Annotated in this window: 53 protein-coding genes and 6 pseudogenes; 20 read left to right on the forward strand and 39 right to left on the reverse strand. The window is 59.0% G+C overall.

What is annotated here, in order from left to right:
• Positions 1–16 precede the first annotated feature (16 nt).
• The 26 genes and pseudogenes from fdxB (EOA78_RS11280) to queC form a co-directional block, all read right to left on the reverse strand.
• Positions 17–334, reverse strand: a complete 318-nt coding sequence (gene fdxB, locus EOA78_RS11280; protein WP_174800308.1) for a ferredoxin III, nif-specific — start codon at positions 332–334, stop codon at positions 17–19.
• Positions 331–534, reverse strand: a complete 204-nt coding sequence (locus EOA78_RS11285) for a CCE_0567 family metalloprotein (RefSeq protein ID WP_127315235.1) — start codon at positions 532–534, stop codon at positions 331–333. Before EOA78_RS11285 ends, fdxB (EOA78_RS11280) begins: the two co-directional genes overlap by 4 nt.
• Before the next feature lie 45 nt (positions 535–579).
• A pseudogene (locus EOA78_RS11290) lies at positions 580–1,016 on the reverse strand (DUF269 domain-containing protein).
• Between the two features lie 324 nt (positions 1,017–1,340).
• Entirely contained in the window at positions 1,341–2,498 is a 1,158-nt protein-coding gene (locus EOA78_RS11295) for a TlpA disulfide reductase family protein (protein WP_063170386.1), read from the reverse strand.
• Between the two features lie 599 nt (positions 2,499–3,097).
• On the reverse strand, positions 3,098–4,111 hold the full coding sequence (locus tag EOA78_RS11300; RefSeq protein ID WP_024505903.1) for a 1-aminocyclopropane-1-carboxylate deaminase: 1,014 nt from the start codon (positions 4,109–4,111) through the stop codon (positions 3,098–3,100).
• A 236-nt stretch (positions 4,112–4,347) separates the two neighbouring features.
• On the reverse strand, positions 4,348–4,647 hold the full coding sequence (locus EOA78_RS37925; protein ID WP_082826585.1) for an exopolysaccharide production repressor protein: 300 nt from the start codon (positions 4,645–4,647) through the stop codon (positions 4,348–4,350).
• Positions 4,619–4,934 (reverse strand): annotated as a pseudogene (fdxB, locus tag EOA78_RS11310) (ferredoxin III, nif-specific). The gene EOA78_RS37925 and the pseudogene fdxB (EOA78_RS11310) overlap by 29 nt, the downstream one beginning before the upstream one ends.
• A complete protein-coding gene (locus EOA78_RS37010) occupies positions 4,931–5,089 on the reverse strand; it encodes a CCE_0567 family metalloprotein (RefSeq protein WP_224571204.1) in 159 nt (52 codons plus the stop codon). The pseudogene fdxB (EOA78_RS11310) and the gene EOA78_RS37010 overlap by 4 nt, the downstream one beginning before the upstream one ends.
• A 91-nt stretch (positions 5,090–5,180) precedes the next feature.
• Complete coding sequence (locus EOA78_RS11320; RefSeq protein ID WP_224571203.1) at positions 5,181–5,624, reverse strand: DUF269 domain-containing protein; 444 nt, start codon at positions 5,622–5,624, stop codon at positions 5,181–5,183.
• A gap of 320 nt (positions 5,625–5,944) precedes the next feature.
• Entirely contained in the window at positions 5,945–7,090 is a 1,146-nt protein-coding gene (locus tag EOA78_RS11325; RefSeq protein ID WP_063170388.1) for a TlpA disulfide reductase family protein, read from the reverse strand.
• 272 nt (positions 7,091–7,362) lie between these two features.
• Positions 7,363–7,740, reverse strand: coding sequence for a hypothetical protein (locus EOA78_RS11330; protein WP_024505270.1), 378 nt, complete (start codon positions 7,738–7,740; stop codon positions 7,363–7,365).
• Between the two features lie 13 nt (positions 7,741–7,753).
• Entirely contained in the window at positions 7,754–9,052 is a 1,299-nt protein-coding gene (locus EOA78_RS11335) for a SidA/IucD/PvdA family monooxygenase (RefSeq protein WP_063169368.1), read from the reverse strand.
• 842 nt (positions 9,053–9,894) lie between these two features.
• On the reverse strand, positions 9,895–10,767 hold the full coding sequence (locus EOA78_RS11340; RefSeq protein WP_063169369.1) for a universal stress protein: 873 nt from the start codon (positions 10,765–10,767) through the stop codon (positions 9,895–9,897).
• A gap of 95 nt (positions 10,768–10,862) precedes the next feature.
• Positions 10,863–11,678, reverse strand: a complete 816-nt coding sequence (locus tag EOA78_RS11345) for a response regulator transcription factor (RefSeq protein ID WP_063169370.1) — start codon at positions 11,676–11,678, stop codon at positions 10,863–10,865.
• Positions 11,675–12,154 carry a NifX-associated nitrogen fixation protein gene (locus EOA78_RS11350; protein ID WP_024505267.1) on the reverse strand — a complete coding sequence of 160 codons (480 nt, stop codon included), beginning with the start codon at positions 12,152–12,154 and terminating at the stop codon, positions 11,675–11,677. Before EOA78_RS11350 ends, EOA78_RS11345 begins: the two co-directional genes overlap by 4 nt.
• Positions 12,155–12,170: 16 nt before the next feature.
• Positions 12,171–12,668, reverse strand: coding sequence for a nitrogen fixation protein NifX (gene nifX, locus EOA78_RS11355; protein ID WP_063169371.1), 498 nt, complete (start codon positions 12,666–12,668; stop codon positions 12,171–12,173).
• Positions 12,665–14,017 carry a nitrogenase iron-molybdenum cofactor biosynthesis protein NifN gene (gene nifN, locus EOA78_RS11360; protein WP_024505265.1) on the reverse strand — a complete coding sequence of 451 codons (1,353 nt, stop codon included), beginning with the start codon at positions 14,015–14,017 and terminating at the stop codon, positions 12,665–12,667. Before nifN ends, nifX begins: the two co-directional genes overlap by 4 nt.
• Positions 14,018–14,025: 8 nt before the next feature.
• A complete protein-coding gene (gene nifE, locus EOA78_RS11365) occupies positions 14,026–15,510 on the reverse strand; it encodes a nitrogenase iron-molybdenum cofactor biosynthesis protein NifE (protein WP_024505264.1) in 1,485 nt (494 codons plus the stop codon).
• Positions 15,511–15,571: 61 nt separating this feature from the next.
• Entirely contained in the window at positions 15,572–17,113 is a 1,542-nt protein-coding gene (nifK, locus tag EOA78_RS11370; RefSeq protein WP_024505263.1) for a nitrogenase molybdenum-iron protein subunit beta, read from the reverse strand.
• Positions 17,114–17,242: 129 nt separating this feature from the next.
• Positions 17,243–18,745, reverse strand: coding sequence for a nitrogenase molybdenum-iron protein alpha chain (gene nifD, locus EOA78_RS11375; protein WP_024505262.1), 1,503 nt, complete (start codon positions 18,743–18,745; stop codon positions 17,243–17,245).
• Positions 18,746–18,832: 87 nt separating this feature from the next.
• Positions 18,833–19,726 carry a nitrogenase iron protein gene (gene nifH / locus EOA78_RS11380; protein ID WP_024505261.1) on the reverse strand — a complete coding sequence of 298 codons (894 nt, stop codon included), beginning with the start codon at positions 19,724–19,726 and terminating at the stop codon, positions 18,833–18,835.
• Positions 19,727–20,823: 1,097 nt separating this feature from the next.
• Positions 20,824–21,020: pseudogene (locus EOA78_RS37015) on the reverse strand (7-carboxy-7-deazaguanine synthase QueE); the annotation flags it as partial.
• A gap of 160 nt (positions 21,021–21,180) precedes the next feature.
• Positions 21,181–21,933 (reverse strand): carbonic anhydrase, encoded by a 753-nt coding sequence (locus tag EOA78_RS11395; RefSeq protein WP_063169372.1) that lies wholly within the window; start codon positions 21,931–21,933, stop codon positions 21,181–21,183.
• A 770-nt stretch (positions 21,934–22,703) separates the two neighbouring features.
• On the reverse strand, positions 22,704–23,429 hold the full coding sequence (gene queE / locus EOA78_RS11400) for a 7-carboxy-7-deazaguanine synthase QueE (protein ID WP_164548811.1): 726 nt from the start codon (positions 23,427–23,429) through the stop codon (positions 22,704–22,706).
• Between the two features lie 5 nt (positions 23,430–23,434).
• On the reverse strand, positions 23,435–23,791 hold the full coding sequence (gene queD / locus EOA78_RS11405; RefSeq protein WP_063169374.1) for a 6-carboxytetrahydropterin synthase QueD: 357 nt from the start codon (positions 23,789–23,791) through the stop codon (positions 23,435–23,437).
• Entirely contained in the window at positions 23,791–24,489 is a 699-nt protein-coding gene (gene queC, locus EOA78_RS11410) for a 7-cyano-7-deazaguanine synthase QueC (protein ID WP_063170389.1), read from the reverse strand. Before queC ends, queD begins: the two co-directional genes overlap by 1 nt.
• Before the next feature lie 369 nt (positions 24,490–24,858).
• Between queC and EOA78_RS11415 the strand changes: the two are divergent.
• Positions 24,859–25,000, forward strand: a pseudogene (locus EOA78_RS11415) (transposase); the annotation flags it as partial.
• Here EOA78_RS11415 and EOA78_RS11420 read toward each other — a convergent pair.
• The 3 genes and pseudogenes from EOA78_RS11420 to hisC form a co-directional block, all read right to left on the reverse strand.
• Positions 24,995–26,197: pseudogene (locus EOA78_RS11420) on the reverse strand (IS3 family transposase). The pseudogenes EOA78_RS11415 and EOA78_RS11420 sit on opposite strands and share 6 nt — an antisense overlap.
• A gap of 254 nt (positions 26,198–26,451) precedes the next feature.
• The gene (locus EOA78_RS11425; protein ID WP_063169375.1) at positions 26,452–27,486 is read right to left on the reverse strand and encodes an LLM class flavin-dependent oxidoreductase; all 1,035 of its coding nucleotides are present in this window, start codon (positions 27,484–27,486) and stop codon (positions 26,452–26,454) included.
• A 71-nt stretch (positions 27,487–27,557) separates the two neighbouring features.
• Complete coding sequence (hisC, locus tag EOA78_RS11430) at positions 27,558–28,688, reverse strand: histidinol-phosphate transaminase (RefSeq protein WP_063169376.1); 1,131 nt, start codon at positions 28,686–28,688, stop codon at positions 27,558–27,560.
• 796 nt (positions 28,689–29,484) lie between these two features.
• Between hisC and EOA78_RS11435 the strand changes: the two genes are divergently transcribed.
• A complete protein-coding gene (locus EOA78_RS11435) occupies positions 29,485–30,438 on the forward strand; it encodes an IS481 family transposase (RefSeq protein ID WP_063169377.1) in 954 nt (317 codons plus the stop codon).
• Between the two features lie 161 nt (positions 30,439–30,599).
• Here EOA78_RS11435 and EOA78_RS11440 read toward each other — a convergent pair whose 3' ends face one another.
• Positions 30,600–30,872: a hypothetical protein gene (locus EOA78_RS11440; protein ID WP_199489650.1), complete on the reverse strand. Its 273-nt coding sequence runs from the start codon at positions 30,870–30,872 to the stop codon at positions 30,600–30,602.
• Positions 30,873–32,045: 1,173 nt separating this feature from the next.
• Here EOA78_RS11440 and EOA78_RS11445 point away from each other — a divergent pair.
• Positions 32,046–32,579 (forward strand): peroxiredoxin, encoded by a 534-nt coding sequence (locus EOA78_RS11445; RefSeq protein WP_063169380.1) that lies wholly within the window; start codon positions 32,046–32,048, stop codon positions 32,577–32,579.
• Between the two features lie 68 nt (positions 32,580–32,647).
• A complete protein-coding gene (gene rpoN / locus EOA78_RS11450) occupies positions 32,648–34,081 on the forward strand; it encodes an RNA polymerase factor sigma-54 (protein ID WP_063169381.1) in 1,434 nt (477 codons plus the stop codon).
• Here the strand turns inward: rpoN and EOA78_RS11455 are convergent.
• The 7 genes and pseudogenes from EOA78_RS11455 to EOA78_RS11480 form a co-directional block, all read right to left on the reverse strand.
• The gene (locus EOA78_RS11455) at positions 34,078–34,677 is read right to left on the reverse strand and encodes a nitrogen fixation protein NifQ (protein ID WP_127315236.1); all 600 of its coding nucleotides are present in this window, start codon (positions 34,675–34,677) and stop codon (positions 34,078–34,080) included. The two genes, rpoN and EOA78_RS11455, sit on opposite strands and share 4 nt — an antisense overlap.
• 14 nt (positions 34,678–34,691) lie before the next feature.
• On the reverse strand, positions 34,692–35,744 hold the full coding sequence (locus EOA78_RS11460) for an LLM class flavin-dependent oxidoreductase (RefSeq protein WP_091599492.1): 1,053 nt from the start codon (positions 35,742–35,744) through the stop codon (positions 34,692–34,694).
• 138 nt (positions 35,745–35,882) lie between these two features.
• Positions 35,883–37,484 (reverse strand): SDR family oxidoreductase, encoded by a 1,602-nt coding sequence (locus tag EOA78_RS11465; protein ID WP_091599495.1) that lies wholly within the window; start codon positions 37,482–37,484, stop codon positions 35,883–35,885.
• A gap of 148 nt (positions 37,485–37,632) precedes the next feature.
• Positions 37,633–38,220, reverse strand: coding sequence for a nuclear transport factor 2 family protein (locus EOA78_RS11470; protein WP_236378846.1), 588 nt, complete (start codon positions 38,218–38,220; stop codon positions 37,633–37,635).
• Positions 38,221–38,358: 138 nt separating this feature from the next.
• Positions 38,359–38,481: pseudogene (locus EOA78_RS37020) on the reverse strand (ferredoxin); the annotation flags it as partial.
• A gap of 29 nt (positions 38,482–38,510) precedes the next feature.
• The gene (locus tag EOA78_RS11475; RefSeq protein ID WP_164746650.1) at positions 38,511–39,689 is read right to left on the reverse strand and encodes a cytochrome P450; all 1,179 of its coding nucleotides are present in this window, start codon (positions 39,687–39,689) and stop codon (positions 38,511–38,513) included.
• Positions 39,690–40,206: 517 nt separating this feature from the next.
• Positions 40,207–40,521: a hypothetical protein gene (locus EOA78_RS11480; RefSeq protein ID WP_091599500.1), complete on the reverse strand. Its 315-nt coding sequence runs from the start codon at positions 40,519–40,521 to the stop codon at positions 40,207–40,209.
• 657 nt (positions 40,522–41,178) lie between these two features.
• On the opposite strand from EOA78_RS11480, the gene EOA78_RS11485 reads away from it, so the two are divergent.
• The gene (locus EOA78_RS11485; RefSeq protein ID WP_091599502.1) at positions 41,179–42,411 is read left to right on the forward strand and encodes an MFS transporter; all 1,233 of its coding nucleotides are present in this window, start codon (positions 41,179–41,181) and stop codon (positions 42,409–42,411) included.
• Positions 42,412–42,660: 249 nt separating this feature from the next.
• On the opposite strand, the gene EOA78_RS11490 is transcribed toward EOA78_RS11485, so the two are convergent.
• Positions 42,661–43,719 (reverse strand): ChuX/HutX family heme-like substrate-binding protein, encoded by a 1,059-nt coding sequence (locus EOA78_RS11490; protein WP_091599505.1) that lies wholly within the window; start codon positions 43,717–43,719, stop codon positions 42,661–42,663.
• A gap of 592 nt (positions 43,720–44,311) precedes the next feature.
• Here EOA78_RS11490 and EOA78_RS11495 point away from each other — a divergent pair.
• From EOA78_RS11495 to EOA78_RS11565, 15 genes are all read left to right on the forward strand, one after another.
• A complete protein-coding gene (locus EOA78_RS11495; RefSeq protein WP_091599508.1) occupies positions 44,312–44,632 on the forward strand; it encodes an iron-sulfur cluster assembly accessory protein in 321 nt (106 codons plus the stop codon).
• 17 nt (positions 44,633–44,649) lie between these two features.
• On the forward strand, positions 44,650–44,967 hold the full coding sequence (locus EOA78_RS11500; protein ID WP_127284186.1) for a hypothetical protein: 318 nt from the start codon (positions 44,650–44,652) through the stop codon (positions 44,965–44,967).
• 12 nt (positions 44,968–44,979) lie between these two features.
• Positions 44,980–46,194 carry a cysteine desulfurase NifS gene (nifS, locus tag EOA78_RS11505; RefSeq protein WP_091599511.1) on the forward strand — a complete coding sequence of 405 codons (1,215 nt, stop codon included), beginning with the start codon at positions 44,980–44,982 and terminating at the stop codon, positions 46,192–46,194.
• Between the two features lie 187 nt (positions 46,195–46,381).
• The gene (gene nifW / locus EOA78_RS11510) at positions 46,382–46,759 is read left to right on the forward strand and encodes a nitrogenase stabilizing/protective protein NifW (RefSeq protein ID WP_091599514.1); all 378 of its coding nucleotides are present in this window, start codon (positions 46,382–46,384) and stop codon (positions 46,757–46,759) included.
• 188 nt (positions 46,760–46,947) lie between these two features.
• Positions 46,948–47,799 carry an electron transfer flavoprotein subunit beta/FixA family protein gene (locus EOA78_RS11515; RefSeq protein WP_091599518.1) on the forward strand — a complete coding sequence of 284 codons (852 nt, stop codon included), beginning with the start codon at positions 46,948–46,950 and terminating at the stop codon, positions 47,797–47,799.
• A gap of 16 nt (positions 47,800–47,815) precedes the next feature.
• Positions 47,816–48,925, forward strand: a complete 1,110-nt coding sequence (locus EOA78_RS11520) for an electron transfer flavoprotein subunit alpha/FixB family protein (RefSeq protein ID WP_091599520.1) — start codon at positions 47,816–47,818, stop codon at positions 48,923–48,925.
• Positions 48,926–48,935: 10 nt separating this feature from the next.
• Complete coding sequence (locus tag EOA78_RS11525; protein ID WP_091599523.1) at positions 48,936–50,240, forward strand: FAD-binding protein; 1,305 nt, start codon at positions 48,936–48,938, stop codon at positions 50,238–50,240.
• Positions 50,241–50,252: 12 nt separating this feature from the next.
• A complete protein-coding gene (locus EOA78_RS11530) occupies positions 50,253–50,552 on the forward strand; it encodes a ferredoxin family protein (protein ID WP_091599526.1) in 300 nt (99 codons plus the stop codon).
• A gap of 265 nt (positions 50,553–50,817) precedes the next feature.
• Entirely contained in the window at positions 50,818–51,342 is a 525-nt protein-coding gene (locus tag EOA78_RS11535) for an alpha/beta fold hydrolase (RefSeq protein WP_245460551.1), read from the forward strand.
• An 889-nt stretch (positions 51,343–52,231) separates the two neighbouring features.
• Positions 52,232–52,345 carry a helix-turn-helix domain-containing protein gene (locus EOA78_RS37930; RefSeq protein ID WP_329608782.1) on the forward strand — a complete coding sequence of 38 codons (114 nt, stop codon included), beginning with the start codon at positions 52,232–52,234 and terminating at the stop codon, positions 52,343–52,345.
• A gap of 273 nt (positions 52,346–52,618) precedes the next feature.
• Entirely contained in the window at positions 52,619–54,100 is a 1,482-nt protein-coding gene (nifB, locus tag EOA78_RS11545; RefSeq protein WP_091599529.1) for a nitrogenase cofactor biosynthesis protein NifB, read from the forward strand.
• A 29-nt stretch (positions 54,101–54,129) separates the two neighbouring features.
• Positions 54,130–54,324: a 4Fe-4S dicluster domain-containing protein gene (locus EOA78_RS11550; RefSeq protein ID WP_091599532.1), complete on the forward strand. Its 195-nt coding sequence runs from the start codon at positions 54,130–54,132 to the stop codon at positions 54,322–54,324.
• Positions 54,325–54,409: 85 nt separating this feature from the next.
• Positions 54,410–54,730, forward strand: a complete 321-nt coding sequence (locus EOA78_RS11555) for a nitrogen fixation protein NifZ (protein WP_029356589.1) — start codon at positions 54,410–54,412, stop codon at positions 54,728–54,730.
• Positions 54,727–54,939 (forward strand): putative nitrogen fixation protein NifT, encoded by a 213-nt coding sequence (nifT, locus tag EOA78_RS11560; RefSeq protein ID WP_024505230.1) that lies wholly within the window; start codon positions 54,727–54,729, stop codon positions 54,937–54,939. Before EOA78_RS11555 ends, nifT begins: the two co-directional genes overlap by 4 nt.
• Before the next feature lie 34 nt (positions 54,940–54,973).
• Positions 54,974–55,867, forward strand: a complete 894-nt coding sequence (locus EOA78_RS11565) for an SIR2 family protein (protein WP_091599535.1) — start codon at positions 54,974–54,976, stop codon at positions 55,865–55,867.
• A 307-nt stretch (positions 55,868–56,174) separates the two neighbouring features.
• Here EOA78_RS11565 and EOA78_RS11570 read toward each other — a convergent pair whose 3' ends face one another.
• The gene (locus tag EOA78_RS11570) at positions 56,175–56,741 is read right to left on the reverse strand and encodes a sugar O-acetyltransferase (protein ID WP_091599538.1); all 567 of its coding nucleotides are present in this window, start codon (positions 56,739–56,741) and stop codon (positions 56,175–56,177) included.
• Between the last annotated feature and the right edge of the window lie 128 nt (positions 56,742–56,869).

Here is a 56,869-nt window from a genome sequence, read left to right on the forward strand (position 1 = left end):
CCTGGTTTTCGCCAGATCATGTTGCGAGCTCGTCGGCCGCAACATGCGTCTGGCAGTTCTTGGGGCAGACGCGGCCGCAGGCTCCGCAGCCTATGCAGCGGCCGGCATCATCGACAACCATGATCATGCGATTGAGCTTGCCGTCGAAATCGTCGTCCTCGTCATCGCAGGGGCCGAGGATTTCACCCGCATCATCAACGCCGTGAAGATGCATGACATCGCGCGAGCAGACCTTGAAACAACGGCAGCAGCCGATGCAGGTCTTGCTATCGATGGAGGTCAGGTACGACGGCATCCAAATGGAGCCGTCACGGGTGGTGAATGTGCGCATCATCCTAAATTCTTCATTGAAGCGAGTTCTCTCTTGGCAACATCCAACTCGGCATAAACGGCTTGGGTTTTCTCGGCGACTTCCTGTATGTCGGCCCACTTGCCCGGCAGACCCTCGACAAGGTCCTGCAATGCCATCTTGGCAATAGCTGCACGCAACTGGAGCTTTCGGACTTTCTTCATCATCTTATCTAGGTCTGACATAGATCCTTCCTGGAACCATGGTTTCTTGATGCGCTCCATCTCGGGCTAGGCTTCAATGGCTGCAGTCGCATCGTCGACCAGTTTCGTACCGGCCTCAGCAAGTTTGTGGAAAGTCTCGAAGCCGAACCGGTGGACGTCTCGACAGAACGCCCAACCGCTGGAAGCCCGCAGGGGCTTCATTCCAATTATTGGCGACGTCGACACGCCGGAGCGCTCCTCGATCGCAAGCGCTACGGCGGTGTAAACATGTCGAGCCTCCACAGCGCGTCAGGATCGGGATCGCCGCCAAAGGGTACCGCACGTTGCTGTTGCTTGGTGATGATGAACTCGGCCAGCAGCTCGGCATCCGAATGGCCTTCCCATAAGCCGAAGGAATCCTGAGTACGAATGAGCCGCAGGAGGCATTTGACGAACGGGGAAGCAAGGGCCTCGTCGTCATTGTTGACAGCAGGGCCAACCGGAGGAATTTCGTTGTTCGTCATTTCAGTCTTCGTCTTCGAGGTACGATTTCCTTTTCCTGCGATGCCCACTCCGGGTCCGCTTGCGTGGCCGACGAATGGCTTGGGCGGGCCAACCCCAAGAGTGCCCCGTGGCCGACCTCGACATGTCCACGAGTGCGAGACCTGCGGCGCGAATTCGCGGCGCACATCGTCTGCGCCGCGATCCGACCGGTGGTCAACGCAATTGAAATCCAACCTTCCGCAAGCCGCCGCCCTGCTGCATCGACATACTTGCTGCGAAGAGAGCTTCGATGGGCGGATTGGCCAGTGTTCAATTCCAATTGTCAGTCCCTTCGCGATTCTTGCTCAGGAAGTGACTTCGTTTTGAGTTTCGGGTGCCTTCTTTTGCGGAGCCACACAAAGATCCGCGTGACAGGCAGGCTCACCCGTGTAGTTGGCCAGTGCTTCGAGCAATGGGGTAAGATAGTACTGTTTGGTGTGGTCCGGAATTGGCCCCAGCCGGTCCACCGATTTCAGTGCCACCTCGATCAACTCGATTGCGCGATCTTTGTTGCCGCTCTCGTAATAATACTGAGCTACCGGGAGGTACCGGAGGTATTTAAACGGGCCATCGCCGTTCGGGGGATTGAGTGCCAGTATCTGTTCCGAGAGCTCGTTGCCCATCGCAAAGCGCTCCGCGCGCGGAAGATGGGAATTGTCCATCGTGGGATCGAAGAGTTGGTTGAGGGCCAAGGCCATCCACGACACCGCGTCGGACGTTTTGTCGATCGCGTCCTCGACCAATTCTCGCATGACCGGCATGCCGGTCTTGATGTCGCGCAGCTTGTGAAGCAGAAGATCCGCATGAATCTGCCGGAACTCACAAGAGTCTGGCATCAAGGCGAGGCCTTCTTCGATGGCCAAGAGCGCCGCCGTCCAATCCTCGGCCTGCATCGCCGGCTCAAGTTTGGCGTATATCGGCCCGGTAAGCGACATTTCGCGCGCTGCAAGTTGGTTATGCGCGATGCGCTTTGCATCGGCGGCTTTCGCTTCATAGCTGCTGCGCCAGCTGCCGTTAAGGACTTTCGGCAAAACGTCATCGAGTTCCGCCGGGTGGCCGATAAAAGCGATGTGGCCGTCGCGGTCGACCACGAACGAGGTGGGAATCCCAATCGAAGAGCTGGGATCCATCCAGAGCTTGTTCATTTCGCCAATGTAATCGAACCCGATACGATAATTCAGATTCGGGAACTCCTCGGTCAGCCAGGCATCCACGTTGGTCCGCGCCTCGTCTGCGGTAGGACCCTGTTCGCAGGCGGCAACTCCGACCGCCTCAAATCCGCTGCCTTCATATTTCTCCTGCAGTTCGATCAAATGGGGCATGGCGTCGACACATGGTCCGCACCAAGTCGCCCAAAACTCAACGAGGTAGACCTTGCCGGGCCGAAAGTTCGTGAGGGGCTCGCCACGCAGCCAGTTCTCCACTTTGATCGCAGGAGCCGGGGACCCCATACGCAGTTCCATCTTGGTGTCCAAAGTCATTCCACACCTTTCGTCTCTTTTGTCGCGGAATATTTTCCAGTCAAAATCGGACACGGTCTCGAGGGCATCGCTCCCTCTGGCTTGCTTCAGCGAAGCTCTCACCGTGTTGCCGCACATCAAGCTGCAACGGAGGTGCCAATTCCCTCAGCTCCGGTAAGCGGCGGGAAATGCTTTGAAATTCTCCACGAGGCCAAATGCGGCCGATTGTCGTGAACCCGACATGTCTTCTGCCGCTGTCGGGTTTCGCCCTATCACTCTTGAGAGCTTGGACGGCTCGCCTGTGATTAGACTGGCCTCGGCCCTCGAGCAGTGGCAGTTTGGCGCCAGTTCGAAAGCGCGAACTCGCCGGCTTGGTCCTCGTGCCGCCACCGCCGCGTGTGGATTCTTGCCCCGGAGTCAAAATTCGCCTCGCGGTTGCCAACGGCGGCATGCGCTCAATGCGCGTGGCGTTGAGCACCGACAGCACGTAATGGTACCAATTAGTGGATGCCCGTCGCTGCCTCCACTTCTCCAGCCAAGCGCTCGAACGACGCTACCTACCCACGTTCGAGCGCGACCGCGGAATCGCAGACTGCCGAACGTCAGCCGTTGCGAAAGGTGTAGCCGTACCCGTTGATCGCCGGTGCGCCGCCTAGATGTGCGTAGAGGACCCTCGATCCCTGTGGAAAGAAGCCCCTCTGGACGAGGTCGATCATCCCTTGCATCGATTTGCCCTCGTAAACGGGGTCCGTAATCATGCCCTCGAGCCGCGCGCACAAACGGATTGCCTCTTTGGTTTCCTCCGATGGAACGCCATAACCCGGGTACGCGTAGTCCATGAACAACACCACGTCTGCCTCGACAATTTCCGCTCCGAGGTGGACGAGCTTCGCTGTATTTTGGGCGATGCCAAGCACCTGCGCCTTGGTCTTGGCGGGCATGGCGGAGGCATCGATACCGATCACGTTGCGCTGTCGACCATCCTTGGCGAACCCGACGAGCATGCCGCCGTGGGTTGAACCAGTCACCGTACAGACGACGATATAGTCGAAGGCAAACCCAAGCTGCTCTTCCTGGGCACGCACCTCCTCAGCGAACCCCACATAGCCCAGGCCGCCGTATTTGTGGACAGAGGCGCCGGCAGGTATCGCATATGGCCTGCCGCCCCTTGCCTTGACTTCATAAAGTGCCTTTTCCCAGCTGCGGCGGATGCCGATGTCAAAGCCCTCGTCAACCAGGCGCACCTCTGCCCCCATGATGCGGCTCAAGAGGATATTGCCGACCCGGTCGTAGACAGCATCATCATGTGGGACCCAGCTCTCCTGGACCAGGAGGCATTTCATGCCGATCTTGGCGGCGACCGCAGCGACCATGCGCGTATGGTTGGACTGCACGCCACCGATTGTGACGAGCGTATCGGCATCTGACGCGATCGCGTCGGGCACAATGTATTCGAGCTTGCGCAGCTTGTTTCCGCCGAACGCGAGACCGGAGTTGCAGTCCTCGCGTTTGACGTAGATTTCCACCTTGTCGCCCAGATGCTTGCCGAGGCGGTCGAGCCTCTCGATCGGCGTGGGTCCAAAGGTGAGCGGATAACGTTCGAATTTTTCCAGCATGCTATCTCCAGCAAAAAAGTACCTGAACCTGCTACGCACCGGTCAGCCCAGGGGTATGGTCGCGTGTTAGCCGAACACAGATTCCCTATACGATCAGCTCAGTCATCAGAGGGTGACCAAAATTGGTGTGGGTCTGAGCACTGATCCTGTCATCCGCGCATCAAAGCAGCAGCACATGCTGGGCATTCGACCAAGCCGGGACACAGCTGAAAATTGCATTCCGCAGTTGATCAGAGTCAGACGACTGGTACCCGAGCTTTCCTGTAACCATCGGCATGCTGGCCCCTGTGGCGAGTTCCACGAGCGCGGCTAGAGGACTGCCAGATCAGAAAGAGCACGCGGCCGAAGTAGCCGGCCTGAAGCAGCAGCGAACAGGCCAGCGTCGTGACGACTGCCACACGGAGCGAATCCAAAGCGAAGTAAACCATCGACGCATTGCTGCACAGGACCAGCCCCACGAGCCGACAAAAAGATGAAGTGCACGCCGCTCCCCTGGTTTTCGCCAGATCATGTTGCGAGCTCGTCGGCCGGAACATGCGTCTGGCAGTTCTTGGGGCAGACGCGGCCGCAGGCTCCGCAGCCTATGCAGCGGCCGGCATCATCGACAACCATGATCATGCGATTGAGCTTGCCGTCGAAATCGTCGTCCTCGTCATCGCAGGGGCGAGGATTTCACCCGCATCATCAACGCCGTGAAGATGCATGACATCGCGCGAGCAGACCTTGAAACAACGGCAGCAGCCGATGCAGATTTGCTATCGATGGAGGTCAGGTACGGCGGCATCCAAATGGAGCCGTCACGGGTGGTGAATGTGCGCATCATCCTAAATTCTTCATTGAAGCGAGTTCTCTCTTGGCAACATCCAACTCGGCATAAACGGCTTGGGTTTTCTCGGCGACTTCCTGTATGTCGGCCCACTTGCCCGGCAGACCCTCGACGAGGTCCTGCAATGCCATCTTGGCAATAGCTGCACGCAACTGGAGCTTTCAGACTTTTTTCCTCATCCTATCTAGGTTCTGACATAGATCCTTCCTGGAACAATGGTTTCTTGATGCGCTCCATCTCGGGCTAGGCTTCAATGGCTGCAGTCGCATCGTCGACCAGTTTCGTACCGGCCTCAGCAAGTTTGCGGAAAGTCTCGAAGCCGAACCGGTGGACGTCTCGACAGAACGCCCAACCGCCGGAAGCCCCCACGGGTTTCATTTCTATTGTCGGCGACGTCGACACGCCGGAGCGCTCCTCGATCGCAAGCGCTACGGCGGTGTAAAACATGTCGAGCCTCCACAGCGCGTCAGGATCGGGATCGCCGCCAAAGGGTACCGCACGTTGCTGTTGCTTGGTGATGATGAACTCGGCCAGCAGCTCGGCATCCGAATGGCCTTCCCATAAGCCGAAGGAATCCTGAGTACGAATGAGCCGCAGGAGGCATTTGACGAACGGGGAAGCAAGGGCCTCGTCGTCCCCGTGGACAGCAGGGCCAACCGGTTCATGAGGAATTTCGCTTTTCCCCAATTTCAGTACTCCTCTTGAAGGACGATCTCTTTTTCTGCGATGTGTGGTTCGGGCGCTTGCGTGGGCGGGGAATGGCTTGGGCGAGCCGATCCCACGCAACAGTGTCCCGTGGCCGACCTCGAGCACGTCCACCAATGCGAGACCTTTCACCGCGGCGCGAACGCCTGCGCCGCGGTTCGACCCGAGGTAAACGCAATGGAAATTCCACCTGCCGCAAGCCGCGCACTTTTGCGGCATCGACGTTATTGCTGCGAAGTGCGCCTGGGCGGGCGGATTTGCCGGTGTTCAATTCCAATTGTCATGCCCTTCGCGATCCTTGCTCAGGAAGTGACAGCGTTTTGAGTTTCGGAAGTCTTGTTTTGCGGAGCCACACAGAGACCCGCGTGACAGGCAGGCTCACCCGTGTAGTTGGCCAGGGCTTGGAGCAACGAGGTGAGGTAGCGCTGTTTGGTTTGGTCCGGCACTGGCTCCGAATGGTCCAGCGATTTGATTGCCACCTCGATCAACTCGATCGCCCGGTCCTTGTTGCCGCTCTCGTAATAATACTGAGCGACCGGAAAGTAACACCCGAATTTAAAGTCTCCATCGCCTTGCGGAGGATTAAGTTCCAGGATCTGTTCGGAGAGCTCCTTGCCCATCGCAAAGCGATCATCATGCGGAAGATGGGAGTTGTCGATCGTGGGATGGAAGAGTTGGTTCAGCGCCATCACCACCCAAGACATCGCTTCGAACTTTTTGTTGATCGCGTCCTCGACCAATTCGCGCATAAGCGGCAAGCCGGTTTTGATGTCGCGCAGCTTGTGAAGCAGAATATCCGCATGAACCCGCCGAAAATCAAAAGAGTCTGGCATCACGGCGAGGCCTTCTTCGATGGCCAATAGTGCCGCTGCCCAATCCTCGTCCTGCATCGCCGGCCCAAGTTTGGCGTATATCGGCTGACTCAGCGACGATTCGCGCACACGCGAGATTCGCTTTGCATCGACGGCTTTCGCTTCATAGCTGCTGCGCCAGCTGCCGTTAAGGACTTTCGGCAAAACGTCATCGAGAGGTGCCGGGTGGCCGATATAAGCGATGTGGCCGTCGCGGTCGACCACGAACGAGGTGGGAATCCCGAACGAAGAGCTGGGTTCCAGCCAGAGCTTTTTCATTTCGCCAGTGCAATCGAACGCTGTCCGATAATTCAGATTCGGGAACTTCTCGGTCAGCCAGGCATCCACGTTGGTCCGCGCTTCGTCCGCGGTTGCAGCCTTTTCGCAAGCTGCGACTCCGATAATCTCAAATCCGCTGTCTTTATATTTCTCCTGCAGTTCGATCAAATGGGGCATGGCGTGGACACATGGTCGGCACCAAGTCGCCCAAAATTCAACGAGGTAGACCTTGCCGGGCCGAAGGCTCGTGAGGGGCTCGCCACGCAGCCAGTTCTCCACTTTCAGCGCAGGAGCCGGGGACCCCATACGCAGTTCCATCTTGGTGTCCAAAGTCATTCCACACCTTTCGTCTCTTTTGTCGCGGAATATTTTCCAGTCAAAATCGGACACGGTCTCGAGGGCATTGCTCCCTCTCGCTTGCTTCAGCGGAGCTCTCACCGTGTTGCCGCACATCAAGCACGGCAAAGGGCATGCCAACCCTTCTTAGCTTCGGCAAGCGCCGGTACCGCCTTGAATAAGCGAGCCCTAACACGGCCAGCTGACGTTAACCTGAATGTCGGCTTTCGACGGCTCACCTTAGCGGCTGCCGTTTAGGAAGGTGAGAGTTTGGCTGGCCCGCTGGCGATAAGACCGGCTTCGGCGTCCTGGAGTAGTCGCACTTCGGCGATGGGGTCGAAAGTGCGGGAGAGGCTCGGTACCCTTGCAGCCACCGCCGCATGTGGCCCGGCGTCATAATTCGCGTCGCGGTTGCCAACGGCGGCGTTGGGCTCGATCCACGTGGCGTTGAGCCCGACAGCACGTAAAGCTGCATCGTGATTGAATGCCCTTTGCTGTTTCACGCCAAGCAGGAGTCGCGCGACGCTACCTTGCTCAAGCGCGAGCAGAGCGATCTGACGCCGTAGGAATATTGCTCGTCCCGCTTTTGCCGCCAGAGGCGGAAATCTTTCCTGAATGCCACCGCCGATCATCAATATCGACGAATCATATCCCGCTGCCCATTTGTTCGACTCCGAGGTCGGGCCAGCACTCCGTCAAGGGACGGTTGATGAACCCTAGATGCTCGGGATTGGCGCATGGCGCGCGCCGCAGAAGGCTGTCAAGGATGCGGCGCGCTCGCCAGGCCAGCAGCCCAAAGTTCGGATCAGCCAGCCCGCGCTGTCCAAGGCAGGCGTTCTGAACGAAAAGGCGTCGGTCTCGCGGTCCGTCCCAGTACACCGAAAAATCCTCGCCGATGGCGAGCTCATTGCCGATCTGTTCGAGGCGATCTGCGATCGGTTCTAGGAAACCCGGCAGCGGTTTCTCGTACCCGGTGGCCAGGATGACGATATCGGCGGTTACTTCTCCGATGTTGTCCAAGCCGCGTTGCAGCGTGAGCCTGTGCCCTGCTCCGGCATTGATGCAGCGCGACACGTTGCAACTTGGCCGCAATGTGATCTCGCATTGGTGTGGCTCGAGAAAGGCGTGGTGGTAGAGCGCCTGATAGACCGCGCGCAACTTGCTTTCTGAAATGCCCTCGGAGGCAAGCGCGAAACGCCGCAGGAACAGCTGTCGATGCACCTCGCTCATCGCAGCAAAACGATCCGAGAAGCATGGCGTGAACAGCCCGTTTGTGAACGCGTGGTCGTCGAAAGGCATCTCGCGCGTCAAGACCCATGTGATCGCCGCGGGCCGCCGTTCTTTCGGCCGGCCGACAAGGTGCAGTAGCAGCTCGGCTCCCGACTGTCCGCCGCCAACAACGCAGACATGCTTTTTTTGCACCTCAGGATTGATGTGGGCCAACTCAGATGAGTGGAACAGGTTGGGTCCAGTCCAGCCATGAAACTGAGGCGGAATTTGCGCCTGCTTGCCTATGTCGATGACGAGGTTTCTTGCATCAAGGACCGCGTTGTCCGTCCGCACGCGAAACTCGCCGTCAAAGCGGATTTCGCGAACGGCCTCGCCGCCACGGACAAGCGGATTCTTCTGGAACGCCCAGTTGAGATATTGGGCGAACTCGGCTCTAAGCACCCCGTGAAATTGCGCATTGAGGAAATTGTAAAGACGCCCGTTCTCGTGGAGGTAGTTTACGAATGTGTAGGCTGATCGCGGATTGACCAGAGTAACCAGATCCTGGAAGTGGCCGACCTGGAGCTCCGCGCAATCGAAAGCGCTGCCTGGATGTCCTCGGAAATCGACCTCCCGGTCCAGGAACAGTGCCCCTTGCGCAATCTCTTCCTGTATCTGACACGCAAGGCTCAAATTAGATGGTCCAGCACCCACACCAATACAAAAGAGGTCCACTTATCCTTACTCCTCTAGGAGTGTTTTCCAACTCAGCGGCATGTTGACGTCGATTGCCGGGCATTGAGCAATGCGAACCTCACAGGCATGCTTGAGCCGCGGTCCCGACTGAGAGGACAGCAAAAGCGTGTGCCGCCTTCCAGGTCTTGGGCTCAATGTCGGCGGCATCGACAGCGGCGCGGCGTGATCCGAACCCAAGAGCAGAAGGAAAGTGTGTGATGCTGTCGCGCGGCTCTTCCGGATCTTACGGCGGCTTCTAGCGCCGGCCTCCACCCCAGGAGTGGCTGTTTCCCTGCCACGACGGAAGCGGCTCTTTCTTTCGAGGGGCGTAACCATGGATAACGGCTCTTAATGCTTTCGGAGACTCCCATGCATGCGGCGTGCCGGATAAAGACCTGTCAAACCAACGAGTTCGCGCAGTTCCAGCTCGTCTGGAATCCGACATTGTCGCACGCCCGACGATCGGGCAGGGGAAGCTCCGCGGCAGCGGCCCTTGCACACCGCAGGCTGACAGGGACAGCCGCCGATTTGACGCGCGTCCGGGTACTGATAAGGGGCCTTCCAACAGGGTTCGCGCACGAGGCGGGGTCTCCTGGTACACCCGCCCTGTGGCTTGGCTGCGGTCTGCTGCAGCCGTTCGTCTTTACTGCCCGTTGCGGACGATCTCGCACGAGTTGGTTCACGAGAGCGTCGTGAAGCAGTCGAGGCGTCCGGTTTGGCTCTGACAAGCGTCGCAAGATGTTCGCGGATCCAGCCATGTCTCCGCAATCCGACCGGTAACCGACGACGACTTCGGACTGGTTGGCGGTCCTACGACCTGATCGGTGTTCCTACGGAGCTGATCAGCGAGCCAAAAACAGCGGCAATGTGGTCTTCCCAAAGCTCCAGCTCGGCGGACCGCCGAAAATCCGCTCACGCAGCCCACGGCTGCCATAAGCACCCATAACCATCATGTCAGCACAGATGTCGTTCGCGTGCTGGGTCAGCACTGTGCCCGCCGATTTGCCGGCGCTCTTAAGCAGGTCAACGGAGACCCGAGCACCGTGCCGAGTAAGATAGGCAGCGATGTCAGCTCCAGACTGCGCGCCTTTCCCGTTGTTTTGCGCCTTTGGATCGACCATAGCGACACAGACTTCCTTGGCAGCGGATAGGATACTAAGAGCTTCCCGAACCGCACGCGAGGCCTCTACACGCGAATCCCAGCCGACCAGCACGCGTCGAGGCGACAGCGTCGCCTTAACGCCCTTCGGCACGATGAGCACCGGCTTTCCGCTATCGAACAAGCAGCCGTTGACAACAGGAGGTCCGAGAGTCTCATCGTTGAGGAGGTCTCCTCCAACGATCGTCAGGTCAGCGCAGAGCGCCCGCTGTCGTGCCACTTCACCGAGGCTAGCCGGATCGCAATAGTCGGTGTCAACGTCACAGGAAAGCGACATAGCTTTCAGCCTTTTGAGGATATCCGCGGACCGTCTTTCCATTCTGGTCACGTCCTGTGAAAATTTCTCGATTTGCTGAAATCGATAGTTCGGTACTGCAATTGCCTGTGCACGTCCTGTATTCCATTCGGGGGGCGGAGACGACATCAAGAGCAATGGAGGCGGTATAATGAGTACCGATAGGTGCGCGCCGACCTCGGCACACAGTCCGGCAGCTGTTGTGAGGTCCTCATCAGAATGATCAGCACCCGTCACACTGAATATGCTTTTAAATTCCATTTGCCTGCTTCTCCTGGTCTTCGTTAGGAGCGCCTCAAAGCGGCAACACCGCTCTCAGGAGGAAGAGAGAGCGGCACCACGTTCGATCACCGATTTCAGTCGTCCGGCTTCTCGAGCGAGTAGCCGGCCGACCTGACGGTGCGAATGACGCTGCCGGGCAAGGCCGTTTTCAGCGCCCTCCTGATTCGGCTGATATGGACATCGACGGTGCGTGCACCGACATGAATGTTGGGCAGCCAGGCCGCCCCGATAAGCTCGTCCCGGCTGAAGACCTTGCCGGGGGCCTCAATCATAAGCCGCAGCACGTTGAAATCGATCCGTCCGAGATGGATGTCGTGGCCATTACCGCGAACCCGATGGGCATCGAGCTTCATCTCCAGGCCTCCACAACAAATCCAACTGTCGTTTTCAACCCCGTTCGGACCACGCTTGGTCAGCCCGAGCCTCGCCCGCAGGCAGTCGAGCAGCTTGGCCGGAGCCACCGGCCGCACAAAGCTCTCAACGCCTGCCTTCAAGAGATCGAGGTGCTGGTGCTCGGCGCCAGGCGCGATCAGGGCGATGATAGGCAGGTCGGTGGTGCGCGGTTCCCGCTTGAGGTGGGCGCAAATTGCGGACCCGTTTATGCTGGCTGGGTCGCAATCCAGCACTACGGCCTGAAGCTCCCGTTGTTCGGCCAAGGCCAGCGCAGCCTTCGCGCCGTCTGCCGTCTCACTGCTGAAACCGTCAACCTCCAGTATGTGGCTGTAGAGCAGATAGAACTCGGCATCTTGCGAGCAGATCAGGACCAGCGGCTTCTTCATCGGCGATACCCCAACAACCTGGTCGGCCTCGAGTCCCTGGATCGAGGGGACTGGCCAACATAGTTTCTCGGGTCCGTCATGATGGCCTTTCTCGAAAATCGCGCCCATCATGCCAGCGCCACGTGGGGAAAGGTTTCGATGACTGAAATCGCATCGTCGACCAGCTTCGTACCGGCCGTGGCGAGCTTCAGGAGCGTCTCGAAGCCAAACCGGTGGACATCGCGCAGCGTTTTGGACAAAACGACCAGCCGTCCGGTCGTGAAAAGCACCCGACCAAAACCCTCATGGCTCACCTGGATCATCGGCGATGCCATAAGGCCGCAGCGCTCCTCGATCGCAAGCCCGATGGCGGCGTAGTACTTGTCGAGCCTCCACAGCACGTCGGGATCGGGATCTCCGATGATTGGGATCCCTCGGCGCTGTTCCTTGGTAATGATGAAGTCGCCCAGCAGCTCAGCGTCCGCTTTGCGTTCCCACGAGCCATAGGAATCCTGAGAACGGATCAGCCGCACGAGGCATTTGACGAACGGGGTGCAAAGAGCCGCCTCGTCTTCGGCGACAGCTGGGGGGATTGCGGGGTCAGGCATTGGCGTCCTCCTCTTTTCAGTCCTCGTCCTCGAAGGACGGTTTCTTTTCGGCAATGCCCGCTCGCGCCAGCACCTTGCGCAGCCAAGGCGGAGGACACGTCCTGAGCATCATCTGCGTGCGCAAGAGCACCTGTGGGATCGATTGGGGCTCCGCCACTTTGATCGGGTGGATTTTTGCCGCGACAAGCTTGGCTGCCGAAGGGCCGCCAATTGCCAGACAAAACAGGATCTGACAGCCCTTGAGCGCATCCACCTTTGGCGTGATGCGATCATCGCGCTCGGCCCGATGCTCCCCGCTTTCATCGGACACGTCATCGAAGGCCACGGCTTCTACGAGATTCCATTCCTCGCGCGTCACGTCGTAGACAGCAAAGCGCCTGGCCGACCCGAAATGGGCGTTGAGGTCCTGCATGTCCTGAGTGGCGATCGCAACGCGCAATGCGCCCTTACGTCGTTCAGGCATCGGGGCGAAAACCTCACTACTGACCAGCGAGAGGCGGCGAACAGCGTTCATCGTGATATTTCTCGATTACGGAGTGGATCAAGCGCCTCAGGAGTGGGCGCGTGTTGGTTGGCCTGGAAGATGCTGGCGACCTCGAAGATCATGTCGCGGGTGCCCTGATAGAGAATTGCGAGCTTGTGCTGGCTGCCTAGTCGATCGAAGACCGGGAACCCGATGCGCATGAGCGGAATTCGGAGCCGCTCCGATGCTTGGCGCCCGTGCGAATGCGTGACAAGCAGGTCAGCACCGACGGCAAGACTTTCCAGATCGCCGAGATCGCCGATCTGAACCGAAACCGCCGGGACTTTCTCGAGAATTTTAGACCTGTCGGTCGTTGTGACGGCCGCGGCTATCTCGGAGCCGAGGCCAGCAAAGAAGGTCGCAAGTTGGAACAGCTGGTCTGGTTCGGCAGCGATGGCAATTTTCTTGCCGCCGAAATGGAAATGTCCGTCGAGCATCGCGTCCTGCAATTGCGCCCGGCGCCGGCGCACGCGGGCCGGTACCGCCGCGCCCGAAATCGCAGACAGCAGCGACACGAAGCGGTCCGTGTCCTGCAGCCCAGTCAGTGACTGGAACAACACGTAAGGCACGCCGGTCAACCCGTGCAGCGCTTTCGCCGGGCGGCGCATGTGCTCACCGATGGCGATGCATTGCATGGCCGTGCCCAACTCGCGAATGTCTTCGACGCTGGTGCCGCCGTATGTGGTCGCTACCCAGCGGTCAGGAACCGTACCGTCGAGCGAGCCTGAAATGTCGGGCAGAATAACCGGCTTGAGCCCAAAGCTTTCAACCATGTCACGCATATGCTCGATGTCGGCGACAGTGAGGTTGCATCCGGGCAGGATCGCGATCTTCTTCGGCTGCCGCGCACGTTCGCCCGAGCCTGTAATCCCTTTGATCATTGCGGTGACTGCCTTGGCCCAGCCCTCTTCGATCGCGCCGTCAAAATCCGGCGTGTTGGCCAGCACGACCTCCGTACCCGCAAGCTCTTGCGTGTGCTTCAGCTTGATGTTCGCAATATCACTCGCGCAATCTTCGCCACGCGTCTCCACCAGCGCGGTCGTGCACACCCCGATCAGCTTTGGCTTCGTGCGGTTCTTGAGGTTGAGGATGGCTTCTTCAAGATGGTCGGCAGCGCCGAGGATGGTCGCCACCTCATCCATCGCTGTTGTCTGCAATGGAATCGTTTCTTTGAAGTGCCGTACGAAGAGCACGAGCGCGAAGCTTGTGCATCCCTGGCTGCCGTGGAACAGCGGCATCGCGCCGTCGACCCCAAGAAAGGCAAAGGCGGCACCCAGCGGCTGCGACGACTTCAGCGGGTTCACCGCCGCGGATTTGGTCTGGGGAAGGATGCGGGCCATCGGTCGCCTCAACACTCGCTGAACTCGTGTGCCGTCGCGCCGGCGAATTCATCGAACAGGTGCCCGGACTCCTTCTTCGTGCATGGCAGTTCGTCTTTTAGATCAGGCTGGCAATCCCACGGGGCCGGCTGGCGCACCTGAGACCAGACCGGATTGTGAATGGCGAGGTCGATCTGGCGTACGAGTTCCACCATGCCGGCATAGCCGGCATAAGGGTGCTGGCGCTCCTGGTTGATATCGAGCCAGGGCGTCTTGGCCTTGAGCGCAATGAATTGCGTGCGACCGCCCGACAGCATGATATCGGCCCTGTGTTCAGAGAGCATGGCGTACAGCTCGCGCGCAGCCATGTATTCGAACATATGCTTGTCGTGCTTGAGAACTTGTTTGATGCGCTCCTTGTCCTGCACCGTAGATTTCTTGACCGAGGTGCCGACGATCTCGATTCCGATCTCCATCAGCGCACGGACAACCGACCAGGACTTCACACCGCCTGTGTTGAGCAGCACGCGCTTGCCTTGGAGCCTTTGCCGGTAGGATTCGAGTTTCTTCCACGCGATCGCCTCCTGCTGCGCGATCAGCGTCTCCGTGCGCTCGAGGATCTCCGGATCGGCGCCCTTCCTCACCAGCAGCCTGACAAGGTTGCGAAGAGCTTGCGATGTGTCGGAGATGCCATAGAAGGAGCCCTCGAAGAACGGGATGTCCCAGCGCTCCTCCATCTTGCGGGCAAGACTGATCAGCGCGGTCGAGCACACGATCATTGCCGCCCGGGCGCGGTGCGCGGAAGCAATGTCGCGGTAACGCGCATCGCCGGGAATGCAGGCGCGCACCCGGATGCCGAGCCGATCGAGGAGCGGCTTTACAAGCCAGAATTCGCCCGAGAGGTTGAATTCGCCAAGGATGTTGATGTCGTAGGGCCCGGGGTCGTCGGGTTCGACCGTGCCGATGACATGATCGAGCAACGCCTCGGCGGCGAGCTTGTTGCCGAGGTTCTTGGAGCCTGCCAGGCCAGGCGCATTGATCGGCACCACGGCCAAACCGAACTTTTCCGTGGCGCGTTTGCACACGGCCTCGATGTCGTCACCGATCAGCGCCGTTACGCAAGTTGAGTAGACGAAGATCGCCGGCGGCGCGTATGTGTGCTTGATCTCGCGGATCGCCTTGAAGAGTTTCCGCTCGCCCTGCCCCATCACCAGGTCGAGTTCGGTGAGGTCGGTCGTGAAGCTTGTCCGCCACAAGGTCGGCCCTGACGAAACCGCACCACGGTTGTCCCAAGAATTGCCCTCGCAGGCGAGCGGCGCATGGACCAGATGCGCAACGTCGGTGATCGGCTGCAGGACGATCTTGGCTCCGTCAAAGGCGCAGCCGCCGGCTGCCGCCCCTGGTGTCAGCGACTTCGAGCAGCCCTCCTTGCGCGCCTTGGCATCTTTGCCACGGTTCTTATCGCAGGCGGGCTCATCGAAGGCGTCCTTGATTTTGGCGCTGAGGGAGGACATCGCTCAGCCTCCCCAGTCCATTGGGCAAGGAATGGCCTCGGCGAAAAGCCGGCCACGGCTCTTAGCGCGTGAGGTCATAGGAATAATCCGTCACACCCGTCTCGCTCGTCTCGCGATCGAGTTTGTCGAAGATCTTGTCGAGGATCGTCGTCAGCACGCGCAACGCGCCCTGGTAGCCAAAGAGCGCAAAGCGGTGATGATGGTGCCGATCGAAGATCGGAAACATCAGCCGGATCAGCGGCGTTCCGGTGTCGCGCTCCAGGTACTTGCCGTAGGAATTGCCGATCAAAAGGTCCACCGGCTCGGTAAAGAGCAGCGAGCGCAGCGCCCACAGGTCCTTGCCCGCCCAAACCTGGGCAGCCTTGCCGAAAGGCGAGGATGCTAGCAGCTTCTTCAAATCGGCTTCCCATGCCGAGGTGCCATTGGTGGCGAGGCAATGGGTTGGCTCGCCGCCGGTCTCCATGACAAAGCGGGCCATTGCGTGAACGAAGTCGGGATCACCGTAGATGGCGTATTTCTTACCATGCAGCCAGGATTGGCTGTCCGCCATGGCGTCTACCAGTCGGCCGCGCTCGAGGCGAATTGCCTCGGGAATCTCCTTGCCGGAAATCGCCGCGACCTCCATCAGGAATTCGTCCGTCGCCTGAACGCCGAGCGGATAGTGGAACGAGGCCGTCGCCTGCCCGACCTCCTCGCAATAGCCCAGTGTCTTTCGGGTGTTGTGATGCTGCAGCGAAAGCGTTGCCTCGGCGTTGAGGGCCTTCTTCACCTCGTTGATCTTCGTGCCCCCGTCATACATGCGGTATTCACCGTCCGAAGGCGTATCGAACTGGTCAGAGGCATCCTGGATCAATGTATAGGACACGCCCATTACATCGAGCAGGCGCTTGAGCTCCCGGTTGTTGCCGACGCAGAAGCCGTCGAAGCCCGGAATGATGTTGATGGTTCCTTCGATTTGCGTACGCTCCTGACCTTTCCAGAAGTGCTCCAAAATGCCTTTGACCATGTTGTCATAGCCGTCGACATGACTGCCAACGAAGGCCGGGGTGTGGGCAAAGGGCACGTCGAAGTCGCGCGGGACTGAATCTTCGTCCTTGGCGTTCTGGATGAAGCTGTGCAGGTCGTCGCCAATGACCTCTGCCATACAGGTCGTCGACACGGCAATCATCTTGGGGTCGTAGAGCTGGTAGGTGTTGGCGAGCCCGTCGACCATGTTCTTCAGGCCGCCAAACACCGCCGCATCCTCGGTCATTGAGGAGGAGACCGCCGCGGCAGGCTCCTTGAAATGGCGCGACAGGTGCGAGCGGTAATAGGCGACGCAACCTTGGCTGCCGTGGACGAAGGACATGGTTCGCTCGAAGCCGGCGGCAGCGAATACCGCACCCAGCGGCTGGCAGGCCTTGGCCGGGTTCACGACAAGCGCTTTGCGGGCGAGGTTCTTTTCGCGGTATTCCCACGTCTGGGTGAAATCGCGCTGATCGGAAACGATTTCATCGGGGTGCGGACATTCGAAGTTTAGCTTCTTCTCAGCGAGCATCTTTCTGTATTCCGGCTCGCGGAACAGGGGAGCGTGATCGAGAATTTTTTCAGCCGACTGCGGCATGATGATTACCTCTTTTGCATCTGGCTGCGCGGGACGGCAGCTCAGGACGTCAAGACGTTCCAGGCTCCGGCGGATCAGAGGCCGCGGGAGTTCACCGTCTCAGTGGGAGACTGGGGCTGAAGCAAATGTTTATTCGGCAGCCATCGCCCGCTCATCGCCCCGGCTTCTTTTCCAAGGCGCGTGGAATAGGTCCCAGACCGGGTTGTTAATGGCGAGATCCACATCACGTGCGAAAATGGCAAAGCCGTCGTAGCCGTGATACGGGCCTGAATAATCCCAGGAATGCATCTGGCGGAACGGTATGCCCATCTTCTGCACCGGGTATTTTTCTTTGATTCCCGAGCCGACCAGATTTGGGCGAATCCCTTCGATGAATTTCTCCAACTCATAGCCGGTCACGTCATCGTAGATCAGCGTGCCGTTCTTCACGTAGTGGCCGGTGCGCTGATAGTCGTCGCTGTGGGCGAATTCATAGCCGGTGCCCACGATGACCATGCCGAGGTCCTCGTAGGCCGTGACGACGTGGCGGGGGCGCAGGCCGCCGACATAGAGCATCACGGTATTTCCTTCCAGGCGCGACAGGTACTTGGCGATGACCGCATCAACAAGCGGCCTGTACTTGGCAATGACCTTTTCGGTCTTCTCCTCGATTTCCGGCCCAAAATGCTTGGCTATGTTGCGCAGAGAGGCTTCGATCTGGGAGGGACCGAAGAAATTGTACTCCATCCAGGCGACGCCATACTTTTCCTCCATATGCCGACAGATGTAATTCATCGACCGGTAGCAGTGGATAAGATTGAGCTTAGCCTTCGGGGCGCGCTCGATCTCTGCGAGTGTGGCGTCACCCGACCAGTTGCCAACCACGCGCAGCCCTATCTCCTCAAGCAGTATGCGCGAGGCCCAGGCATCGCCGCCGATATTGTAGTCGCCGATGACGTTGACGTCGTAGGGGCCGGCCTCGAACTTGACATCCTTTTTGTCGAAGACCCAATCCCGGATTGCATCATTGGCGATGTGGTGGCCAAGCGACTGCGAGACGCCGCGGAAGCCCTCGCAGCGTACCGGCACGATCGTCTTGTCATACTCCTTGGTCTTTTTGCGAGAAACGGCCTCGGTGTCATCGCCAATCAGGCCGATAGGGCATTCGGACTGCACGGTGATGCCGTTGTTGAGCGGAAACAAGACTTCAATCTCGTCAATGATCTGTTCCAGCTTCTTGTCGCCGCCGAAGACGATGTCCTTCTCCTGGAAATCGGAGGTGAACTGCATTGTCCCGAACGTGTCGACGCCCGTTGTACCGACGTAGTAGTTGCGGCGCTGCGACCAAGAATATTGGCCGCAGCCGACCGGGCCGTGCGAGATATGGACCATATCCTTGACTGGCCCCCACACCACGCCTTTCGAACCAGCATATGCACAGCCGCGAATCGTCATCACCCCGGGAATGGACTTGATGTTCGATTTGACGTCGCATTCGGAAAGGACCTCGCTTTCCCCGCCAGCCTCGTTGCCGCTCTTTGCGACGTTGAGGTGCTTCTTGCGGCGCTTCGCCGCCTTGTCGGGATAATGCGACAGCACCTCTTCGATAAGCTTCGCATGAAGAGCACCGTCATTCTCGTATTCCCGGCTCATGAGTCCCCCTTTCAAGGTTGGGTGACGCCTCAAAGAATAGGCGCCGTTCTCTGCAAGGCGCGCCGATTCATGGCAGCGCTAATGTCACTACTGGGCCGCCGCCTTCGCCGCTTCCTTGGAGTGAAGCTCGGCAAGCATCTGCTCGTCGGTCTTCATGATGCCGAAGTCGAGCAGCATCTCCTCCAGCTCCTCCATGGTGATCGGCGTCGGGATCGTACCCTGGCCCGAATTGGCGTGGATCTTCTCGGCCAGAGCGCGGTATTCCCCTGCCTGCTTTGAGTCCGGCGCGTACTGGATCACCGACATCTTCCTGAGTTCGGCATGTTGGACGATGTTGTCGCGGGGCACGAAGTGGATGAGCTTGGAATTCAATCGGCCAGCCAGTGCTTCGGCCAGATCGAGTTCGCGGTCGGTTTGACGTTCATTGCAGATCAGCCCGCCCAGCCGCACACCGCCCGAATGGGCATATTTGAGGATGCCCTTGGCGATGTTGTTGGCGGCATAGAGCGCCATCATCTCGCCGGACATGACGATATAGATCTCCTGGGCCTTGCCTTCGCGGATCGGCATGGCGAAGCCGCCGCATACCACGTCGCCGAGGACGTCATAGGAGACATAATCGACATCGTCATAAGCGCCATTCTCCTCGAGGAAATTGATCGAGGTGATGACGCCGCGGCCGGCGCAACCGACACCCGGCTCGGGGCCGCCGGACTCCACGCACTTGATGCCTCTGTAGCCCACCTTGAGCACGTCCTGGAGTTCGAGGTCTTCCACCGAGCCTTCCTGTGCGGCGAGATCCAGGACGGTATCCTGAGCTTTCGAATTCAGGATCAAGCGTGTGGAATCGGCTTTGGGGTCGCATCCTACGATGAGGATTCTCTGCCCGAGGTCGACAAGGGCAGCGAGCGTATTTTGGGACGTGGTGGACTTGCCGATGCCGCCTTTTCCGTAAAAGGCGATCTGACGCAGACCTGACATAATAGCTTTCCTTCCTTCGTTCTAATTATCGCGACTGCCCGCGACACAAGTGCCGATAGGCAGCTCGTGCCGCCTCACACCAAGCATCGCAAAAAGCGTACCAGCGTGATCGGCCGATCCCAGAAGAAACTTTGTCATTAAATTCCAGCCGCTTAGACGGCGGCAAAACGCGCGAACGGGCCTTTCAGGCGTCTGTCACGGACACGACAAAGCCGACACAGATTGTCGTGCGCCATCCAAACCGCCGTGTGTCGAGCTCGAAGCGGGAGAATGGGGAAGTTAGCCCAAAGCTGATGGCGAGACCATCGGAAGACATCGGCTCTTGTCTTTCCAGCCTGCCATTGATCGGGCGGTCGCTGGATGAGCAGGAGCCTGGGGCTTGACCGCGGCGCGGGTAGTTCAGGCAGGCTTACAGAGCGGGAACGCCGGCGGCCGATAGACATCCGCGCTTAACCTTTCATAGCCCGTCTACAAGTTGGTTCCGCCGACGCGCTATATGGAAGCCAAATAATTCAGTAGCTTAGCCGAGAGCATTGATTTTTTCAGAAAGATACGTGTTATACGCGTATGAACCGCCGAACCCATGGTCGGCGCCCTCATGCGCGTGAGACCCCGTTGTGGGCGAGGCTCGCGACTGGCTGCACGATCCTAGCCGGCCTGCTTGCCATTGAGTTTGGTCCCGCCGCGGTAGGCTGCGGCATCAAGGGCAACATCAGCTACAACACTGGCAAGAAGATTATCACGTTCTTGGACAGGAATCTTACTGGGAGACACGCATCAACCTATTGAAGGGCGAGCGGTGGTTTTGTTCAGAGGAAGCTGCACGAAAGGCGGGCGGGCGGGCTTCGAGAGGTTAGTGTCGCGGCAGCTTGCAGATCTGCCCACGGGGCCGCCACGATCGCAAAGTGTGTACAAAAGCGCCCTCTCTGCCGAACTGAACAGTGCTCACGGCCATAGCCTCGGATGAGCCCGACTGGCTTGACCTCTGCATGATGAGAGCAGCTTTTACACCAGGTGCGCAGCACATGTCTTTAACGAACGCATCGTCTTCAAGAATATAGAGAGCAATTCGGAAAACCGAGTAGTTGGCGGCGAAGCTAGGAGAAGGTATACACTACCCTCTTGTTACCCCAGAGTAGAACGTGCAGCTGCGGCAAGACGCGGGCTTCGAACCACCTGTCGCTGGTCACCTTTTCTACCAGCGGTTCCATGCGCATCATATTCCGTCGGACTCGACAGAGACGTCTTCATTACCACGGCGGGGCGGCGTGTGATTGCCGGGTTGCAGACAAACCTCGCCGCGACGTATTTGGGACGAGTGGTGTCGGCACCGAATCCCTATCATTTAGACTAGCCAGCTTGGGGAGCGCCGTCAGACCGCCAGACCGGAAGAGGAGGCTTCGCGCCAACTTGTGCCAAGAATGTTGGACCGTGCGGAACCGCTGGGGCGGCGCTCAACTCTGGCGCAGGATGAAGCGTCGATTGGGTGAATGAATAGGGCGCGCGTTCGACGGGTAGAGTGAGGCAAATCGCTGGATGTCTGCCGGATCAACGTCAACCGGTTCCATCGCCACCATCCACTCGACGTTTTCGGTGCACGGCGGCGTCGTCAGTGAGCCCTCATAAGTCCAATAGCCAAGCGAGGCTGGCAGAAGCCAGTTGGGATTCACCTCGTCGATCGTCACCTCCCCATTCGGCAGTTCGGGAAAGGCCGCAGCAAGGGCAGCAAAGCTGGCATTTGTCGCGCCGGGCGTTAAAAAGACGCCCAGCACGCCCAGAGTACCACTTTGCGTGTCCTTGTGAACGAAATGCACCTCCATCGGGAAGCTCTTGCCCGCCACGTGATGTTCGCTTGGCGCATGGAAATGGAACTGTACCAGTTCGTAGACACGATCGCCGCGGGTCAGCGTGCTGCCTTGTGGCATATTGATTTGAATGGTGTGGCCGTTGTTCACCATATTGCCGCCGCCCTTGTGCCAGCCGATGGCGATATGCGGGATATCCGCCTTGACCGCGCTGTTGATATTGATCGGCGATTGCTGCGTGCCGGCAGAGCATACGAAATTTTCCTTATCCAGATCAGCCCAGTGCTCCGGTCCGACCGGACCGGTGTACCCCCAATGGGCACTGGTCGCTTGGGCGGCTTGAACGCAAATCCGGCATGCGCCGAGCGCAACCAACCCTTTGATCAGGTGACGACGATACATATTACTTTTGCTCCTCTTGCGAACTGATGTTGGTGGCTGCCCTAATGGACGCGTGATGGCCAATCGGCGCGGCCAGTATTGTCCTTTGCAACTGATAGATGCCCGCACGCCTTGGCGTGCTTTCATAAGTGCGGCTGCCGTTTCTCGGCTGGCCGGCTTCTGCAGCCCGCAACGGGGGCAGTTTCAACCAGCTAAACGATAAAAAATTTTAGCAGACCAGCGCTTGACCCCCGCCGCAAAGGCACAGGCGAAGGTGATCACTGCGCGGCTGCCGTTCGCGCCGGAGGCCGCATCGCTATACTTTACACTCGCTGCCCAAGGAGACGCAGGCGACCCCAATACGTTTTCATCGCTACTCCCGACGCAGCCGACCCACGCCACGAAAACGTTGCTATATTTCACGTTGGGCCAATGAGGAAATCGATCTTCTTTATGGAAGGCATTTGCGCAATGGATGCATTCCCATGCTGACAGTCGTGCGTCAGGCCGGACAATGAGATACATCGATAAGAGCTGGACAAGGATGAGGGGATGACGTGCTTGCGACGGAGCAGGTGGGGCGAGAAGGCCAGTTCTTGCGGATTTCAACTTTGCGTGACGACAGCTCATCGGAGTCAAGGTGACACACGCCGGCAGCGGGGTGTCCGGGCGGTTTCCAGCCGCACAATCGCGAGACCGCTGACGCGAACAAAGCTCGGCTGTACTCGGCACGCGAAGAGAGCCTGCCAAGCCGTTGGAGCCCGGCCTTCCGGTGCGACGCAAGCCACAGACTAGACCGCCCTCTTGTTACCCCAAAGCAGAACGTGCAGCTGCGGCAACACGCGGGCTTCGAACCACCTGTCGCTAGTCACCCTTTCGACAAGCCATTCCATTCGCATCATTATTCCGTCCAAGTCGACAGAGGCGTCTTCACTGCCAGGGAGCGGCGGCGTGTGATTGCCGGGTTGCAGATAGATCGGAAGGTGCGGATATCTCGCCGCGACTTCTTTGGCGTAGGCATAGTCACTCTCGTCGAAAACGACGAGCTTGAGCACGATTTGCGGCTTCTCTTGCGCCGCTTCGAGGCATGCATCAAACGCAGCCCAACGGGTCGTCATCTCGCTGGACGGCGGCTTTGGGCTAAGGGTCAGCACGTCAAGATCCGCAAACCACTCCCTCACCACGGAACCCTGCGTTTCCAGTGCAAAACGATAGCCCTCGCGATGGCCTCGTTCTATGAGGGGACCGAACGGCTGAATGGCCGGGTTGCCGCCTGACAAGGAGACCATAACCGGCCTGCCGCCGGAAAGCGCATGGACGGTTTGCCACACGGCATCGATCGGCATCGGTAGCCATTCATGGCGATACTGATTGTCCACCGCGTGAAGGCTGTCGCACCATGAACAGCGATAATCACATCCGCCGGTTCTGATGAACACCGTCGGCAAGCCGATGAGCACGCCCTCGCCCTGGATAGTCGGCCCGAATATCTCGCTCACACGGATTGCGGGATGCATGTCGGTCACGGACGGTATTCCGCCCAAGTTTTCGGTGTTTCGCTAACGCGCACGGCCGCGGTCTGCGGCAGACGTGCCTTGCACCATTCATAGAAATGTCTGGCCAGGCATTCCGCCGTGACCTTCTCATGTCCCAGCACGTCGTTGAGGTGCCGATGGTCGAAGCTCTCGTCAATGTAGCGTTTGAGCGGCGCCAGATCGTGATAGTCGCGCACGAAGCCGTGGGCGTCCAGTTCCTTGGCCGACAGCTCCACTACGACGACATAGTTATGCCCGTGCAGGCGCGCGCATTGATGGTTGGGAGGCAAGGAGGTGAGCTGATGCGAGGCCGAGAAGTGGAATTCCTTGCTGATGTGGAACATTACGCGCGCCTCCTGCGCAGCGCCTCAAGCCAGAAATCGGCGTCCTCGTAGTCGGTGGGATCAGCGTGCCCGGCGAGATGGAACGCTTCGCGCCGCTCGACGCAGGTCCCGCATCGTCCGCAGTGACGCACGCCGCCCTTGTAACAGGACCAGGTCTCAGCAAACGGGGTGCCGTATCTTGCGCCATCCGCAACAATGTCAGCTTTTCCGAGATTCACATACGGTGCATAGAGGCGTATCTGCGCATAGCCGTCGAGCGCGCGGTCTTGCATTGTCTGGAAAGCTTCAATGAAGGCCGGACGGCAATCGGGATAGATGAAATGGTCCCCACCATGCACGGCCGCCGCCACCGCTTCGGCGCTGTGGGCGGCGGCGAGACCGAAGGCGATTGCCAACATGATGGCATTGCGGTTCGGCACCACCGTAATCTTCATCGTGTCTTCGGCGTAGTGGCCGTCCGGCACGTCGATACTGCTAGTCAGCGCTGAGCCGGAAAGGCCACGGCCAATTTCGCCGATGTCGATGATCTGGTGCGGGACCTTCAGTCGCTGCGCGCAAAGAGCGGCGAAGCCCAATTCCTTCCTGTGCCGTTGGCCATAGTCGAAAGATAGAAGGCCGGTGAGTTCGTGCTCCGCTGCCACCATGTGAGCAAGGGAAACGGAGTCCAATCCGCCAGAGCAGACGGCGAGAGTCTTCATCATTGGTATCCTTGTTTTGACCGGGTAAGGCTGCGACCGGAGATTTCTCTGCGCCCCCACTACTCCAGCGACTCAGTTTTGTGAACCGGGAGAATTTGCGCTCAGCCCGATTGGAACGGGAGTGCGTCGCGTCCAACACGCGTGATCAATAAAAGTTGAGCGCTTCAGCAGTTTGTTTCGCATCGCGCCAACTTTCGCAACCTGCTGTCCGATCGTCGACTTCGAGACAAGGTGATGTTCGGCCGACATCGGCTGACTCTTAATTAAGCCGCAGAACACATGTTGGCTTTCTGGCCTTCGCTTGTGCGGTTGGCGAGGGCGACATGGATGCCAGCAAATTTGACATTGGCGACATCCGCCTGGAGAACCCTGCGCGGCGCGATTGAGGCCGCAGGCGAGCCTGCTCTAACTGCCGCCCTACAGTCCCGACTTCAATCCGATTGAGAACGCCTTCGCCCAACCTAAGGCGCTGCTGCGAGCAAAGGCCGAGATAACCATCAAGGCTCTATGGGACTGACGTTGCCCCAGCAGTTTTGAGTTCGTTTCCGGCGTGGGTTGTGCCCTGCTGGGCGGGTGAAGCGACGGGCGCTGGCGCGGAGCCTTTGGCATAGCGCAGCGCGAGCGACCGTCGCGGATTGAAGGTGCTGGCGAACTTGGCCGGGGTCTGCCAGGGGGGAGTGCGGCCGCGCGGTGTTGTAGTCGGCGTGCCACAGGGCGATGGCTACGCGCGCCTGAGCCAGCGAGGTGAACAGCGTCTCGTTGAGCAGTTCATCGCGCAGTCGGCCGTTGAAGCTCTCGATGAAGCCATTCTGCATCGGCTTGCCGGGCGCAATGTAATGCCATTCGACGCGGTTCTGATCCGCCCAGGAGAGGATGGCGTTCGAGGTGAACTCGCTGCCATTGTCGCTGACGATCATCCTGGGCCGGCCCCGCTCGGTGATGAGCCGTCCAATTCGCGGGCAACCCGCATGCCCGAGAGAGACGTATCAACGATGAGTGCGAGGCACTCTCTCGTGCAGTCGTCGACGACGGCCAGGATGCGGAAGCGGCGCCCGTCGGTGAGCTGGTCCGATACGAAGTCGAGCGACCAGCGCTCGTCGGGCCTCAGCGGCACCAGCATCGGCGCCCTGGTCCCGATCGCCCGCTTGCGGCCGCCACGGCGGCGACGGCGAGCTTCTCCTCCCGATAGAGCCGGAACAGCTTCTTGTGGTTCACGACCAGGCCCTCCCGCCTCAGCATCACGAGAAGACGCCGGTAGCCGAACCGGCGACGCTCCTGCGCGATCGGCCTTCATCCGCTCGCGAACCTCGCGGTCGTCCGGCCTGCTGGTCTGGTAGCGAACCGTCATGCGGCAACAGCCGATGGCTTTACACGCCCGCCGTTCGCTCATCCCGAAGCCTTCCTTCAGGCGAGCGACAGCTTTCCGCTTGGCGGCGGGCGTCACCATTTCTTTCCCACAAGGTCCTTCAACGCGGCATTGTCGAGCATGGCGTCGGCCAAAAGCCGCTTCAGGCGCGTGTTCTCGTCCTCCAGCGCCTTCAGGTCGCCGAGCCTCGGTGACATCCATCCCGCCGAAGCGGGCCTTCCAATTGTAGATCGAGGCGTCGCTGACCCCGTGCTTGCGGCACAGATCGCCAACCGATACCCCGGCCTCGTGTTTCTTCAAAATTCCGATGATCTGCTCTTCAGAGAAGCGGCTGCGTTTCATGTCCTGGTCCTCTGGATGGGCCAGAACGAACTTCAAACCGGATTAGATCAGAGGGGCAAGGTCAGGACGCCTCGGCGCGGTTGTCGACCTCTTCACCCCAGCCGAATGTGCCAACTACTTCAAAGCCGCAGGATATGACCTGGATCAGATAGGACGTGCTCCAATGGTTTACACCTGACACAGGAGTCCGGCCCCCACAACCGTTTCGCAATGAGGAGCAGCGCTGCCGCTGCTCCTCCAATCACACGACGGATTCACGATGCGGCAACTCGAGCCATGATTTCGGATCCAATGGCCGATGCGGTGTATAGTGAGGCATCCAGCGGCAAATCCCCAAATGCCAGTTGACACAGAAGATAATTAGCACCTGCCTCTTCCAGCTGATCAAGGAGAGCTTTTCGGACAGAATCTGCCGTTCCCACGACGCACAATTCACTTTCAATTGCTGCATCGAAGTTCAAAGGCAAGTTTGGTGGAGTGGAAATGGCATTTAGTTCGTATAGAAATTTGAAGCTATTGAGCCATCGTTCATAGGCAGGTGCTGCGAGCAAATACGCATCTGTTTCAGAACGCCCTATCACCACCATTCGGAGCAATCCAAGAAATGGCGCTTGCTGGCCAATGTCAGCATCGTGAATTCGGGCGGCGCGGAACGCGTCGGTAACGCTGCGAACAGAAGTGGAAGGTCCGACGCAGGCGATGTTTGCCCCATTCGCAGCGGCCCAGCTAGCCGGCTCGGGTCGATTGGTGGCGATCCATGTCGGCGGACGGGGATATTGGTGAGGTCTCAACGTCAGCGGAACATCTTTCAACTCAAAGTGGCGGCCCTGATAAGAAAGCGTCCCGCCTTTCATCGCATTGATGAGAATCTCACTGGCCTCCGCATACTGTTCTGGTGCTGCTTCTACAGCAACCCCGAAGTATCCCAATTCAGTGGGAGCAGAGCCGCGCCCTATGCCGAGTTCAAGCCTGCCGCCGCTCAACTGATCAAGCATGCAGATCTCCTCGAAGGCACGCAGCGGATGATAGAGCGCAAGTAGCATTACCATGGGACCAACACGAAGACTGCGGGTTCGCTGGGCGACGCTCGCTAAGAACAAATTCGGTGATGGACCTCTGCCATGCGGCGTACAGTGGTGCTCGGCGAGATGATACGCATAAAAGCCATAGCCATCGCACGCTTCTGCTAGGCTCAGCCGATCTGCATATTGTTGTGCGATGTCATCGCCGTTTTCGTCCAGATGATCGAAGATGCCGAAGGTCAGGCCCGAAGCGGAAATTTTCTTCAATTAATTGTTCTCCAAATTACCTATATTTATTCGCTAATCATCATAGCTCACGACATATCATTACTTGATGCTTAATGTGAATCGACTTCATGCTTGTGAGCACCGCGATCCTTCTTAAAGTTCATACAGACGCGTTCGGCGGCAGCAAGGAATTTGTCCATCTGCTCTGTGGTGCCAATGCTGACGCGAATACAGTTCTTCAAATCTACGTCAGGAAAGCTGGCGATGAGGATCGCCTGCTCTTTCAACGCGGCTTGCCAGCATGAGCCCTCCTGTCCCGCCGGCACACGGGCCAGCAAAAAGTTTGCGTGGGAGGGTGTTACGGAAAAGCCAAGTTGCAACAGCGCCAGGGTCACTCGCTGTCGTTCATGCTTGATGTGCCTGTGGTTCTCTTCGTAGGCGTGGCGATGCGCAAGAATGCTTTTCCCGACCGCCTGCCCGATCACGTTCATGTTGAAGACATTCTGGATGTTGCGCAGCCTGCCAATGATTTCTGGGTGACCGAAACCGAAGCCGACTCGCACGCCAGCGGCAGCATAGCTCTTTGAAAAAGTCCTCAAGATCAAAAGATTCGGATGTCTATTGACGAGGCGCAGGGCATTGTCGGGTGCGAAGTCAACGTAGGCCTCATCCAAGACGACCAAGCGATCTGCTTGCTCCACAAGGCGTTCGATTTCGGCCACCGGCACGAATGTTCCGGTCGGATTGTTCGGATTAGCCAACAGAATGAACTTCGCGTCTTTTGCGGGGCCGGACAGCAGTTTTTCTATCGGCAGGGGATGAGCTTCGCTCGATGCGATTTCGAGAAACTCGGCACCCTGCAACATGGCAAGTTTACGGTTGAACGAAAATCCGGGCGACAGCATTGCCACTCTATCTCCTGGGGCGAGGAAAGCTCTGTAGATGAGTCCGAGCAGCTCCGACGAACCGTTGCCGGCAATCACCTGATCTTTGGAAAATCCGTAAGCATCGGAGGCAGCTGCCCTTAAGCTGAGATTGTCGTCTTCCGGATAAAGATACTGGTGTTCGATCGCAGCAATTGCACTTTGCATTACGCTCTTCGGCAACGGAAACGGGTTCTCGTTCGTATTTAGCTTAACGCAGTTTGCATCCGTCGCTGGTCCGTTGGACGAGAGAGCATCTAATTTGCTGGCCACCGGCGAAAAAAGCGAAAGCACGGTCTTCAGTTTTGCATCGCACATGTTCTTCTCCGTTTTTCAGTCCCGCAGGGCATGTGACATGAGGCAATCGTTGATCGTGACTTGATCGACGTTCGGCTATATCAGCGCTGCCTTCCCACCCTGGTGGGGATCGCCGACCACGGTTTGGATTTGACACCGGGAAGCTGTCGAGAACCTGATGACGACCCAACGTTTGGCCGACGGCCGATTCGGCGCAACAGACGGTGTTTCAACATCGCATCGTCCTCAAAGCCGCATGCAGGGCCTGCACGACAGCCCGTCTCCAGCGCCCGCAGATAGGTGGAAGCCGAAGTCTTGCCGAACCTCAGTTGCTCTGCCACCTTGGCCCACCGGACTGCCCTGTTTATGGGTCAGGCGCAGGATATCTCTGACGCTCGTTCGTCTTGCTTGCTTCCGTCTTGGCATGGGCTCTCTCGGTTTGCTGATGAGAGAGCCAAATACCGGCTCATCTGAGCATGAGACGCAGGCCTGACGATATGGAGCGTCGCTGGTGGCGCGCGTAGCCGAGAGGGTTCGCCTCGCTGGCGGGGCATGCAAGACGGCGCACCTCCTTAGCCATCCTGTCCCATCGTCTCAGATCGTGAGGCGCACCTTATAGTCGGTGAGGAGATCTTGCAGGGTCAGGTTACGCCCTAGCGCTTAAGGTTGTTGGTCGCACCGAGCAAGCGCGGGACCTGTCGACGGACAACAGCGGTGCCACTGCCGGCACTAGGTGTGAGCTTTCGAGAGGTTGTCCATTCGGACCGGACCGAGGAGACTGGAGTTACCACGCTTCAGCATCCATCGGAGGGTCCGAATGAACATCCACAAGAATGCCCGTCTCACACCGCTGCGTCGAGAGGAGATGGCGTTATCGGTGATAGAAGGCGCTTTTTCCAAAGCCCATGCGGCGCGCGTCTATGGCGTGTCGGCCAAGATCGTGGCGCGCTGGGTCGAGCGCTATAAGACCAAAGGGCGGGCCGGCATGGTCGACCGCTCGTCGCGGCCCACCGTCATGCCGAGCCTGACCGAACAGTCCGTGGCCGAGCGCATCGCAGCCTTGCGTCGCCAGCGGCTGACCGGCAAGCACATCGCCCATGAGGTCGGCGTCTCGCCCGCCACCGTCAGCCGGGTTCTCAAGCGTGCCGGGCTGTCGCGGCTCAGGGATATCGAGCCGGCCGAACCGGTCCGGCGCTACGAGCGGGAGCATCCCGGCGAGATGATCCATATCGACATCAAGAAGCTCGGCCGCTTCAGCCAAGTCGGCCATCGTATCACCGGCGATCCGCAAAAGGGCAAGTCGCGCGGCGCCGGCTGGGAGTTCGTCCATGTCTGCATCGACGACGCGTCCCGCATCGCCTTCTCGCAAATCCTGCCCGACGAGAAAAAGGAGTGCGCCATCGCCTTCCTCAAGGCCGCGGTCGCCTATTACGCCAGCCTCGGCGTCACGATAGCCCGCGTCATGACCGACAACGGCTCCTGCTACAGATCAAAGGCCTTCGCCAAGGCCTGCCGCGATCTCGGCCTCAAGCACGTCACGACAAGACCCTATACGCCCAAGACCAATGGCAAGGCCGAGCGCTTCATCCAGACAGCACTGCGCGAATGGGCCTACGCCATTGCCTATCCGACATCCGATCATCGTGCCGCCGAACTGCCTGTCTGGCTGCACAGATACAATTGGCATCGTCCACATGGCAGCCTAAAGTCAAAAACGCCTATCAGTCGCCTCGCCCTGATCGAGGACAACCTGTTGAAGCTCCACAACTAGGTCGTCCAGCATCACAGTGAACCGCGTACGTAGTATTTTGTCGTAGGCGGCATTCTGGATAGCCGGATACGGGCTCTTCACCCGCTGCACCACCGATTGCGGGATGATGTCGCGAGAAACATTCACGGATTTCGTGAAAAAAGTGTACCCGCCGAAGAGCCCTACTCGCGGGGGCGGTGCAGCACCACCTCGGTGTCACTGCTCGTGTTCATGCGATGGACTAGGCCGGCCAGCTGTTGACGCAGCTCGCGGTAGTTGTAAGTCTCACCCGTGTAGACGAGCACCAAGTCAGGTCGGCCATCCCCCTGGAGCATCCTCGGCTGGCGGCCGCCCTGGATATCGATGATTGCCAGGCGGTGGTGTCCCAGCGCCGCAGGCCCGCCGATCCAAGTCCCCTCGTCGTCCGGACCGTGGTTCGCTATGGTGGCCGTCATATCGGCAAGCTCCCTTCGCGCATCGGGACCTCCGAGGTCTCGATTGAAGTCGATCCATTCACAGATGCCGCACAGGTTATGTCGCCGCATTTGGGCGAAGCAGATATAAGGCCAGTGGGAAACCATCGAGGCAAAGTGACGGATCTAGCCCAGCTACGATCCGCATCCGACATTGTCGGACATCGGACAGCACCGCGATTCGCTGCATAGGAAGCCTGGAGTCGCGATTTCCCCTGGGGGAATCAGCGCATGAAAGGAGAGCTGGGTCGTGTCTGCCGAAATGAGAAATTGCTCCCCCTTATTGCATCACCGAGGAATGTTACCCAGCGCGATAGACGGACATGCCCTATCTCCCCCCGTTGCAGCTGAGGGAGATAGGGGCCAGCTCTTCATTCAACCCTCATGGAGGATGATCAGCCCAGCCATTTCCATGCGCCGGCCTTCACAAGCCGTGCACCATTCAGGTTCTTTTCCTTGAAGCGCGACGATCCTTGTCAGACGTCGCAACACTTGCTGCCGAGAGCACGAGCTCTTCCTCGAGCATGCCTTGATCTGCGCCTCGAACGGCTCGCACATGCTGGGTTTCAACGACTTCGCAGAGGTTGATATTCTGCAGTGACTTCGTCTCGCTGCTGCACGGCATTGACGCTGGGAGCCATGCTCGCGTGGCGCAATTGTGCTGAAGCCGGTGCCCACGGCAACGTTTCTTAACCCGCCCCAGATCCTGGCGTTTGGCTATTTCCGACATTCGTGTCCGGCTTCGGACAAAGGCCGGGTTTGCCGAACGGAGTCGCACCCAATTTCCAGTGCTGCTTGAGCAATAATATCGACCGGCATTACTGCACAACACGAAAGTTGCTGCAAAAACCGAAGTGAACCCAAGGCATCGGGTCAATTGGCATGGCGCTTGCGACTCGGTCGATAGAACGCAGTCAAAATCACGGTTGCAGACCATGCCTACCTCTCAAAGCTCGATAAAGCACGCGAGCAAAATTCCCCGTCTCCGCGGAAGCTCGTCGCCGTTAAACGTGCCTGCTCGGGGGCGGTCTTGCACAAGACCGGTCCGAGGCAACCACGCCAAGGCGCGAGGCTGCCGGAACTGTCGACCGAAGTCGATGCCGCTTCAGTTTAACCGAAAAATGCACCGTACCACTTTGGCCTGGAAGCAAATCAATGACCTATAGAAAGAACGTTCCTCTCGTGACCTTTCGCACGCGTGTTCGCGATGAGTCGATCGGGGGGCCAAATCCTTATCAGTGGGAGAACAAGACCTCCGACGATTATTTCGGGGGCAAGCGCATCATCCTGTTCTCGCTGCCTGGCGCCTTCACCCCGACCTGCTCGACCTTCCAACTGCCCGATTTCGAAAAACTCTATGATCAATTTCTGGAACTGCGAATTGACGCGATCTACTGCGTCTCGGTCAACGATGCTTTCGTCATGAATGCGTGGGGAAAGTCCTTGGGGCTGCAGAAGATCGAGCTGATCCCAGACGGGTCGGGCGAGTTCACGCGCAAAATGGGCATGCTGGTCGCGAAGGACAATCTGGGCTTTGGCATGCGCTCCTGGCGATACGCCGCTCTGATCGACGATGGCGTGGTGGAGCAGTGGTTCGAGGAGGAAGGCTTCTGTGACAACTGCGAGACGGACCCCTATGGCGTTTCATCCCCGCAAAACGTTCTCGACAAATTGAAGGCGGCGGCATGACCCAGAAGTGGAAAGTCTCACACAACCCAAGCACACACTAGAGCCTCCTCGGCAGATCACGGTTCAACATGCATCTCTCAGCAAGCCTGCTTCAACGCCAGAAGCAACGTATGGTCTTATCGCCTCAAGCCATTGAAGCTATTCGCTTGCTGCGATTGACGCATACTGAACTCCATCAGCTCGTGCAGCAGGCACTCGAGAAGAACCCCGTTTTGAAGCCTGACCCGTTTGACGACGATTCGCCGCTGCCAGGGGTGGATCAGCGGAGCAGTCAAAGCAGAAGCGAAATCGGCGAATCGCCCATTGGCGGGCCGTCTGGCGGGCGCGGGCAATGGAAGTCGCAACGCAGTAGCGGCAACGATCGACCTGCCGTCGAGGAGTTTACCGCCCACACCGAAACATTGCACGACCATGTCGCCCGCCAGGTCGCCCTCAACCCGTTCACCCCCCAGGAGCGGCTGATTGCCGGACAGCTCGCCGCTCATCTGGAGGACACTGGCTATCTTCAGGTAAACCTTTTCGATCTGGCCAGGACGTTAAACGTTCGGCAAGCTGATGTGGAACGGGTCATCGGAATCTTGCAGCAATTTGATCCGCCGGGCATTTTTGCGCGAACTCTCAGCGAATGCCTGGAGATTCAGCTGCGCCAGCAAGACCGGTTCGACCCGGCTATGGCAGCTTTGGTCGCCAATCTCGAGATGCTTGCACGGGGGGATTTTCAGGGATTGAAGCAGCGTTGCGGAGTCGACGAGGAGGATCTCCTCGACATGAGGAACGAAATCCGCGCGCTCGATCCCAAGCCTGGAGACCGGTTCCAGTCCGGGACGCCGGAAACCATCGTACCGGACGTCTGGGTAATGCCCAAGTCCGAAGGTGGATGGCGGGTGGAGCTTGATCCGGCCACGCTGCCCAAAGTGTTGATCAACCACACCTATGTCGCCGAAATCTCGCAGCTGACCAAGCAAAATCCGGAAGGCAAAGCGTTTCTCGACAATTGCCAGGAAAAAGGGAACTGGCTGATCAGCAGTCTCAAGCAGCGCGCTAAGACGATCCTTAAGGTTGCGACCGAAATCGTGCGCCAGCAGGATGCCTTTTTTACACACGGCGCCGCCCATCTGCGGCCTCTCTGTCTCAAAAATGTCGCTGACGAGATCGGCATGCACGAGTCGACGGTAAGCCGGGTGACTTCGAACAGGTACATGTTGACTCCGCGCGGGGTGTTCGAGCTGAAGTATTTTTTCGCTGCGCCAATCGCATCCTGCGAGGGCGGCGATGCGCACTCCGCCAAAGCTGTCTGCCATCGGATCAAGGCAATCATAGCCGAAGAATCGCTCGACAAGGTACATTCCGACGAAGACATCGTTGCTCAACTCAAGGAGACCGGCATCGATGTCGCTCGCCGTACCGTCACCAAATATCGCGAGGCGATGAACATCCCTTCCTCCATACGACGGCGCCGCGATAAGCGTTTGTCCGCAGCTGCGATCAAGCGAAGTGACTAACCGACATTCGTGGTCGGCGAGAGGCGACTCTCAACTTCCTCCGGGCCGAAGCAGCTTTCGAAGTCATGGCATTCCCCGCAACTGGGTGCTGTGCATGACGAAAAGCCTTCGGCCTCACACAGCTTGCGGTAAAAGTACTTTTTCCATTTCATGTTTTCTGTGTTGCCTGCCGCCAGCGCGGGAAAATGTCTGGCAAGCAGGCGGCTGAGCTCAGCGCGATTTGAGAGGCCAAGATCCCGCCAAAGATGGTCCGTGCGCATCGCACGCCGGGCGATGATCTTGGCCAAGCGGGCGCTCGCCGGGTCGCCCGGCGCAGCATGCGCTAGCAGCAGCCGGCGCAGCAGCTCCTCTTCCAGTTCCGGCTCGGGCTCGCTCAACTCCTCCAAAGCGAATACGCTGCTGGAGGTAGACGGGAAAGTTGCGGCCAAGACATCACGCAATTCGACAGACGAAAGGCCTGTCCCCTCCGTCGCCAACACCTCGCCCGCCTGGACCTCCTCAAGCGAACGCGAAAGCACGCAGGGCAGCACATGCTGATCGAAGCTCCTCCCTAGCTCGGACCCACGCCATTGCGCGCGTGGATAGGCAGCCATCATCGTAACGGCCGGCTTCAGCTTCCGGCATGACAAAGCGCCTTGTTGACCGCAGGGATGATCTTGTCGCCCCAGAGCTCGATCTGGCGCAGCATCGTCTTTTGGTCGAAGTCGCCCAATTGAGTCTGAACTGCGATCTGGTCCGGTTTCAAGACATCGATCTCTTCCAGCAGGCGATCAATCACGCGATTTACGCTGCCAATCGGCAAATTTTTGCGCATGGTCTCGAAGGACAGATCCTGCTGGGTCGGTGTCTCCTGCAGCAGGTAGCCATCGTGGCTCTGTTGGCGGCGCTGATGCAGGGCTTCAGAAAGCCGGCGCTGGAAGCGGGCATTGTCGAGATAGCTGTTGATCTCCAACTCGTCGTGGCTGGCATAGCAGCAGCGCAGCAGCGATATCTTGACGTCGGTGACGTTCTTTTCCTCGGATGCCGCCGCCCTCTCGACTGATTCACGCAGTGTGGTCAAAGTCTCTAAGCCGTCGTGGAAGGCTGTGACAAAAAAATTGTGCCCCTCGCGGTAGGCCCGAGCCATCCGTGCGGCTCCGCCAGCGATCCAGATAGGCGGCGTCGGCTGCTGGACTGTGCGGACCGAAATCGCTGTTGGGGGGATCTTCTCATACTGGCCGTCGTGTTCGAAGACGTTTTGGTTGAGGCCCTTGAGAATGATGTCCAGGTATTCCGAAAAGACGGCCGGCGCCTCATCGATGTCCACGCCGAACCGTTCGAACTCGAACTGCTGGTATCCCAAGCCTACGCCGAGCTCGAGACGGCCGTTCGCAACGATGTCGGCGAAGCCGATCTCGGACAGCAGGCGCTGCGGTTGGTAAAGCGGCAGCACGCAGACGGCAGTGCCCAGGCGAATCGTGCTTGTCAAGCCGGCGCAGTGCGCCACCATCATCAGCGGGGATGGTATGAGGCTGTAATTGTTGAAGTGGTGCTCAGCAAACCACGCGGTGTTGAACCCAGCCTGCTCCGAAGCGACGGCCTGTTCGATGGAGTTGCGGATGACGCTTTCTGAGGATTGGTGATAGCCACGCTGGGCGGCCAGAATGAAAGTGGCAAATTCCATGATTTCTCCTCGTTATAGACACGTCAGCCGACCGGGAATGTGCTCGGCATGCGCATGCTTGGATCTCAAGCACCTCGGGTGCGTCGTGGAGCCGAGGCTTCATAATGCTCGGCCGGTCGCCCTGCGAATGCCTGGCAATTAACCTGCGGCCTCCGCAAAACATTCGTCATAGAGTTCGCTGGCGTTTCCCGCATCACCGAACGAGGTCCAGCCGCCGTCCACGTAGAGGATCGAGCCGTTGATGTATGAGGCGTCAGACGAAGCAAGGAAGAACGATGCATCTGCGACGTCTTCTGGCCGTCCCATCCTGCCCATGGGGATGCGTCGTCCGATTGCTGCCAGGTCGATGCGGCCGGCTTTGGCCAACTGAGCAAGTGCGGGCGTGCGGATGTGGCCAGGAGCGACGGTGGCTGTCCGAATTCCGACCGGGCCGAGTTCGGCCGCCATGCAACGGGTCAGCATATCCATCCCCGCCTTGGAGGCGCCGTAGGCATGGCGCGGCGCGAACGGCAGAAAGCTGTCGATCGACCCGAGATTGAGGATCACGCCGCCCGGGCGCATAGCCTTGATCGCTTCGCGCGCGCAGGTGAAGGCGCCGGTAAGGTTGACATCCAGGACGTGTTCGAGCTGTTTCGACAGTTGCTCGATCGCAGGCACAATCCTGTCGGCGGTATCAGCACTATTGACCAGAACATCGATATACCCGAAGCGTCGCCTCAGCTCTTCGAACATCGACACCACATCGCTCTCGACGGCCACGTCCAGCGATTTCGCCAGATGCTTGCCGGGGAGCGATGTAGCCAGCTCTGCCGCTGCAGTGCCATCTTTATCAGCAATCACGACGGTGTCGCCGTTCGCGGCAAAGCGGCGAGCGACGGCCGCGCCAATGCTTTTTGCGCCACCGGTGACGAGCACGATTCGCGCATCTGTGCATTCGGCCGGACAGGAGAGCTCGGCTTGGAGCGCACTATCCACCGGCGGGTGAGCATCCCCCGGCTGGTTGAATGACATCCAGCCTCCGTCGACTGCCAGCACCGAGCCGGTGATGTAGCGCGCCTGCGTGCTGCTCAGAAAACGCACGACCCTGGCGATCTCGTCGGGGCGAGCCAAGCGCCCCATCGGCACGCGGCGGCGTATCGCCGCGAGGTCCATTTTGCCGGCGCGTGCCAGTTCTGTGACCATTGGGGTGCGGACGGAGCCCGGCGCCACCGCCGTGACGCGGATTCCTCGCATAGCCCACTCGCACGCAAGGGACTTTGTCAACGAGATCACGCCAGCTTTCGAGGCTGCGTAGGCGTTGCGCCTGGGATTGCCGACCACGCCCGCCATCGAAGCCACATTGACGATCGCACCGCCCGGCCTCATGCGCCGCGCCGCTTCCCGGGCCATAACGAATGGCCCAATAAGGTTCACTGTCACGCCGCGTCGGAAGGTATCGACAGCGGTGTCGATGATCCTATCCATCGTGGGTCCAACCGCCGCATTGTTGATGAGGACATCGATTTGCGCGAACCGTGCTTCGACCTGGCCGAAAAGTGAGAGCATGTCCTTCTCTCGCGACACATCGCACTCCAGACCGACGTGCGGCGACCCGAGATCCCGAGCCAGTTCAACCACACCACTGCCCGGAAGGTCCACCGCAACTACAGTGTCTCCGTCCGCGGCAAGGATATCGACCAGGGCACGGCCGATCCCGCCCGCGGCGCCTGTGATGATTACGGTGCGTGCTGCCAGTTTCACGAGAGCTTCTCCACGATGACCGCTTGTGATCTCAGCCCATCGACCTTGGGCGGAATGAAGGGTCGAGCCAAATCGTTGCAGTGACCGCCAGTTGCGGCCCCACACAGATCTCAATCCCGCAAGGCGCTCATCCTCCATTTCTACCCACTTATGCAGCTCCCAGTTGGGGACCCTCGACGCCATCTTGGTCGGTGGGGATGTGACGCTTGAGCAGCTGGTAGATGGGATCGTCTGGATGTGGTGCTCCAATCGGCTGTCGCCGGCCGAACCTATCTGCCTCAAGAATCGCTGGCGGGATTTGCTCCTCAACCCAATCGTAGACGACTGTCCGTTCCGCAATTCGCCACTCGTCCTGCCTCTTCTGAAACAGATCGCAGTAACGGCCGCAAAGCAGCGTCTGACGTATTTCTTGGTCTGTATCCGGTCCGCGTTGCAGCGCGGTGAAATAGCTCTCGACCGCGGCCTCTGCTGAACTGATGAAGTCGATCAGGCTGTTCGTGATTTGATGGATGTTACGCTGCCCCGGCAGACCGAGAGCAAATTGGATGAAGTCCTCTGCCGGTCCGCAATAGGGACCGTGCCTGTCATACGCTTCGGGCCAGTATGCGCTACGCAGCGCCGCCTCATCGGCGCGGTCTATCCCGCGGCAGTACCGATACAGGCAGTTGCGGATCGCCTCTCGGTCACGCAGTTCGGTAATTTTCGCGTGGTCGACAGGTTCTGTCGCGAATTGTATGATTGTTTTGTCCTTCCCGACGCCAGTCTGCACTTTGCGTGTGTCTCTCTCTACAATTGAGTTAGCGGGGGGCTCGTCAACTTCCAGAGCTTGTTCGGGGCAGGCTCTTACCCCTTGTGAGGCAAGCAGTTGCTCCCCATCGGCAACATCAATATCACCGGGCAAGATGTAGCCGTCGTCATCAAGCTTGAAGACTCTCGGCGCCCGCGCCAAGCAGCGCGCATGACCCTGGCATCTGGCTTTGTGTACGATGACACGCATAGCGAACTCCAATGTCGTTGGCGGAAACTTCAGGACCAGTCCAGGATCAGATTCTCGATCCCGAACACATGGCCGCCGAAGGTGATGGGTTCAGTCCCTGTCTTGATCCGAAAGGCTGGGATGCGCGCCAGCCACTCCTCCAGGCCAATGACAATCTCCCGCCGGGCAAGGTGTGAGCCAAGACAACGATGGGGACCATAGCCAAAGGCAGCGTGCCGGTTGTCCTCGCGCGCCAGATCGATCTCATTCGGGTATTCGAATTCCGCCGGGTCACGATTGGCAATCATCGTGGCACAGGAAACATAGTCTCCCTTGCGGATCGGCGCGCCTTTGAAGTCGACATCCTTCGTTGCCACTCGGATCATCTGAATGGTCGAATAGGCGCGCAGCAATTCTTCCGCGGCGACGGCAATCCGGTCCGGTTCGCTTCGTAGCAATTCCTGATCTTTGGGGTTGCGCGCGAGATGGGCCAAGTCGAAGCATATGGCTGCTGAGACCGTGTCGAGCCCCGCGACGAACACAAGCACGCCGATGCCACGGACTTCTTCGTCACTGAGCAGACGGCCCTCGACCTTTGCCTTCACGATGAAGGTCATGAAATCATCGACCGGCTCCTTGCGGCGCTCGGTGGCAAGTTCGTCGATGAAGGCCACGATCGTCCGGGCTGCGGGTGGTCGTTGCTCCTTATCGCCGTGGAGCAGATCTCTAGCCCAGCCGACAAATGTTTCTAGTCCGTCGTCCGAAAGCCCAATAAAGCGAAGGAAGATATTGACCGCGAACGGAACTGCAAAATCCTTCATGATGTCGCAGCTCGTGCCTGATGCGGCGATCCTGTCGATCAGCTTGATCGCTCGTTCCCGGACAGCCGGCTCCAATGCCATTACCCGCTTTGGCGAAAGCAGCGGATTGAGCAGTGAGCGAAAAACACCGTGGAATGGCGGATCGAGCTCAAGCGGGATCATCGGCCAGCTCTCGCCGAGCACAGAGGCGAAGATGCTGCGATGGCTGGAAAACGTTTCGGTGTCCTGCAGCACCCGGCGCTGGTCGCTCGCGCGAGTGATGACCCAGGTACCCCGACCGTCGCGCGTGTTGCTGGTTGAATAAAAGATCGGAGGCCCGGCATGAACGCAAGCAACCGCTGCATGCGGATCCCCGTTGGCCGTCGGCAACATGCCGGGCGACGTAAACAGGCTGAAGTCCCTCACCATTTCGGGCGGGACATGATCTGGAACCGGCCGCGATTTAACCGCGCCAGAATCGAGAGACCGTTCATGAGATGCTGTCGGCATTTGCATGCAATCGTTGGTGCAAGCTCCGTGCCGAATTCGTCTTTCGATAATCCTTGCCGTTTGCTGGGCAACAGGTGGCGCCTGTGCTGACTTACTGGTCGGGATTGCAACATTCTTGTCCAGCGTCGGACACAGAATGTAGAAAGCTAGACACCGACTTGGAGCAACTCAATTGGTGGGATCGCTAGCCGATCATGTGCCCGGGGAGCATCCAGTTCGAAAGGTTGCGCTAAGCGGTTTGGTGACTTGGCCGAGGTCACCCAGGTGGAAATGACCAACACTTGTTCGTGAGCCTAGTGGCGCTCCCCTCGATGATGTCTGGCGGGGTGGTTAGCCGCCTCCGTGGGACAAGGTCAGTCTACAAGAATGGGCTATAGCCTCTCCTCGCCTGCCTCATTGGCCCTCCTTCAGAGCCGGCCACACGAGCTTTCGTCTTTCAGCACGGCGTTTTCTCGCCAGCTACCAGAGCCACACCGATGCCGTTAATGAGCGTCCAGTCGAGGGGTTGTGTGGCCCTGTCCATCTTGCCCAGCACCTTGGCTTCGCATTTGCCGGTGCGGCGGAAAGCCTTCAAGACGCAGTTCTTGACCTTCTCCAGATCAGCCTCGGACGGATATCGGCAAGGGTTCAGCTCGTCCTTTTGAACTTGCGCATCTTCGTGTTGGCGAACCCCAGGCCGCCCGACATATTTGCGGCCTATCCGGCACCTCAACTTCGAACAACCTTGCGGCAAGCTCTTGGGATAGCCCACGCTCGTGCCTCCACCACCCGCTCAGCAGAGCCAGATTTGTCGTTGATGGCACGGTACTTGCGCAGTCATTCGCAGACGCGTCACGGACCGAGAGTGTCGTCCCATGAATTCAATCACCAAAAAGGCCGCCCGACGTTGCTGGGACCGCCTGCAATTACCTTATCCCAGAATTGGGAGCAACGGCTTCAAAAGGGATAACTCATCACCTCAATTCTGTCGATCGCGCGGCCATCGAACCGCAGCCATCGATCAGACTTCCGCCTCGTTGCACTCATTGCGACCGCCTTGGTGCTTGCGACGACCGCTCAATTCTGGCTGCCAGGATAACCGCATATGGCGACGGAACTTCCTGCTTCAAAGCAATATAGAGATCGTCGATCATCCCCCCATCAAGGCCTCGATCGAGGACACCGCGTTCGGCTTGCTTGGTTCGCAGTGAACAGGCCGCACTTCGACGGATGCGATCGATGCGACCGCGCCGAGAACTCTCCCGCATTGTCGACGGTTGTGTCCGTCGGCCCTCCGATGAGGCCTCGGATGCGTGGGCGCCGAGGCCTCGACTGAGGCCGACTGGCCGCCGCCGGAAGGTCTAGCGGCTTTGATCCCCGGCGATATAGCCACCCCTGCTGCAACAGCTCCTAGCTGGAGAACTCATTCATGACCGAATCGGCGACAGATTTAGTGGACGCGGCTCTGTTCGACCGAGATCGGCTTGACCCAGAAAGTCCCTATCAACGGTCTGGCCCCGCATGGGGTGCGATCATTTCGCTTTCCTTCGGCACCTTCGGGCTTGTGACGGCAGAGTTTCTGCCCGCCAGCGTTCTGACACCGCTCGCGCATGATCTCGGTATCAGCACGGGCACGGCTGGACAGGCGCTAACAGCGACCGCAATCGTCGCGGCGATCTCGGCACCGACAATGGCCATCGTGACAAAGCGTCTGGACCGCAGGGTCGTCATCTGGGCGATGACGCTGCTGCTGATCCTGTCGAACGTTCTGGCGGAGGTTGCGGGGTCGCTGCCGGTGTTGCTGGCGGCACGCGTCGTCCTCGGCATATCGCTCGGTGGTTTTTGGTCAATTTCGGCAGCGTTGGCAATGCGGCTGGTTCCAAGTCACCTCATGCCGCGCGCCATGTCGATCATCCTCACCGGCGTTTCTGTCGCCTCCGTCTGCGCGGCTCCAATCGGCGCTTATGTCGGTGACATTTGGGGATGGCGAGCCTCGTTCAAGGTCGCCGCAATCGTGAGTGCCGTTGCGCTGCTCGTGCAACTCGTAACCATTCCGCCACTGCCTCCGATCGAAGTGCGCAGATTCCGCAGTCCGCTGGATGTCGCGAAGAATCCGACGATGAAGGTTGCGGTCCTAGTCGTGCTATTGGTCGCTTCCGGCCATTTTGCCAGCTTCGCCTACATCCGCGACTTTCTCGAGAGCGTTCCTCCGCTCGACAAGAAGTCGATCCCGCTCGTGTTCCTTGCTTCTGGCACGGCCGGCGTCTTCGGCAATTTAGCGGGCGCATTCCTCACCAAACACAGTCTCAAGGCAGTCGCGGCCCTGCCGCCCCTGCTCATTGCCGTAGCCGCTGTCTCGCTCCTGACTATGGGAGCATCGGCCTTGACCTCGGCAATTGCAGTTGCCGTATGGGGCTTTGCTTTTGGCGCGGTCCCGGTCGGATTGCAGACCTGGATGGTGCTGCGCGCCGCTCCGAAACAGGCCGAGAGCGCTGGTGTACTGATGGTCATAGCCTTCCAAGTGGCGATCGCAGCCGGCACAACTTTCGGTGGCCTATTGGTGGATCACACGGGCATTGCCAGTGTCTTTCTCTACAGCGCGGTTGCCACGTTCCTCGCTGTCTTGACAGTATTTCTGCTCGGCCCGAACCGCAACAGCTGACCGCCTGGTGGGGAGTGACGACGGTCGGTGGCGTTAACGCTATTGTCACCTCTGAGCTCGGCCAAAGGCCGCGGCTTCGTCGTAACCATGCCTTCGATGGGGCAGCGCCAAATTGCTACCTGCTCATCGCGTTATGACAATACAGCGCGCTTATTGCGTCATCGTGTTCCCGATCTCGGCTTCAATGCCCGGCTACTCGCTGCGGAGGCAGATGGGCGCCGGCGTCCCACCGACAACGATCGGTCTTTCTCATGTAGCTGTTCTCATGTAGCTGTCGGGGAAACGCGGCAGGTTTTCCGCCAGAACCCGCCAGTCGTCGCGCTCGCGTTCGCCTTCCTTGCGCGCACCGAACAACTGGATGATCATCTTGCCGTCGGACCCATATGCTTCGAGCGAGGTGACGTGACTGTCATTGGTCGGCTTGCGCACGGCCCAAACCTCACGGATTTGGTGGCTCCTGAGATGCAGCCGGAAGGTTTCGTCCAGCACATAGATGCACGGCCCGATCTGCTTGACCGACTTGATTAAGCCGGAATGGGTCTGGATAGAGCCTCGGTTGCCGACGAAGCACATGATCGGCAATTCGTCTTCGGCCGCACGCTGGAGCACGGCGCCAACTGCAGCATTGTCGAGCAGCCAAGCGTAATCCTGGCCTACCATGCGCAAAGCCTGGCAGCGGCTGAGCTTGAGCGTCTTCAGAAGGTTGACGTCAGTCAGCCGGCTCCAGTGCTCGCGTAGGTCGTCCACCGTGCCGGCCCGGTCCGCAGTCCTCGCGCCCAGGTCGGCTACTCTCGCCTTAAGCGACATGGTCGGCTCCTGGTTGGCGGATACGAGCTCGGCCACCAGCTTTCGATAGGCATGAAGGTTGGAGACCGGCCTGAGATGCACCTTATGCACTGCTGCGCCGGCGGCGTCGAAGAATTGCAAACTGCGCTGGATTCCGCCGCGATGGCGCCTTTCAACAGCGAAACCATACCTCCAAGCCTGCGGGAAGACGCGAAGGTCGAATTCGTCACCAAGGACCATGGCGTGATTGTTGCCGGTTATCACTTTGTTGAAGACGCCAATCTTTTCGTGCACGGCACCTTGATTGCGGGTCAGCGCCGTCACTTCGCCCACGAATTCGAGGCCCGTCAGCAGGTGATTGACGCGCGGGTCGATGCGTGCCGCGCCGAAACCGCAATGGGCCGCGACCAGTTCCGCTTCCGAAATGCCCAATTGGGCGGCGAAATCACGCGCGGGAATGCTCGGACAGACTTCCCACGCACGCCGGATTTCGTTGGGCGACCGCTTCTTGCGCTGATCCATGTTTTTAACCCCGCCCCGTTCTTCTTTTGACGATCGGTCGAAAAAAGGGCCTCAGGGGTGTGCACGGCGGACGCGATTGATCGTCAGGCACACGCCAGTCGAATCCTGTCTCCGGGCGGTCAGCGGCCAATCGCCGGTAGAGAGCGATTGTTGGGTGGTCGGCGCCAATCGGCCGATCGAGCATTCGAGTTCCACCGGCGGTGCTGCTTTCCCACACAAGGCGGGTCTGAGGGAGGAGCGACATATTGCTTCCTTCGTTCTTCGATTGCGAGGGCAACCCAAAGGTGAATCGGCCGGCAATTTTGCCGCCGCAACGAAGGCTCTCAAAAGTCGTGCCAGTTGCTCCGCGGCAAGCTCTGAACATCTTTGGCTCTGTTCATTGCTTTACGCGTGAGTGCATCGCGAACTCAGGCGCCCCTCCTGTGACGCGGACGCGACAAACCCGACAGTAAGTGTCGGTTGTCGGACGTCTCCCCAGCAATCGAGCATAGAGACGTCGGGATGTCCTACCGTTTTTACACACGTCTTCCCTTTGGCACGGTTCATGCGAGATGATCCGCGAAAACGTCACGGACCGAGGAGAAATCGAGCCATGATTACGCTCACCGACAACGCTGTTGCCGCCATCAAGGCCGCTCTTTACCGCGCCAGCGAGCCGGCGGAAGGATTTCGCATCATGGTCCATGCCGGCGGCTGCGCCGGCTTCCAATACTCAATGGGCCTGGAGAGCGTCTCACATGAGGGCGATACGATCATCGAGCGAGATGGGCTCAAGGTGTTCATGGATAGAGGCTCCCAACCCCATGCCGCCGGCATGACCGTCGACTTCGTCACAGGGCTCGAAACATCCGGCTTTGTTTTCGATAACCCCAATGCGCAGGAGAAGTGCAGCTGCGGCAAGTCCTGCAAATGATTGCAGGGGAACAGGCTATGTTCGACTATAGCGACGCCAAGGAATACTGCGTCAAACCGGTAACCCCCGGCGCTCTGGAACCAGCCGACACGCACTGTCGGCCCGGAACAATTGCGTTCGGTGATGTGCCAAATCGCGATCATCGATCGTTGCCGTGGGCAAGCAAACAACATTGCCCGAAACAGCTGAATTCCCGGCGGATGCCGCCACCAAATGGCAATGTCGGCAGCGACCGGTCAGCCAAGCCATCGCTCGCCCGGCCGCCCACCTCACCAGATACGATATGCGCCAGAGGTTCAATGGCCCGCCTACCCTTGAATCATTTCAGCAGTTGAAGGATCACTCCCATGAGACCTGTCTATCTCGACAACAACGCAACGACGCGGGTTGATCCTGCAGTCCTTGGAGCGATGTTGCCTTTCTTTACGGAGCAATTTGGCAATCCTTCGTCCATGCACGCCTATGGCGCATCGGTTGCTGAAGCCGTGAGAAAGGCGAGGCGGCAGTTGCAAGCCCTCATCGGCGCGGGATTCGAGGACGAGATCATCTTCACCTCGGGCGGGACTGAAAGCGACAGTACAGCCATCCTTTCGGCGCTCGAGGTAATGCCCGGTCGAACGGAAATAGTGACTTCCGCGGTTGAACATCCGGCCGTTCTGAAGTTGTGCGCGCACCTTGAAAAGACGCGCGGCGTCAAGGTGCACATTATCCCAGTCGATCACCACGGCCGGCTCGACCTGGACGCCTACAGAACCGCCCTCACCCCACAAGTGGCAATCGTCTCGATAATGTGGGCGAACAGTGAGACCGGTACGATCTTTCCCGTGGTTGAGCTTGCCGACCTAGCCAGGGAAGTCGGCGCGCTTTTCCACACTGATGCAGTGCAGGCGGTCGGAAGGTTTCCGATTGAGCTGAAATCGACCGCGATCGACATGCTGTCGCTCTCCGCCCACAAGCTGCATGGTCCAAAGGGGATAGGCGCGCTTTATGTAAGACGTGGCGTGCGCTTCTCCTCCCTGATCAAGGGTGGCCACCAAGAGCGCGACCGGCGTGCAGGCACTGAAAACACACCCGGCATAGTCGGACTGGGCATGGCGGCCGAACTCGCCTTGAAATTCATGGACGAGACAACACGAATAAAATGGTTGCGCGACCGCCTTGAGAACGGGATCATCCAGCGCATCCCAAACGCATCCATCAACGGCGATCCGCAGGAGCGATTGCCAAACACTGCAAACATTGGATTCGAAGGTATCGAAGGCGATGCAATCCCAATTGTCCTCAGCCGGCTGGGAATCGCCTGTTCCGCCGGGTCCGCCTGTGCCTCTGGCTCAATGGAACCGAGCCATGTTCTGATCGCTATGAACGCGGCATGTGGGGCAGTCCGCTTCTCCTTGTCGCGTGACAACGGCGAAGATGACGTAGACCGCGTGCTTGAGGTCCTGCCTGCGATCATCGAGAAACTACGTGCCGTTCCCAGTGCTGGACTGTGCGGGCGAGGTGCAGAACACCTTCATTCCGGCCCGGGCCCGAGCGGCACAATAGCCGACGCCCACTCATGAGCCGTGAGGACTTCCTCAACGTGACGACCCTACGCAATGGAGAGCAGGCAACCCGGGGTCGCCTTCACCACTTCAGAAAAGCTTGAGATCGCCAAGTCTCTTGCCCCAGCCGCCGTGCCAGAGGTCGGCACGCCGTCAGCAATGTCACCAACGCATCGACACCACAATTTCGCGCCGGGAGAATACAATGAACTGCTCCGCTGACAGCCGCCCGATTGATCCCACCGATATCCTGGCGCGACTGAAGGGCCTGTCGGCTGCGGAGGACTTCTTCGCCTGCCTTGGCGTCTCCTACGACCCGAAAGTGATGAATGTCTCGCGGCTCCATATCATGAAGCGCGTGGGCCAATACCTTGCCGAAGAAGATTTCTCCGGTCTGCCTGACCAGGTAATCGCCGCGCGGGTGCGCGCCAAGCTGGAACGCGCCTACGAAGATTTCGCGACTTCCTCGCCGCTCACGCAACGTGTGTTCAAGGTGCTAAGGGACCACGATCCAAACATATGTCCCGCACCTGGCCGCGCCTTCGTCCCGCTCGACTCTGCACTGAAGCGGTTCGGAAAGTAATGAGCCCGACACGGCTGCGACGCGACAATGTCGGGAAGTCGACAAATCCAGTCCTCATGACGCCTCCTCGGACGCAAACGAAGCCACCTTCTGGAATAGAGGCAGGAAGAAGACTTGGCATGAACGATGCAGGCAATGAGGTGAACCGCCAAGCACGCATCCGGACTGGGAGCTTAGAGAAATCGCCAATGCACATCGTAATCTGCATCAAGCAGGTGCCGGATTCGGCCCAGATCCGCGTCCACCCGGTGACGAACACGATCATGCGTCAGGGTGTGCCGACCATCATCAATCCTTACGACCTGTTCGCCCTCGAAGAAGCGCTCAAACTGCGCGACGTTCATGGTGGCGAGGTTACTGTGCTCACAATGGGTCCGCCCATGGCGGAGGACTCGCTGCGAAAGGCGCTCGGTTACGGTGCTGACCGAGCAGTTCTCTTGACGGACCGCTATTTTGCCGGATCCGATACGCTGGCGACCTCCTTTGCTCTTTCGCAAGCAATCGCAAAAATTGGGGAGACTTTCGGCAGGCCAGACATCGTCTTCACCGGCAAGCAGACGATTGACGGCGATACCGCCCAGGTCGGACCAGGCATAGCCAAGCGCCTGAATCTATCGCAACTTACCTACGTCGCGAAGATTGCCTCCATCGATCTCAAAACGCGCGAGATCGAAGTCGCGCGTCGCGCCGAAGGCGGCACCCAGTTGCTGAAGAGCAGACTCCCCTGCCTCATTACCATGCTGGAAGACACCAACGAAATCCGCCGGGGCTCGCTCCAGCAGGCTCTTTGCGCGGCGCGCAGCCAAGTCGTGAAGTGGACTGCAGCCGACGCCGGCATTGACGATCTCACCCGGTGCGGTCTGCGTGGCTCGCCGACAGTCGTCAAGCGTGTTTTCGCCCCCACCGCACGGGCAGAAAGCGCGGCGCAGATCGACACCGCGGAAAAGGGCTTGCAGGACATCGCCGATGAACTCATCGCCGATATCTTAACCCGCCGGCCGGCGCTGGAACATGAGTTGGCCTTCAACAGCGGCACGTGACGGCCAGGAGCAGAAAATGTCGACCGCAAGCCAAGCTACCCCTCGCCTTGCCCCCGGCCGTGCCGGTGTAAAGAAAGAACTTCCCGACCGTTTCAAAGACTACCGGCACGTGTGGGTCTTCCTCGAGCTCGAACGCGGCAATGTGCATCCTGTATCATTCGAACTGCTGGGTGAAGGCCGCAAATTAGCCGACAAGCTTGAAGTCCAGCTCGCGGGCGTCGTGCTGGGACCGCCGGGCGAGATGGTCGAGGACGCTGTTGCCGAGGCCTTCGCTTACGGGGCGGATCTTGTCTACATCGTCGATGCGCCGCCGCTCGCCGACTACCGCAACGAGCCGTTCGCCAAGGCGCTCACGGATCTGGTCAATACCCATAAACCCGAAATCCTCCTTCTCGGCGCGACCACACTGGGCAGGGATCTTGCGGGCTCGGTAGCGACGACCCTGCAGACGGGGCTCACGGCCGACTGCACCGAACTTGATGTAGATTCCGACGGTTCACTCGCCGCGACCCGTCCGACTTTTGGTGGCTCGTTGTTGTGTACGATCTATACACTAAATTACCGGCCGCAAATGGCGACGGTGCGACCAAGGGTCATGCCTATGCCGCAACGGGTGGATAAGCCGGTCGGGCGTGTCATGCGGCACAAGCTGTCGCTCGTTGAGGACGATATCGTCACCAAAGTCCTCGGCTTCCTACCGGATAACCAGTCGGCAATGGCAAATCTTGCCTATGCGGATGTCGTGGTTGCGGGAGGCCTCGGTCTCGGTGCGGCGGAGAACCTTCAGCTTGTGAAGAATCTTGCCCGAGCGATCGGCGCCGAGCATGGCTGTTCGCGCCCCTTGGTCCAGAAGGGCTGGATGCCGGCTGATCGCCAGATTGGCCAAACTGGCAAGACCATTCGACCGAAGCTTTACATCGCGGCCGGAATTTCCGGCGCCATCCAGCACCGAGTTGGGGTCGAGGGGGCCGATCTCATCGTCGCGATCAACACCGATCCGAACGCGCCGATTTTCGAGTTCGCCCACCTCGGGATCGTCACGGATGCAATCCGCTTCCTGCCCGCACTCACGGAAGCCTTCACCCGGCGGCTGTCGCCGCACAGTCGAGACAAGCTTGCGAGTTGAGGGAGAGGACATGATTGAACAATTCGATGCCATTGTGGTCGGAGCCGGCATGTCCGGAAACGCAGCTGCTTACACTTTGGCAAGCCAGGGGCTGAAGGTACTGCAGTTGGAGCGCGGGGAATATCCGGGCTCTAAGAACGTCCAGGGCGCCATAATGTACGCGAACATGCTGGAGAAGATCATCCCGGACTTCCGGGATGATGCGCCCCTCGAGCGGCACCTGGTCGAACAGCGACTTTGGGTGATGGACAACACATCTCACACCGGAATTCATTACCGGTCGGACGACTTCAATGAGGCGAAACCCAACCGCTACACGATCATCCGCGCCCAGTTCGACAAATGGTTTTCCCGCAAGGTGCGCGAGGCTGGCGCGACGGTCCTGTGTGAGACGACCGCGACGGAACTCGTCCGTGATGGCAATGGCAAGGTGATCGGCGTCCGCACAGACCGGGCTGGCGGAGTGGTCTTCGCGAATGTGGTCGTTCTCGCAGAAGGGGTGTCGGGATTGCTTGGCACTCGCGCAGGCCTGCGCGAGATGCCGAAGCCGGAGACCGTGGCGCTTGCCGTCAAGGAAATGCATTTCTTGCCCGAAGAGGTCATTGACCAGCGGTTCGGTGTCAAGGGCGATGAAGGCTGCGTAATCGAGGCCGTGGGCACGATCTCTCGCGACATGGCCGGGCTCGGCTTCCTTTACACCAACAAGGAGTCGATTTCACTCGGCATCGGCTGCCTGGTCTCGGATTTCGCCGCGATGTTGGAGAGCCCGTCCGCCCTCCTAGACGCGATGAAAAACCATCCTTCGATCCGGCCGCTGATCGCTGGCTCGGAGGTGAAAGAATATGCCGCCCATCTTATCCCCGAAGGTGGTTACAGGGCCATTCCGCAGCTCTTCGGCGACGGTTGGGTCATCGTCGGCGACGCAGCGCAACTGAACAATGCCATTCACCGTGAGGGTTCGAACCTTGCCATGACCTCGGGTCGTGTCGCGGCTGAGGCGATCATCAAAGTCAAAAGCCGCAACGGTCCTATGACCAAAGGGAACCTTGCGCTCTACAAGACGATGCTGGATGAATCCTTTGTGATCAAGGATCTTAAGAAATACAAGGACATGCCAGCCTTACTCCACACCAATTCCAGCAACTTTTTTACCAGCTATCCGCGGTTGATGTCGTATGCCGCTCAGAACTTCATGCGTGTCGACGGCACGCCGAAGATCGAGAAGGAAAGGGCCACCACGGCCGCCTTCATCAACGCGCGCTCGCGCTGGGGGTTGGTCAGCGACGCGGTCCGGCTGGCATTGGCATGGCGCTGAAGAGGGTACAAGATGACGATCGCAGTGACGAAGGTTCGTGTCGAGGACAAGCTTTACCAGAACCGCTACCTGGTCGATTCCGGCCGCCCCCATATCATAGTGCGACCGCACGAGAAGCCAAGCGCGAACTTGCTTGCGTTGACCTACGTCTGTCCAGCGAAATGCTATGAGTTGAATGACAGGGGCCAAGTCGAGATCACCGCCGACGGCTGCATGGAATGCGGCACCTGCCGGATATTGTGCGAGAAAGGCGGCGACATCGAGTGGAACTATCCGCGCGGCGGCTTTGGTGTCCTGTTCAAGTTCGGATGATCAGCCGGGACCGTGCCAAGAGCATGCCGGCAGCGAGCAACTGCGGCACACCATGAGCCTCTCCATCCACTTGCAAAGAGCTAGTGAATATTGGGCGTTCGCAATTCAAATTTCCTCGACTGGTAGGGGTGTCCTCAGGCCACGGCGGCGGCCTGTGCGCCGGACTTACCACCGGTAACGTGGTCGAGCCCCTTTGGGACAACGTTCGGCCATCGTGCCGGATGGCAGCCACAACGGCCGGTGAGCAAATGGAACGGCACAATCCATGACAAAGACGTATGTGCTAGTGCATGGTGCCTGGCATGGCGGATGGTGTTGGCGGGACGTCGCCGCCAATCTTCGCAAGATGGGATGCCACGTGGCCACGCCGACCCAGACAGGTGTCGGCGAACGCGCACATTTGCTGTGCAAGGACATCACGCCCGACACATTCGTGACCGACATCGTCAACCACATTGTAACGGAAGAGCTGAGCGATGTGATCCTTGTCGGTCACAGTCTAGGCGGCATCAGCATCACCGGCGCCGCCGACCGGATACCCGACCATATCAGCCATCTCGTTTATCTCGCTCGACGGCGCCATCGTCGAGAGCGGTCAAAGTGTATTCAGCACCATGCCCCCCGACATCGTCGCCGCCCGTCGAAAATTGGTTGCGGAGGAAGGACGGGGTATCTTCATGCCGACTCCGCCGCCAACAGCATTCGGCATTCCCAAGGGACACTCGCTCACGGACTGGGTGCGGCGCCGGATAACACCGCATGCGGCAAGCACCTACGAAAGCAGACTTAAGCTCGAGCCCCCGCTCGGCAACGGCAGGCCCCGAACCTATGTCGTCTGCACTAATCCGCTCCACCCGCCGACGGCGGGAGCGCGAGAATGGGTCGCGAAGCAGGATGGCTGGGCGTGGCAGGAACTCGCCACTGGCCACGACGCAATGATCCTCGCACCGACGGAAGTTGCTCTCCTTCTTAGCGCTGTCGGCTGAGGAACCAAGTAAAGGGTGAGCGGGCGGCCGATTCTCAGGCCGCGGCCTTGAGTTCTGGTGCACGGATGTAGGCCCAACGGGTCGTTCCGGTGGCGCCACCGAAACCACCACCGGAACAAAGGCGGGAGTGGCCTGTCCTGCCGACGTCGCAAGCTTGCGAGCGTTCCGCCGCGGCCGCAGCCCGTAGCGCCGGGCAACCTCCGAGATCACCACGTTCGGCCCCAGGGTCTCGGCGATGACTCCGTCCCTTGTCGTCCATCGACCAATGCCTGCCGACTAACAGCGCCGTTGATCACCTTGAAACGCCGAGGCTGCCGCTCAGGGTCAATCGTAAAGTTCAAGTTCAGACACAAGCCGATCTCCGATCCACCTCAGAATCGGCAGGCCCACAGATCGCGGGCACTCCTGGAAGGACACAGCGCTTACCCTTGAAATATGGAGAACCATGGCTTTACGCCGTCGGCAGTTGAGCTGATCTCGCAATGCTATTTCCCCGGCAACGTCCGCGAGCTGGAGAACTGCGTGTAAAGAACAGCCACACTTGCGCGTTCTCCTCTGGAAGGAACCAATCTTTCGGAACGTGGCAATGGCATCGACGAGCTCTCACGGCCCAGCACGAAGCCGGTTAGGCGCATCGGCGCCCCTGAACACGAGATAGCCGGTTGCGATTCTAACGATACGGCCGGACCGGCGCTGGGACCGCGACGGACGGAGCGTGACCGGCTGATCGACACAATGGAGAAGGCCGGCTGGGTTCAGGCTAATGCGGCTCGAATTCTCCGCCTCACGCCGCGACAAGTCGGCTAGGCGATACGCCGGCATAGTCTCGAGGTGAAGGAAATTCTAAGAGCCTGATGAGCCAATCGTCAGGCCAGTGGTCTTGCGCGCCCTCTGCGCGACAAGGAGTGCTTTGTGCTTCTGAACGGATTTGGACTTGCACTGTCGCAAGCAGGACAAAATTGTGTCGCGCCGGCCTCACACAATCCGACATCGACCCAAATAGTGAACTGAAGCCGCTTTTTTAAGTTGGTATGGCTCTTGCACCTTGAACCGCGACGTTACCAGCAACGGAGCCGTTTGATGTCCTCACCGACAGTTTCGATTGAGGGGCCGACCAGCACGACATCCGAGGGTTTTCTGGCAGCCGCGAAATCCGGTGGCTGCGCACCGTCCTCCTACGGTTCGTCGCCGACCAGCCCGGGCGATGTGGATCCGGCTATTTGGGACAAGATCAAGGATCACCCCTGCTTTTCGGAGGAAGCGCATCACTATTTCGCGCGTATGCATGTGGCGGTCGCGCCGGCTTGCAATGTCCAGTGCAACTACTGCAATCGCAAATACGATTGCGCCAACGAGAGCCGGCCTGGTGTTGTGTCTGAGAAGCTGACGCCCGACCAAGCGCTACGCAAGGTCATCGCGGTTGCCAACGAAGTTCCGCAGCTTTCGGTTCTTGGCATCGCTGGGCCGGGGGATGCCTGTTACGACTGGGAGAAAACGAAGGCAACGTTCGACCGCGTCATCAGGGAAATCCCCGACATAAAGCTGTGCGTCTCCACCAACGGGCTCGTGCTGCCGGACCATGTAGCTGAGCTTGCCGAAATGAATGTTGATCACGTGACGATCACCATCAACATGGTCGACCCGGAAGTCGGCGCAAAGATCTATCCTTGGATTTTTTATGAAAATCGCCGCTACTTCGGCATCGAAGCCGCTCGAATCTTGCACGCGCGGCAGATGCTGGGCCTGGAGATGCTGAGCGCGCGCGGCATCCTCACCAAAATCAACTCGGTGATGATTCCTGGAGTGAACGACCAGCACCTGTTTGAGGTGAACAAAATGGTCAAGGAGCGGGGCGCGTTCCTGCACAACGTGATGCCTCTGATTTCGGACCCGGCGCACGGCACCCACTACGGACTCATCGGGCAGCGCGGCCCAACGGCAATGGAGATGATGGCTCTTCAGGATCGACTTGAAGGTGGCGCCAAGTTGATGCGCCACTGCCGGCAGTGCCGGGCAGATGCTGTCGGCCTGCTCGGTGAAGATCGTGGCCAGGAATTCACGCTGGATGGGATTCCCGACGATGTCACCTACGATGCTGGCAAGCGTCAGGCCTATCGGCAGGTGGTCGCACACGAGCGCCGTGATCATGAGGCGGCGAGGAGCGAGGCCATCGGTATGGTCAAGGCAACAGACTCCGAAAAGTCGCTTCTGGTTGCGGTGGCCACAAAGGGAGGTGGACGCGTCAACGAACACTTCGGCCACGCGAAGGAATTCCAGGTTTATGAAGTCTCGCCTAGAGGGATCAGCTTGGTCGGGCATCGGAAGGTCGAGCGGTATTGCCTCGGAGGCGGGGGCGAAGACGCCACCCTCGAGGGCGTCTTCGCTGCGCTGGAAGGCATACACATAGTGCTATGCGCCAAGATCGGAAATCGCCCGAAGGAACAACTCTCGCGAGCTGGACTGCGCGTAACCGACGCCTATGGCCATGACTACATCGAGACCGCAGTCAGCGCACTTTACGCGGCAGAGTTTGGGATCAGACCACTAGCGGCGACGGCCTGAGCGGTCTCGTCCGATAACCAGGAGTTAGAATGGCTTTCAAGATCATCGCATCCCAATGTACCCAATGCGGGGCCTGCGAGTTCGAATGTCCCTCGGAAGCGATCAAGTTCAAGGGCGACGCCTATGTGATCGATCCAATCAAGTGCACCGAATGCAAGGAGGCCTTCGATAAGCAGCAATGCGTGTCGGTCTGTCCGGTACCGAAAACCTGCGTTCCCGCTTGATTCCTACCGAAACGGTCGGGTTCGCCGCGCGAGGACGCCTGCAACCCGCGACCACACCAAAAGCCTCGAGAAAGGAATGGACAGCATGTGGTCCAGACGCGAACAGGAGGTCGAAATCGGCAGACCGCCACGGTTCATGCAGGGTGAGCGGGTCCGTGCAACACGCCACATAAAAAACGACGGCACCTATCCCGGCAAGGAGATCGGCGAAAACCTCGTGCGGAAGGGCGACGAAGGCTACGTGCGCGACATTGGAACCTTTCTCCAGCAATTCTTCATCTATGCGGTCGAATGGATCGATCGTGGCACGGTCGTCGGCATGCGAGCGCGCGAACTCATTAGCCTCGACAAAGTCGAGGTTCCCTGCGGAGCTGAAGGCATTTCCAACGGAGGAACAGCCGGATGAAAGTAATGATTCGCAGGACCGCTACTGGCTTGTCGGCTTATGTCCCCAAGAAGGATCTCGAAGAGCCGATCACCGAGATTGAGAACGCAGACTTATGGGGCGGGACCGTGACGCTCAGGAACGGTTGGCGGCTCATGCTGCCCGACCTTCCGCGCGATACGCGTTTGCCGATCACCGTCGAGGCGATGAAGATTTCCGACGGGGCCTGATGCCGGTGGGTTCAGTGGCGGAGAGGAAACGCGTATGAACACGATGCTGAGCTGGGACCATCTCGTCGTCGTCCGGGGCAGTTTTGCCAAAAAGCTGATTGACCTGCTGAAGGGCGCTCTCAAGGCCGATCGAGTGATCCCCTATCTCGGTCCTGGTCTTCTGCAGCTTAACACGCCGGAATCACCTGCACCTTGCACCCCTGAAGATGTCGCCGCGGCGCTCAACAAGCGGGCGCCTGCCCCTTCCAGGATTCGCACCAATATGTGGTCGGTCGCGCAGTTTATCGAGCAGCGCCGACATCGTCGGACTCTTCAAGCGTGGATGGCGGAGATATTCGCAGCCCCCGCCGAGCCGACCGTTCTTCACGCCTGGCTCGCAACCCTTCAACTGTCTGTCATCATCGACAGCTGGTACGATGGCGCCATGCGGGCAGCCCTTGCAGAGGCCGGCCAAACAGACGTTGTCGAGATACAAGGAACCACGCGAGCGACCGGAATTGGTAACATCTGGACGAGAACTTACGATTTGTCAGGAACAGAACTCGACGCCGAACAAGTGGCAAGGACGGTGCTCTATGCGCCGCACGGCAGCGTCAGGCCGGCCGCAAACTTCCTCGTGGCTGATTCCGATTACGTCGAAGTCCTAACCGAAATTGATATCCAGACGCCGATCCCGGACGTGGTGAAGCAACGGCGCGTCAACCGGGGCTTTTTCTTCGTTGGCTGTCGCTTCAACGATCAGATGCTGCGCACATATGCCAGACAGATGATGAAGCGCTCCACTGGCCCACATTTTGCGGTGATCGATTCGGCTACGCTGACCAGAAACGAACGTCGTTTCCTTGCCGAAGGCGCAATCACGGTCATCGACATGCCGATCGGCAACGCCGCGGCTCGCCTCGTCGGGGTCGATGCTAGCCAGGATTAATGGCCGGCGATTGCTGGTGAGTCGCTTGCCTCCAAGGGCGAAAACTCAGTTGGGAATACATCTGAGCAGTAATGCTACTGGCAGCACAACGGAGGCTCTGAATTCGTTGGGCCATGTGAAAGGGCCCGCTGCTGCGGGACGTGAGCACGTTGCGGCGGCATTACGCACATGATTTTGTGACACCCGTGGCAAAAGAACTGAAGCGCCCGAGCCGAACCGCGACAAGATATGCAGCGCTCAATGGCTTCGGCAGAAATTTGGCACAGTTTCGACAGTTCGCATGCACCTCCAGGGTCAAGGAGGTTGATTATGCCTGTTTATGTGGGTTGGCGACGCGAGCAGGAATTCCCACTACCTTTGCCCCGGCGGGAACATCGCGTGTGACCACGCTGCCAGCGCCTACGACCGCATTATCGCCAATCGTGACGCCAGGCAGAATGATTGCTCCACCGCCGATCCAGACACGGCTGCCAATGCGAACAGGACGCCCGACCTGCAGGCCGGCCTGTCGCTGCTCGGCATCATGTGGATGATCGGCGGTATAAATCTGCACGGCAGGCCCAATTGCCGTTCCTTGCCCGATTTTGACCTCTACCACGTCAAGAATAACGCAGTTGAAGTTGATGTAGGCATTGGCGCCAATGCGGATATTGAATCCGTAGTCGCAAAAAAAGGGCGGACGGATGACCGTTCCGCGCCCAACCTCTCCCAGCCGCTCGGACAAAAGCTCATGCCAATGCTCCGTGGTCTGCCCCAGCGTATCATTGTACCGCTTGAGCCAAGCCCCGGTGGCCAACAGGTCAGCTTGGATCTCCGGATCCGCCGCATTGTAAAACTCGCCTGCGAGCATCTTTTCTTTCTGGCTACGCATCATAGTCTCCCGTCAGGTCGTGTCCCGTGCAGTGATGCAGGAACGCACATCAAACTGCCTCGGCAACTTTGTAACTCGGTCTGCCGGGCGCGTGGTCAAGCCGGGGCGACAGTTTCGTCTCGACCAACTTC

The sequence above is a fragment of the Mesorhizobium sp. M5C.F.Cr.IN.023.01.1.1 genome (genome assembly GCF_003997585.1).
GTDB lineage: Bacteria > Pseudomonadota > Alphaproteobacteria > Rhizobiales > Rhizobiaceae > Mesorhizobium > Mesorhizobium wenxiniae.

Excerpts from the sequence above, each read along its gene's own strand:
- nifW (WP_091599514.1), top strand. The coding sequence starts at position 46,382 with ATGAACTGCTCCGCTGACAGCCGCCCGATTGATCCCACCGATATCCTG.
- nifN (WP_024505265.1), bottom strand. The coding sequence starts at position 14,017 with ATGGCCCGCATCCTTCCCCAGACCAAATCCGCGGCGGTGAACCCGCTG.
- queC (WP_063170389.1), bottom strand. The coding sequence starts at position 24,489 with ATGAAGACTCTCGCCGTCTGCTCTGGCGGATTGGACTCCGTTTCCCTT.
- EOA78_RS11285 (WP_127315235.1), bottom strand. The coding sequence starts at position 534 with ATGTCAGACCTAGATAAGATGATGAAGAAAGTCCGAAAGCTCCAGTTG.
- nifD (WP_024505262.1), bottom strand. The coding sequence starts at position 18,745 with ATGAGCCGGGAATACGAGAATGACGGTGCTCTTCATGCGAAGCTTATC.
- EOA78_RS11455 (WP_127315236.1), bottom strand. The coding sequence starts at position 34,677 with ATGATGGCTGCCTATCCACGCGCGCAATGGCGTGGGTCCGAGCTAGGG.
- EOA78_RS11325 (WP_063170388.1), bottom strand. The coding sequence starts at position 7,090 with ATGGAACTGCGTATGGGGTCCCCGGCTCCTGCGCTGAAAGTGGAGAAC.
- rpoN (WP_063169381.1), top strand. The coding sequence starts at position 32,648 with ATGCATCTCTCAGCAAGCCTGCTTCAACGCCAGAAGCAACGTATGGTC.
- EOA78_RS11435 (WP_063169377.1), top strand. The coding sequence starts at position 29,485 with ATGAACATCCACAAGAATGCCCGTCTCACACCGCTGCGTCGAGAGGAG.
- EOA78_RS11555 (WP_029356589.1), top strand. The coding sequence starts at position 54,410 with ATGTGGTCCAGACGCGAACAGGAGGTCGAAATCGGCAGACCGCCACGG.
- EOA78_RS11395 (WP_063169372.1), bottom strand. The coding sequence starts at position 21,933 with ATGTATCGTCGTCACCTGATCAAAGGGTTGGTTGCGCTCGGCGCATGC.
- nifT (WP_024505230.1), top strand. The coding sequence starts at position 54,727 with ATGAAAGTAATGATTCGCAGGACCGCTACTGGCTTGTCGGCTTATGTC.
- EOA78_RS11460 (WP_091599492.1), bottom strand. The coding sequence starts at position 35,744 with ATGGAATTTGCCACTTTCATTCTGGCCGCCCAGCGTGGCTATCACCAA.
- fdxB (WP_174800308.1), bottom strand. The coding sequence starts at position 334 with ATGATGCGCACATTCACCACCCGTGACGGCTCCATTTGGATGCCGTCG.
- nifB (WP_091599529.1), top strand. The coding sequence starts at position 52,619 with ATGTCCTCACCGACAGTTTCGATTGAGGGGCCGACCAGCACGACATCC.
- EOA78_RS11570 (WP_091599538.1), bottom strand. The coding sequence starts at position 56,741 with ATGATGCGTAGCCAGAAAGAAAAGATGCTCGCAGGCGAGTTTTACAAT.
- EOA78_RS11445 (WP_063169380.1), top strand. The coding sequence starts at position 32,046 with ATGACCTATAGAAAGAACGTTCCTCTCGTGACCTTTCGCACGCGTGTT.
- EOA78_RS11490 (WP_091599505.1), bottom strand. The coding sequence starts at position 43,719 with ATGGATCAGCGCAAGAAGCGGTCGCCCAACGAAATCCGGCGTGCGTGG.
- EOA78_RS11485 (WP_091599502.1), top strand. The coding sequence starts at position 41,179 with ATGACCGAATCGGCGACAGATTTAGTGGACGCGGCTCTGTTCGACCGA.
- queD (WP_063169374.1), bottom strand. The coding sequence starts at position 23,791 with ATGTTCCACATCAGCAAGGAATTCCACTTCTCGGCCTCGCATCAGCTC.
- EOA78_RS11500 (WP_127284186.1), top strand. The coding sequence starts at position 44,650 with ATGTTCGACTATAGCGACGCCAAGGAATACTGCGTCAAACCGGTAACC.
- EOA78_RS11345 (WP_063169370.1), bottom strand. The coding sequence starts at position 11,678 with ATGATGGGCGCGATTTTCGAGAAAGGCCATCATGACGGACCCGAGAAA.
- EOA78_RS11295 (WP_063170386.1), bottom strand. The coding sequence starts at position 2,498 with ATGGAACTGCGTATGGGGTCCCCGGCTCCTGCGATCAAAGTGGAGAAC.
- nifX (WP_063169371.1), bottom strand. The coding sequence starts at position 12,668 with ATGAACGCTGTTCGCCGCCTCTCGCTGGTCAGTAGTGAGGTTTTCGCC.
- EOA78_RS11515 (WP_091599518.1), top strand. The coding sequence starts at position 46,948 with ATGCACATCGTAATCTGCATCAAGCAGGTGCCGGATTCGGCCCAGATC.
- EOA78_RS11535 (WP_245460551.1), top strand. The coding sequence starts at position 50,818 with ATGACAAAGACGTATGTGCTAGTGCATGGTGCCTGGCATGGCGGATGG.
- EOA78_RS11340 (WP_063169369.1), bottom strand. The coding sequence starts at position 10,767 with ATGGAATTTAAAAGCATATTCAGTGTGACGGGTGCTGATCATTCTGAT.
- nifH (WP_024505261.1), bottom strand. The coding sequence starts at position 19,726 with ATGTCAGGTCTGCGTCAGATCGCCTTTTACGGAAAAGGCGGCATCGGC.
- nifK (WP_024505263.1), bottom strand. The coding sequence starts at position 17,113 with ATGCCGCAGTCGGCTGAAAAAATTCTCGATCACGCTCCCCTGTTCCGC.
- EOA78_RS11530 (WP_091599526.1), top strand. The coding sequence starts at position 50,253 with ATGACGATCGCAGTGACGAAGGTTCGTGTCGAGGACAAGCTTTACCAG.
- EOA78_RS37925 (WP_082826585.1), bottom strand. The coding sequence starts at position 4,647 with ATGTTCCGGCCGACGAGCTCGCAACATGATCTGGCGAAAACCAGGGGA.
- EOA78_RS11300 (WP_024505903.1), bottom strand. The coding sequence starts at position 4,111 with ATGCTGGAAAAATTCGAACGTTATCCGCTCACCTTTGGACCCACGCCG.
- EOA78_RS11525 (WP_091599523.1), top strand. The coding sequence starts at position 48,936 with ATGATTGAACAATTCGATGCCATTGTGGTCGGAGCCGGCATGTCCGGA.
- EOA78_RS11350 (WP_024505267.1), bottom strand. The coding sequence starts at position 12,154 with ATGCCTGACCCCGCAATCCCCCCAGCTGTCGCCGAAGACGAGGCGGCT.
- EOA78_RS11475 (WP_164746650.1), bottom strand. The coding sequence starts at position 39,689 with ATGGTGAGGGACTTCAGCCTGTTTACGTCGCCCGGCATGTTGCCGACG.
- EOA78_RS11550 (WP_091599532.1), top strand. The coding sequence starts at position 54,130 with ATGGCTTTCAAGATCATCGCATCCCAATGTACCCAATGCGGGGCCTGC.
- EOA78_RS11565 (WP_091599535.1), top strand. The coding sequence starts at position 54,974 with ATGAACACGATGCTGAGCTGGGACCATCTCGTCGTCGTCCGGGGCAGT.
- hisC (WP_063169376.1), bottom strand. The coding sequence starts at position 28,688 with ATGTGCGATGCAAAACTGAAGACCGTGCTTTCGCTTTTTTCGCCGGTG.
- EOA78_RS11330 (WP_024505270.1), bottom strand. The coding sequence starts at position 7,740 with ATGATCGGCGGTGGCATTCAGGAAAGATTTCCGCCTCTGGCGGCAAAA.
- EOA78_RS11520 (WP_091599520.1), top strand. The coding sequence starts at position 47,816 with ATGTCGACCGCAAGCCAAGCTACCCCTCGCCTTGCCCCCGGCCGTGCC.
- EOA78_RS11495 (WP_091599508.1), top strand. The coding sequence starts at position 44,312 with ATGATTACGCTCACCGACAACGCTGTTGCCGCCATCAAGGCCGCTCTT.
- queE (WP_164548811.1), bottom strand. The coding sequence starts at position 23,429 with ATGCATCCCGCAATCCGTGTGAGCGAGATATTCGGGCCGACTATCCAG.
- nifE (WP_024505264.1), bottom strand. The coding sequence starts at position 15,510 with ATGTCCTCCCTCAGCGCCAAAATCAAGGACGCCTTCGATGAGCCCGCC.
- EOA78_RS11440 (WP_199489650.1), bottom strand. The coding sequence starts at position 30,872 with ATGACGGCCACCATAGCGAACCACGGTCCGGACGACGAGGGGACTTGG.
- nifS (WP_091599511.1), top strand. The coding sequence starts at position 44,980 with ATGAGACCTGTCTATCTCGACAACAACGCAACGACGCGGGTTGATCCT.